Genomic DNA, 57,671 nt, shown 5'->3' on the forward strand with positions numbered 1-57,671 from the left:
CGACACCGTATTGGCATCGTAGGTGCGCGAGCCCGAGCCCAGGGCCACCGAATCGGCACCGCTGGCACCGGCATTCGCACCCAATGCCACGGCATTGCTGCCGCTTTCGCGCACGAAGGAGTTGTAGCCCAGCGCAACGCCGTTTTCGCCGATGGAATTGGTCTGCCGGCCCATCGCAGTGCTGTTCACGCCGCTGGCGCTGCTGTCCGCCCCCAGCGCGCTGGCGCCGGTGGCCGCGGCACGGCTGCCGGAAGCAACCGCCACGCTGCGTGCACCGCTGGCGGTGGCGCCGGCACCTGCCGCCGTGGCGCGATCGCCGGTGGCCGAGGCCACGCCGTCGCCGGTGGTTTTCAGCATGCCGCTGGTGGTCTGCACATCGGCCGCCAGGGCATCGAGTTGCCCCTTGTTGACCGCGTCGGTGGCCGCCTGGCCGTCGCTGACGTTGACGATGCGGCGCGTGGCCGGACCGCCGCGGCCATTGCCGCTACCGATCGACACCGTGTCGGCTTCGTAGGTGCGCGAGCCAGACCCCAATGCCACCGAATCGGCACCGGTCGCACCAGCATTGGCACCCAGTGCCACGCCGTTGACCGCGCTCTGGCGCACGAACGAGTTGTAGCCCACCGACACCGCATTTTCGCCGATGGCATTCACCTGACGACCGACGCCGGTGCTGTTGATGCCGGTGGCCGAGGCATCCACACCGACCACACTGGCACCGACTGCATCAGCGCGGCTGCCGCCACCCAACGCCAGGGTGTTGTCGGCAAGCGCCGCTGCGCTCTGGCCCAACGCGCTGGCATTGACGCCGTCGGCATAGGAATTCCAGCCGATGGCAGTGGTGTAGTCCGCCGTGGCCCAGGCACCGGCACCGAATGCCGCTGCGCCCGTGCCGGAGGCCCGTGCCGGGATGAACCCGAAGAACGTGCTGCCGCCGACGGCCACGCTCTCATCGCCAGTGGCTTCGCTGAATTCGCCAACGGCGACCGCGCTGGCACCGGAGGCCAACGCAACGGCACCGACGGCAGTGCTGTAATCGCTCGACGCGACCGCGCCATAGCCCAGTGCAGACGACAGGCGGCCGGTCGATTCGCTGTAGCCACCGAAGGCAGCGCTACCGACATTGGACGCGGTACTGCGGAAACCCGCAGCGATGGCCTGATTGTCGGACGCCACCGCTTCGCTGCCCAGTGCAGTGGTGTAGGTCGAAATCGCCTGCGCGCCGGCACCATTCGCCGTGGCGCCGATCTCGCTGGCCAACGCGTTACTGCCGACCGCACTGCTGTTTTCGCCCACCGCCTGGGCATTGTTACCCAGCGCTGCCGCGCCGGTGCCGCCAGCCAATGCGCCCACGCCTACGGCTGTGGCGTTGTCCACCACTGCCTGCGCGCCCGCACCCAATGCGGTGGTGCCGGTACCGGTGGCATTGGCACCCTCGCCTGCCGCCAGCGCGTTTTCGCCCTCGACGTAGGCACCTGCATCGCTATCGGCGCTGCCGCTGGCCTGGAAGTATTTGCTCGTGGCTGCACCGGCTTCGGCAACGGCGTTGAGCTGATCCAGGTTCACCGCATCGGTGCCCTGCGTGCCGGCCGCCACGTTGGTGATCTGACGCTCGTTGCCGGCACTGCCCACCGACACCGCGAAGTCGCGATCGGCCACCGAGTCGGCGCCCAAGGCCACGCTGCTTTCGCCGGTGGACTCGGCGAAATTGCCCAGCGCCGTGCTGTTGAGACCCGGTGCCCATGCCGCGCCGCCCACTGCGGTGGAGTAATCGCCGGAGGCTTCGGTCGGCAACAGGCCGAGCAAGGCACCACCAACCGACACGCTGTTGTAGCCGCTGGCCACACTGCCCTGGCCCGCGGCGATGCTGTAGGCACCCGTGGCGGCGGCATCACCACCCACGGCCACCGTGTTCGAACCGCTGGCGGTGCTGAAGTTACCCAGCGCGGTGCTGTTGAAACCGCTGGCGCTGGAATATCCACCTAACGCGGTGGAGTAGTTGGACGTCGCCTCGGCACCGAAGCCGAACGCCGCGGCGCTGGTGCCGTTGGCAACGCTCTCCGCGCCGACGGCGGTGGCCGATTCGCCGCTGGCGCTGGCGAAATAGCCCATGGCAGTGGATTCGCTGCCCTGCGCTTGGCTCAGCGCACCGACCGCCAGCGAGCCATCGCCATACGCACCGGCGGCGGCACCAAGCGCGGTGCTCTGCGCACCGGCCGCTTCGCTTTCGCCACCCACGGCCACGGCATAGTCGCCGCTGGCCTGGCTGAAGGCGCCATTGGACACGCTGCCAAAGCCGCTGGCCGCTGCGTTGTAACCGGCCGCATCGGCGTATTGCGCGGTGGCGCTGGCGCCGCTGCCGATCGCCACCGCACCGATGGCGGTGGCCTGGCTACTGGACCCGAACGCGCTGCTGTAATCGCCATCGGCCGTGGCATTGGAGCCAGCGGCGGTCGCGTCTTCGCCCTGCGCATCGGCTGTGCCGGTGCCGGTGCCGGCGAACAGGCGCGCGGTGTTTTCAGCGGCGCCAGCCACGGCGTTGAGCTGGTCCAGGTTCACCGCATCGGCGCCCTCCGTGCCCGCAGCAACATTGGCAATCTGCCGCTCGGTGCCGGCTGCACCCACCGACACCGTGTTGGCGCGATCGGCGATCGAACCTGCACCCAGCGCGACACTGTTGTCGGCAGATGCCACCGCACCGCCGCCCAGGCTGACGCTCTGCGTACCGAATGCGCTGGCTTCCCAACCCAGTGCGATGCTTTCATCGCCGGTCGCCCTGGATTGGCCGCCGAGCGAAATGGCACGCGGACCAAATGCATTTGCGTAGGTGCCCACCGCAATCGAGCCGGTATCGGCCGCAGCCGCATTCGCGCCCACTGCCGTGCTGTCGTCACCGTAGGCGAGACTTTCGGTACCGATGGCGGTGCCGCCGTCACCCCACGCCACACTGGCAAAACCCAGCGCGGTCGATGCAGTTCCATTGCCGATGCTTTCGTAGCCGATCGCCGTTGCACCACGCCCATTGGCGATGCTGGTGCCGCCCACGGCGGTGCTGAAATATCCCGATGCGTTGCTGTCGCCGCCGAGTGCGGTGGCGTAGTCATCGCCGGCACTGCTGTTGAAACCGACCGCAGTGGCATTGGCAATGCTGGCGTTGGCATTGCTGCCGACGGCCGTGGTGCCTAGCGCAGAGGCCTGACTGCTTGCACCGAGCGCAATGCTGTCATCGCCCGACGCGTTGCTGGCGCCGCCCAGCGCAACGGTGCGCTCGCCGAAGGCGCTGCTGTTTGCGCCGATCGCGGTGGATGCAGTGCCACCGGCCGCGGCATTGGCGCCGAAGGCCGCGCTATCGGCACCGAAGGCCACGCTTGCACCACCCACGGCGGTGCTGGTGTCGCCGAATGCCACGCTACCCGCACCCACTGCCGTGGAGTCTGCGCCATTGGCGATGCTCTCGTAGCCCAGCGCCGTCGCGCCGCTGGCGGTGGCCTGGCTTGCGCCGCCGACCGCGGTGCTGCCATCGCCAGAGGCGCTGCTGTTGCCGCCAAGCGCCGTGGTGTTTTCCGCGACCGCGGTGCTGTTGAAGCCGACTGCCGTGGCGTTGTCGGTGGTGGCATTGGCGCCACTGCCAACGGCAGTTGCACCCTGCGCAGATGCCGCGCTGCTGGAACCCAGCGCGGTGCTGTAGTCGCTGTAGGCCGATGCGTTGGAACCGGCCGCGACGCTGTCGACGCCTTGGGCAAGCGCAGCGCCCTCGCCGGTGGCGACGAACGAGCGCGCGGTGGTGGAGGCAACCTCGGACACTGCGGTGAGCTGGTCGAGATTCACCGCATCGCTGCCTTCGGTGCCGGCGGCGACGTTGGTGACCTGACGCTCATCGCCGGCTGCGCCCACCGACACGGTGTTGGCGCGCGTGGCGACCGAGTTGGCACCCAACGCAACCGAATTGGCGCCGCGGGCAGTGCTGTAATACCCCAGCGCCGTGCTCAGTTCGCCGCTGGCCCAGGATTCCGGGCCCACGGCCGTTGCGCCTTCGCCGGGCGCATAGGCGAAGTAACCCACCGCGGTGGCTTCGGTGCCGGAGGCTTCGCTCAGCGTGCCGACCGCAGTGGTGTACGTGCCCGACGCAATCGCGCCGGCGCCGAGCGCGGTGGAGGCTTCGCCACTGGCCTGGGTCTGCACGAAGAAGCCCAGACCGGGGATGAGGTCCACCGGGCCGCCGACTGCAGTGCTGCTGGTGCCGCTGGCGCTGGTCTGGGTGCCAACCGCAGTGGCGTAATCGCCCCCCGCATTGGCGACCGCACCGAACGCAGATGCCTGCGCGCCTGCGGCGTATGCACCCACGCCGAACGACGAGGCCGCAAAGCCATCGGCATTGGCGCTGGCGCCGACTGCGGTTCCGCCGACGCCGGCACTGGTGGCGCCGGTGGTGACCGGCACGCCGCCGTTGGTGACCAACGGCTTGCCGTCTTCGTCCACTGCAGCGCCGCCCACGGCCACGCTCGCCGGACCATTGGCCTGTGCGTTGTGGCCGAATGCTGCGCTGTTCTGGCCCGAGGCCAGCGCATTGGCGCCGACCGCGGTGGCATTGGCGGCCACCGCATTGGCGCCGGTTCCCAGCGCGGTGGTCGCCGTGCCCACGGCATTGGCGGCATCGCCGGCGGCCAGCGCGCTGTCGCCTTCGACATAGGCGCCGACGCTGTCTTCGCCCGGGGTCGCCTTGAAGAATGTGGCCGTGTCTTCGGCCACATCGGCCACGTCGCGCAACTGCGCAACGTTGACCGCATCGGTGGCATTGACGCCGGCAGTGACGTTGGTGATGCGGCGCGTGGCCGGGCCACCGCGGCCATTGCCGCTGCCCACCGACACCACGTCGTCTTCGTGGGTGCGCGAGCCTGCGCCCAGCGCCACCGAATTTGCGCCGGTCACCCCCGCATTGGCGCCGAGCGCCACGCCGTTTTCGCCGCTTTGGCGCACGAAACTGTTGTAGCCGATGGCCACGGCGTTTTCGCCGATCGCATTGGTCTGGCGACCGATCGCGCTGCTGTTGACGCCACTGGCGCTGCTGTCGGCGCCGGTGGCCACGGCGCCGGTGGCGCTGGCGTGGCTATTGCCGCCGATGGCGGTGGCCCTGCTGGCCGGCGCCGCTGCGCCGCGGCCCACTTCGACCGATTGCGCATTGGCAGGAAGCGGCGTTGCCAATCCGGCGCCACCTAGCGCCAGAGCGATGGCGACCGCGAGTGCCAGGCTCTGACGGCGATCGATGAACGCGGCTGAGGCAACCGCTCCGGGGCTGTCGCCGCTGGCCAATTCCGAGGCGACGGCCCACACACCAAGCGATTTGTTCCAGACCTTGCGATAAATCCGATTCATCGACGCACGACTCCTGAGTTGTTGGACTGGTTTTTTGGCGAACGCCCAGCGGCGGAAGGCGTTCCAGCCTGCAATTCACCGCAGTTGTTCGCGCTATGGGCCTTGCGGCGGGCGGCTTGCGCCTGCGTCCTGGATAGTCAAAAAGTGAACGCTACCCAACCATAGAACTGAGCGGAGTGTTAACAGTCGTCATTTCAGGCGTCAAGTTTTTGACAGAAAGCGAAGAGAAGTGCGCGCTTGATCACACTTATGCTTGCTTTTATTAGATTTTTGATAAACCTTTGGAAAACAGCGACCTAGATCATGTCCTTCGAGACATTTCGGAGCTGAATAGGCGGAACTGGAAAGGACAAAAAAGCCCGCTGGCAGGACGCCAGCGGGCTTGGTTGCGCAAAATGCAGGAGGTAGCGGGTCAGATCTGCGGCCAACTCGCCCCGCAGCCCGCATGCGCCGTCCATCGGCGCGCGGAGCAGCCGTGTTTCAGGCGTTCACCGCCAAGGAAATGACGATCCTGCCGAACCGACGACTGCGTGTCGGATCATTGGCGCGCCAGCAGGTTCACCGCGTCGAAACCGCTGCCTTCCAGCTTGAGGATGTAGGTGCCGGCACGCGGCGCGGTGAAGCGCACCGTCTGGCTGGTGCCGCGACGCGTGGACGCGCCGTCGTTGTCGGTGGCAGTGGGCTCGCGTCCGAATGCCACGTACAACTCCGCCTGGCCGCTGCCGCCGAAGCTGATGAAACTCAGCACCGCACCCGCCTGCGCTTGGAACGTGAACACGCCCGCATCGCCCGACAGATTGGAGATGCCGCTCTGGACCACGCCATTACGCAGTGGCTGCGCATCCACCTGGCACCCCACATCGCCCCGATCGCAGCGACGTAACGCGCGGGCAACCGCGGCTCCGGCATCCACGATGCCGGCGCCGGCCGGCGTTGCCACCGGAATCGACACCGGGAATGCACGCGCAGTGCGCTTGAGCAAATTTTCCATTGCGGCCGGCGACAACGGCGGTTTGCCGTCGGCGATCAATGCGCTCTGCACCAATGCGGCGGTGCCGGCCACATGCGGCGATGCCATCGAGGTGCCTGCGAAGTCGCTGCCGCCATAGGTGAACTGCCCGGAGGTCGGCGTGGTTTTGCCGGTGTAGAGGGTTTGCCAAACGAAGCTGCGAATCGGGCCGTCGTTGGTGGCGAAGAACATCGAACTGCCACCCGGGCCGGCCAGATCGATCTGACGGCCGAAATTGCTGTAATCGGCAAGCGCACCGGTGGCGCGCGTGGCGGCAACGGCAATCACATTGGCGCAGTTGGCGGGAGCAGCCGTCGATACATCGGCAGTTGAATTACCCGCCGCCACCACCACGGTGGTGCCGCGCGCCACTGCACCATTGATCGCGGCCTGCATCGCCGAACCGCATGCGCCGCCACCGCCCAGGCTCAGGTTGATCACTTCGGCCGGATCGCGGTTGTCCGGTACGCCATCGACGTGACCGCCGGACGCCCAGACGATGGCATCGGAGATGTCGGAGAGTTGCCCGCCGCAGTGCCCGAGCACGCGCACCGGCAGCACTTTCGCCCTGTAGGCGACGCCTGCCCCGCCAATGCCGTTGTTGGTGGCTTCGGCAACCGTGCCGGCCACGTGCGTGCCGTGCCAGCTGCTGTCGCTGGCCACCGAGAACAGCCCGCAGTCGCCGTCTTCGGCAATCCAATCGCCGAGGTCCAGTGCGCCGGGCACACGCTCGGCCGTGGCGCGACGCGAGAAGAACGGATCGGTGATGAAGTCGTAGCCGGTGAGCAGATTGCCGGCCAGATCCGGGTGATCGGGCAGGATGCCGGTATCCAGTACCGCCACTACGACGCCTTCGCCCTGCGTTGTTTTCCAGGCTTGCGCGACGTCGATGCCACCCACCGGGTCGATGAGATGCCATTGATTGGTTTGCAGCAGCGGATCGTTCGGCAATGCGCCGCTGGTTTGCAGCGGATACATGCGCAGATCCACCTGCGCCGATTCGACGTCCGGGTCTGCGCTCAATTCCTGCACAAGACGGTCGGCATCGGCGCGACTGAGCTGGGCCGGCAATTTGATCAATTCGCCGCCCGCGGCAAGCGTGCGCAGATAGGTTGGCGCTGCGGTGGCACCGGTGCGTGCGGCAGGCGCAAGACGGACGGATGCGCGCGAAGCGGCCGCACCGACTGTCGCCGAGGCAGTGCGGCCGATATCGCGCGCGGTGCCGACCTGCCCGCTGCGGTAGCGGACGATGATTCTGTCGACCGGCGCATTGGCCATGGCCTGTTGGCGTTGGGCACTGGCCGCTGCCGCTGCCGCTGCCGCATCGGCGTTGGCGTTGGCGTTGGCGGCCAACGCTGTACTGCACGACGCAGCCAGGACACAGCAGGCAAGCACAAGGACCTGCGTAGAAGAGCTCTGGATCACGATGGGATTCCTTCGAGGTGAGTGCGAAAGGGCATGACGAAGAAAGCGCGCCGCCCGGCAATGGGCGGCGGGAATGCATGCAACCGCGTGGCCGTGCTGCGGCTACCAGCCGAAACCGGCGCCCAGCCCAACCGACCGGTCGTCGCCGCTGAGCGCGCCGCCCACGGTGACGGTGGCGCGCGGGCTGATCGCACGCTGGTAGCCCACCGACAACGCCGACTCGCCGTTCTGGAAACCGACGCCGGCACCGATGCGGTTCTGCGAAGCGATACCGGCCACGCTGGCGGACATGTTCAACATCGCCGAGCTCATCGCGCCCTGACGGTCCAGGCGACGGTTCTGCCGGCGCAGGCGGTCTTCGATATCGCCCTGGTAGCTTTCGAAGCTGTCGGCCATCGCGTTGTAGCGGCTGTCGGTGTAGCTGTTGGCAGCGGCAACGCCGCTGTCCAACTGGCCCTTGTTGACCGCATCGGTGGCACGCGTACCGGCAGCCACGTTGGCCACCTGACGCTCACCGCCCACGCTGCCCACCGACACCGTGTTGGCACGATCGGCAACCGCGCCCTGACCCAGCGCCACCGCGCCTTGTGCCGTGGCACGTGCGCCCTGGCCGATCGCAGTGCCGGACGCGGCCGTCACCTGCGCGCCCTCACCCATCGCCACGGCATTGGTCGCCACCGCCGCGATCTGCGTGTTGGCGCCCACCGCCGTACTGCCATCGGCATTGACGCGCGCATTGCTGCCGATGGCGGTGTCGTTGGGGCCATGCGCATACGCGCTGCCGCCAATCGCCGTGCCGGTGATGTGGTTGGCCACTGCTGCCGTGCCGACCGCCGTGGACGTGGCTGCCGGCGTGATACTGCCGTCCATTGCGGCGGTGGGCGTGCCCTGCACAGAGGCCGTTACATCGCTCGCAGTGCTTGCGACATTGCTGGACACATCGCTGACCGCAGTTGCCGCCACTGCCGGCACCGTTGCGGTGCGCAGCGATGCGGTGCGTGCGGCGGTGCCGGCGGCAGTGCCGCCACTGCGTGCATCCAGCTCGCTGACCTTGCTGTCCAACGCCGTCAGTGCCGCACCGACGTTGTTGTAGCTGGCGCCCTGGATCACATAGGTCGGCGCCACGAACACGCCTTGCGCACCGATCGCCGCACCGCCGCCAAGGAAGCTGGCCGCATTGCTCAGCGACTGGAACAACTGGCCGCCATTGATCGCATCCGTGCTGGCACTGGCAATCGTGCCAGCGCCTACGTTGACGATACGGCGCGTGGCCGGGCCGCCGCGACCGTTGCCGCTGCCCACCGACACCGTATTGGCATCGTAGGTGCGCGAGCCCGAGCCCAGGGCCACCGAATCGGCACCGCTGGCACCGGCATTCGCACCCAATGCCACGGCATTGCTGCCGCTTTCGCGCACGAACGCGTTGTAGCCCAGCGCAACGCCGTTTTCGCCGATAGAATTGGTCTGCCGGCCCATCGCAGTGCTGTTCACGCCGCTGGCGCTGCTGTCCGCCCCCAGCGCGCTGGCACCGGTGGCCGCGGCACGGCTGCCGGAAGCAACCGCCACGCTGCGCTCGCCGGCAGCAACCGCAAGGCTACCCAACGCAGAACTGCTCTGGCCAACGCTGGAGGCATTGAAGCCCACCGCGATGGCAGATGCGCCGAGTGCGCTGCTCGCGCCACCCAGCGCCATGGCGCCCTGCCCCTGCGCAGATGCCGCCGTGGCGTCCGTGGTGGCCGGCGTCACTGCCAGATAGCCATCGATGCGTGAGGTGGCGGCGCGCACCGTGTCGAGCTGGGCCACATTCACCGCATCGGTGGCTTCGGTACCGGCGGCAACGCTGGTGATCTGGCGCGTCAAGCCGGCTTGCACGTCGCCGACCGATACCGTGTTGCTGCGAAACGCATAGGAGTGCGCACCCAGCGCAACCGCGCTGGATGCCGAACGATTCCAGGCATCGTCGACCCAGGATCCCACCTTTGCGCCGTAACCGATCGCCACTGCGTCCACGCCGTTGGCCTGCGCGTCCGCGCCAACGACCGTGCTGTCACCATTGAACCGCGAGGTCGTGGCACGCGCGCCCAGCGCCACGCTATTTTCGTTGTAAGCGGTGCTGTCATGGCCGATCGAGATGCCGCCATCGCCCGACGCCAAGGCAAAGCCGCCCAACGACACGGTGCGTGGTGCGAACGAACCGGCGCTGTGCCCGATCGCCACCGCATCGGTATTGCCGGGCGCGTTCGGAAACACGTTGGAATCGTAGCCAATGGCAATCGCATAATCGGATTGGCTCTGCGCACCCGAGCCCAGCGCAATACCGCCAAGACCGGTCGCCGCGGTAATCGAGCCGAAGTTGCTGACGCCGCCAACGACAACGCTCTGCGCTCCGCTGGCCAACGAGGTGTCGCCAACTGCGACGCTACTGGCTCCGTCGCTTCGCGCCCTGTAACCGAACGCGGTCGAGGTGTCTGCGCTGGCGCGCGAGGAATAACCGCCAGCAGTGGAAAGAAAGCCGCTGGCGCTGGAAAGCCCGCCCACGGCGGTGGCGCCGTCGCTGGAGGTCTGTGCGCGGTACCCCAGCGCCGTGCTCTGCACGCCACTGGCGCTGGCGCCGCTGCCGATGGCGCTGGCATACGGCGTGCCCGCTAGCGCACCACCGCCCACTGCTGTGGCGCCCACGCCTGACGCCTGCGTGGCCTGTTCGCGTTGGCCGACGACGAAGCCGTTGGCATCGTAATCGAACACGGTCGCAACGCCGCCGAGGGCAATCGACGATTCTCCCGCGGCCGCAGCGTTATGACCGATCGCGGTCGCGTCGCGGTCCAAGGCCAGGCTTCCGCCGCCCAATGCCATGGTCCCATCGCCGAGCGCATTGCTCGCATTGCCCAGCGCCAGCGCATCCTCACCGTCCGCGAATGCCGGGATCTGCGCATCGGCGGCGGGTATCGCAGCCACTTGCGTCGGGCTACCGTTCGATCCTGCAGTAGCGCTCTGAGCTACCGTGCCGGCCTCGCCCGGGCAATGTCGCCTGCCATCGATCGCCTGGCACTGCGTGATCGCTGCAGCCGGTGTGGTCGCGGCACCGGCCGCCCCGGCCATGCCGAGCAATACGATCGCCACTGCCGTGGCCAGCACTCCGCCTGCATGGTCGCGCGGCAGTCTCCCCTGCGTGTTTCCCACCGCGCGAGCACGCGGCACCGTTTGGTCGTGAGCACAAGACTCGCGACCAGCCTCCAGATAAATTCGCTTCATTAACGCCTGACTCCCCATTTTGGTCTGGTGTGTAAAAAACCGACCACCGCACGAACAGATCGCACGGTCCCCCTGAGGTTTTATAATCGCGCGCACTTGCTTCAGCGATGGAGTTTTTCACCGCAAAAGATTCGAAACAGTAAAAAAAAGAAGATGCAGCGATCGAAAGATCGATAACGCCAAATGAATTTATTGAAAAACCCAATCCTCAGATGCGATTGCCGTCACACATAGCGCGCAATCGGTCATACGGAATAAATAACTAATACTTTTTTTTAGTTATTTAAAGATTACCAAGTGCCGATTAATTATTTAGTCCCATTCGCTGCCACCGCGAAATGAGTCTCGAAAAGAATTACGACGCGCACTTGGCTGATCGAGCGACCATCGCCATCGAGCCGCTCCGTCGCCTGATTCGAGCGCGCCACAAACGCTACCGGTCGCGTGCGCCCGATGCTGGCGAGGTCGGCAAACCCGCATGGCTTTGCAACGGAGACCGGTCATCGCGTCGCGCGCATGTAGTGGTAGCGGCAGCACGCGACGAATCTGCAACCGATTTCGATTGCAGATTCAGCGCGCCGGCCTAAACGACAACGGCCGTGTGCATCGCTGCACACGGCCGTCGGGTCATGCGTCAGCGGCTGCCGATCAGCCGCACGGCATCAACCGCACCACACCCGCGCGTTGCGGAACATCCGCAGCCACGGCGAGTCGTCGCCCCAGTCGACCGGGTACCAGCTCAGGTTTGCGCTGCGTGGCGTGCGCTCCGGATGCGGCATCAGGATGGTGACGCGGCCGTCGCTGCTGGTCAGCCCGGTGATGCCGTCGGGGGAACCGTTCGGATTGAGCGGATACTGCGACGCCACCGCACCGTCGCCATCGATGTAACGCAATGCCACGCGTGCGGCGGCCTGGTCCACGGCGCTATCGAACTCTGCGCGGCCTTCGCCATGCGCAACCGCCACCGGAATCCGCGAGCCGGCCATGCCGCGCAGGAAGATCGACGGCGACTCCACCACTTCCAGCAGCGCGGTGCGCGCTTCGAACTGCTCGCTGCGATTACGCAGGAAGCGCGGCCAATGCTCGGCACCGGGAATGATGTCCTTGAGCTGGCTGAGCATCTGGCATCCGTTGCACACGCCCAGCGCGAACGTATCGCTGCGTGCGAAGAACGCGGCGAACGCGTCGCGCAGCGCCGAGCGCTCCAGGATGGATGTCGCCCAGCCGCGGCCTGCACCCAGCACGTCGCCGTAGCTGAAACCGCCGCACGCCGCAAAGCCCACGAACGCGCTCAGGTCCACGCGGCCCTCGATCAGGTCGCTCATGTGCACGTCGTAGGGACGGAAACCGGCGCGCTCGAAGTTGTAGGCCATTTCGATCTGCCCGTTGACGCCCTGCTCGCGCAGGATCGCCACCTTGGGCCGCGTGCCGGTGGCCACGAATGGCGCCGCGACATCGTCGGAAGGGTCGAACACCAGCTTCGGGCGCAGGCCTGACGCCTTGAAATCACGCGCCAGGGCGCGTTCTTCATCGGCGCTGTCCGGGTTGTCGCGCAGCTTCTGCAGCGCATGGGTCACCGACCACCACGCATCGAACAGCTCTTCCCAGCGCCATTCGGCCAGCACGCGGCCCTGCCCGCTCACGCGGATGCGCGGCGTGCCGGTGGGGCGTGCAATGCGCTGCGCGCATTCGGTCAATGCGTGGCGCTCGACCAGGTCGGCGAACGCGGCGCGGTCTTCGCTGGCGATCTGCACCACTGCGCCCAATTCTTCGTTGAACAGGCTGCGGAACGCATCGTCGCCCCATGCATCCAGCGTGATATCCAGGCCCTGCCGCGACGCAAACGCCATCTCGCACAGCGCAGCAAACGCACCGCCATCGCTGCGATCGTGATACGCCAGCAACAGCCCGCTGTCGCGCGCGTCGCGAATCAATTCGAAGAAGCTGCGCAGCCGCTGCGCATCGTCCAGATCCGGCACCTCGCCGCCGAACGCCGGCAGCGCGGTGTCGTCGGCATACACCTGCGCCAGCACCGACCCGCCCAGCCGCTGCTTGCCGCCTCCCAGCCCGATCAACCACAACTCGCTCTCTTCACCGCTGCGCAGCAACGGCGTCAGCTGCGTGCGCACATCGCCAACCGGGGCGAACGCACTGATGATCAACGAGACCGGCGAAACGCTTTTCAGCGTTTCACCGGGAATAGGGAATGGAGAATCGGGAATGGTGGAAGCGGAGGGCTGCGGCGTTTCACCATTCCCGATTCCCGATTCCCCATTCCCGAGCTGCCACTGCGCCTGCATCGACAGCGAATCCTTGCCCACCGGCACGCTCAGTTCGAGTGCCGGGCACAGCTCCATGCCGATCGCGCGCACGGCGTCGTACAGCAACGCGTCTTCGCCGCTATGGCCGGCGGCGGCCATCCAGTTGGCCGAGAGCTTGATGCTGTCCAGCGTCTGCACCGGTGCGGCGCACAGGTTGGTGATCGCTTCGCCCACGGCCATGCGCGCAGATGCGGCGGCATTCAACAGCGCCAGCGGCGTGCGCTCGCCGATCGACATCGCTTCGCCTTCGAAGGTATCGAAACCGGCCAGCGTGATCGCGCAATCGGCCAGCGGCAGCTGCCACGGACCGATCATCTGTTCGCGTGCGGTCAGACCGCCAACGCTGCGATCGCCGATGGTGACCAGAAAGCTCTTGGACGCCACGGTGGGATGCGCCAACACGCGCAGGCCCGCCTGCTGCAGATCCAGCGACGCGGTCTGCAGCACCGGCCATTGCGGCGCACCCGGATGCGCCGCATCGCGATGCATCTTCGGCGCCTTGCCGAACAGCACGTCCATGGGCAGATCGATCGGGAGCTGGGAATCGCGAGTCGGGAATGGGGAATGGTGTGAAGCGGTGTCGGCAGCCACAAGCGTGCCGTTACGACTCCCGACTCCCGATTCCCGATTCCCGGCGTCCAGGACGCCATAGCCCACCACCAGCCGCTCCTCGGCTGTCGCCACGCCGACGGCGGCGAACGGGCAGCGTTCGCGGGCGCAGATGGCGGCGAATTCTTCAAGGCGCGCCTGCGGCACGCCGAGCACGTAGCGCTCCTGCGATTCGTTGCACCACAATTCCAGCGGCGACAGCGAGGGGTCGTCGGTGAGCACGCGGCCCAGGTCGATGATGCCGCCCACGCCCGAATCGTGCAGCAGCTCGGGGATGGCGTTGGACAAACCACCCGCGCCCACGTCGTGGAACCAGCGGATCGGGTTGTCCACGCCCAGCGCCACGCAGCGGTCGATGACCTCCTGGCAGCGACGTTCCATTTCCGGGTTTTCGCGTTGCACGCTGGCGAAATCCAGCGCCTCGGCGCTGTCGCCGGCCGCCACCGAACTGGCCGCACCGCCGCCCAGGCCGATCAGCATCGCCGGGCCGCCGAGCACGATCACCGCATCGCCCGGCTGCAGGCGCAGCTTTTCCACCTGGTTGCGGTCGATCGCGCCCAGGCCGCCGGCCAGCATGATCGGCTTGTCGTAGGCGCGGGTCAGGCCCGGGCCTTCGGCAAGCTCGAAGCTGCGGAAGTAACCGAGCAGGTTCGGCCGGCCGAATTCGTTGTTGAACGCTGCGCCGCCGAGCGGGCCGTCGAGCATGATGTCCAGCGCCGGCGCCATGCGCGGGTTCAGCGCGCGCGGCGCTTCCCAGGGCTGCGGCAGGGTCGGAATGCGCAGGTGAGAGACCGAAAACCCGGTCAGGCCTGCCTTGGGCTTGCCGCCGCGCCCAGTGGCGCCTTCGTCGCGAATTTCGCCGCCCGCACCGGTGGCCGCGCCGGGGAACGGTGCGATCGCGGTCGGGTGGTTATGCGTTTCTACCTTGATCGCAAACGCCGACGGCAGCACCGCTTCGCTGCGGTATTGGCCGGTGGCCGGATCCGGGCGATAGCGCGCAGCCGGCACGCCTTCCACCACCGCCGCGTTGTCGCTGTAGGCCGACAAGGTGTGCTGCGGGGTCTGCTGGTGGGTGTGCTTGATCATGCGGAACAGCGAGCGCTCCTGCGGCTTGCCGTCGATGGTCCAGCTGGCATTGAAGATCTTGTGCCGGCAATGCTCGGAGTTGGCCTGGGCGAACATCATCAGCTCGACGTCGGCCGGGTCGCGGCCCAGCGCGCCGAAACGTTCGCGCAGGTAGTCGATCTCGTCCTGCGCCAGCGCCAGGCCCAGGTCGCGGTTGGCCTGCTCCAGCCCATCCAGCGGCACGCGCCGCAGCTGGCCCGGGTCGGGCACGTTGAACAGCGCTTCGGCAGCGGCGGCCGAACCGAGCAGCGATTGCGTCATCGGGTCGTGCAGCAACTTGGCCACGGCGGCCTGGGCAGCCGCGTCGTCCGGCCAGCCGGCCAGATCGATGCGGGTGCCGCGCTCCACGCGCTGGATCGGCTGCCCAGCCCCGCGCACCAGTTCGGTGGCCTTGCTCGACCACGGCGACAAGGTGCCCAGGCGCGGCACCACGTAGCGCGAGGAGGCATCGCCATCGCGCTCGGCGGGCGCGGCGTTGGCCTGCAGGATCCGCTGCATGGTGGCCTGGTCGGGCGATTGCCCGGCCTCGGGACGGATGAAGTACACGTGCCAGGCGCCAGTGATACGCAGCGCGGGAACGAGGGTTTGCAGGCGGGTTTCGAGCCGAGCGCGGCGGAACGGCGAAAGGGCGGAAGCGCCCTCGAGGACCATCATGTCCGGGGAACCGTGTCAGAAACGGGGCCGCAGATTGTAACGGAGCTGATGAATCGACGCCGGACTGCGCGTGCGATGGCGGGACTCGGGAATGGGAATCGTCAGGCGGGACCCTTGTCGCCGCCCCATGCGCGCACGTTGCACCGGCCAGCATGAAGGACGCGACTAGAGCGTGTTATGGACGTTGAGGCGCGTGTGAAGCGTTCCGTGGTGCGCGGTATCGGCGCGCCACAGGGCGCCCCGGAGGGTTGGCCGTCAGCGGCACGAAGCGCACGCCGAGCCGGCGCCACGCAGGACCCGCGCCGCACCGCTGGCAACCAACGCATTTCATCTCAACGTGCATGACACGCTCTAGATGGCGGCTAACCCCCAGAAACGGCAAAGGCCCGGATGCAGTCGGACCCGGGCCTTGTCGTTGCGCAGACGATCAACGCAACGGCGCTATCGGCGACGCGCCACGATGATCAGAGCCGAGACCGCCTCAGCGGCTGCCGCCCGCCGTGGTCACGGCACGCTTTTCCAGCGCCTCACGCAACTGGGCTGGCGGCAGGTAGCCACCGAGCTGGGTGCCGTCGGGGGCGAAGATCGCCGGCGTTCCGTTGACGCCCAGGCGCTGGCCCAGGTTGTATTCCATCGACACCGGGTTCTTGCAGTCCTTGGAGGCGACCGGCTGACCCGACTTGGCGGCCGTGAGCGCCTGCTTGCGATCGGCAGCGCACCACACCGCAATCATTTCCTTATGGTCCTGGCTGCCCAGGCCCATGCGCGGGAACGCCAGGTATTCCACCGCGATGCCCTGCTTGTTGAGCTCGCCGATCTCGCTATGCAACTTACGGCAGTAACCGCACTCCACATCGGTGAAGACGGTGACGGTGTACTTCGGGTTGGCCGGCGCGAACACGATGCGGTCGGCCTTGGGCACGGTGTCCAGCTGCTTGCGGCGGTAGGCCAGCAAGCCCGGGCTGGCGGCGAACTGCTTGTTCTGGATGTCGAACGGCTGCGCCTGGATCAGGTAACGACCGTCGTCGCTGACGTACAGCACCTGCCCGCCGACGACCACTTCGCGAAAGCCGGGGAACGGCGCAGCGCCGATGTAATCGGGTTTGAAATCAGGGTCCAGCGCCTTGAGCGCCGTGCTCACGCGCTGGTCCACGGTGCCGGTGGCGGCGGGCGCAGCGGCTGGCTTGGCGCCGGCAGTGCTTGCCGCAGGCTGCGAGGATTGTGCGCAGGCGGTAAGGCTGATCGCGCCCAGCAGCGCGGCGATGGCAAGACGATACATTCACGCATCCAGATGGAATGAGGTGCCGGGATTCTCGCACAGCGCAGATGAAGCCTGGCCGCGGCCGCGACAGTTTGTGAGCGCTGCAGGCACCCCGTTGCTGCACCTGTTGGACAGACGCAGTGCAGAGCGTGGTCTGCCGCGTCTGGCGATGGGCTCGGCGTTTTCGCCGTCGCAAGGCCCCCTGAAGGTGCCCCCCAGGCGTCGTCCCCCGCTCTCTTTGTTTCCTGGAGTGCAGCGCCGCATGGCGCCCGGCGCTGCCCGTCAGCACGAGGTATGACAATGAGGAGGCCACACCGGCCGGCGCCACCCTGACCGGCAAGGCCGCACGGCCGCCGAGCGGGTCTGGCTAGGTACCAACAACGTCGGCTGGCGGTGTTGGTGCGGCCGCGGGCAGGCGATTGGCCCGGTCGCAGCTCTACCGCGACCGGCGCGTCGCCAGCGCGCACGCCCATGGCGAGGCGCCGCGCGGACTAACCACGCGGATGATGACTGGCGTGCAGTTTCTGCAGATGCTGGCGCGCCACCAGCGTATAGATCTGGGTGGTCGACAACGAGCTGTGGCCCAGCAGCATCTGCAACGCGCGCAGATCGGCGCCGTGGTTGAGCAGATGGGTGGCAAAGCTGTGGCGCAGCCCGTGCGGGCTGACCGTGGCCGGGTCGATGCCGGCCGCCGCTGCGTAGCGTTTGACCAGCGCCCAGAATTGTTGACGACTGAGCGGTTGGCGGGAGACATCGATGAACAACGGCACCTGCCCGTCCACCGCCGCCACAGGCTTGTTCGCGGCCAGCAGCGGGCGCGCCTCGCGCAGGTAACGCTCCAACCAGTGCTGGGATTCCTCGCCCAGCGGCACCAGCCGGTCCTTGCTGCCCTTGCCGGTCACCCGCAGCACGCCCTGGCGCAGGTTCACCCCCACTGCCGGCAGGTTGACCAGTTCGCTCACACGCAGGCCCGCGGCATACATCAGTTCCAGCATGGCGCGATCGCGCAGGCCCGCAGGTGTGTCAAGGTCCGGCGCAGCCAGCAGGGCCTCGATCTGACTTTCGGTCAAGGCCTTTGGCAGCGAGCGTGGCAGGTGCGGCGGGTCGATCAAGGCGGTGGGGTCGTCGCTGCGCGCGCCATCGCGCTGGCACAGTCCGTAGAACGCACGCAAGGTCGACAACAGCCGCGCCGTGCTGCGCGGAGAATAATTCGCCCGGGTGCGCCAGCGCAGATAGTCGAACAGGGCGGCACGGTCGATGCCCAGCAAGCCGCCACCAGCGCCATCGCGCCAACGCGCCAGCCCTTCCAGATCGCGCCGATAACTCTCCAGGGTCTGCCGCGCCACGCCCTGCTCGGCCCAGAACCGGTCGAGAAACCGTTCGATGACGCTGGCATCAGCCGGCTGCACCGGCGGCAGGTGGCGGGCTAGTTGGCGGCGTTCGGCGGGGCTGCTGGCAGACATCGCCACAGCATAAAACGCGGCGCGCGTTTTGAGAGCGGACGCAGTGCGGGTTGCCGGTAGGTGCCTTGCCTGCGCGCGCGGGCTAGGACCTGTGCGCGTCATTGTTATGCGTGATCAGCACGCGTCGTCCGCAGGCGGGCAGGCAATCCGGATCGCGACGCCAGAGCTGCCATGGCCGGTAGGTCCCCGGCATGGGCATGCGCCCAATTGAACATGCCGCGTCTGCGCATCAGCCTTCGCGCCAGGATGCGATTGATCGCAGTTCGATGTATCGCGTGCGTCAGCGCGTGCAGGCACCAGAGCGCGGCTATTGCAGCGCGGCGTTGCGCCGTGCTGGGCGACCGTTATGCTCGCGCCATGACCTCAATTCCTTCGCCTCGCCTTGCACGCGCGCCTGCCCTGGTGGGCTGGCGGCTGCTGGCGTTGTGCTACGACGCCTGGCCGGTGCTGGCGCTGTCGATGCTGATCTCCACCGTGTTCACGCTGGGCTTTACGCTCGCCGGGCACCCCGCGCGCGAAAACATCGCGCCTTTCAGCCGCTGGCAATGGCTGTTGTGGCTGTGCTGCTGGATCGCCGCAGGCATCTACGCCACCGTGAGCTGGCGGCGCGGCGGGCAAACGCTGGGCATGCGCCCCTGGCGGCTGCGCTTGATCGACCCACAGGTGTCCTGGCGTGCGCTGTGGATCCGCTATGCCGTCGGCAGCTTGTCGCTGGCGCTGGGCGGACTGGGATTCTGGTGGGCGTGGCTGGATCGCGACCGGCTAACCTGGCATGACCGTGCGAGTAAGACTCGGCTGGAGCGTATTGCCAGGAAATTGCAGTAATCGGGCCGGCAGTCCACAACTTTCCTATCGAAGCTCCCGCATCTTCGATGCATGCGACTGCACCTGGAATGCTCTAGGGCTAGCGGCAGCGACCAAACCGGGCTGCGGCTTATTTGGCACCCAAGAAGGCGCGCGCAATCAACCACTGAAATGCATGCCCAAACGCATACAGCACCGCTAAAAATGGCGGAACCAACAACGCATAACTTGTCGTCCAACGCATGTTGGTCAACCAGGCATCCGCGTGGAGGGCGTTCAGTGCGATCAGCTGAGGCGTCAACGGCAATTGCAGCAGAACGAAGTGGCCCTTGGGATCGCCCTGAGCGCTGAGCGCACCCCACACGCAAAAAGCAGTTGCCGCCAGGTATAGCAGGCAGAGCGCCACACCCACCACGCTCACCCGCCGCATGCGCTCAGCTACTACGCCTGCGGAACAACCACGCCGACACACCCAGCATCACCATGGGCGGCAGCGCATAGGCAATGCGGTAATCGAGCTTGAGAGCGCCGGCCATGCGGCCGAAGAACAGCTGCAGCAGCCAGAAACCCAGCGCAAACAGAATGCCCAGGAACAGGCGCTTGCCCAGGCCACCGCTGCGCAGCGAGCCGAACGAGAACGGGATTGCCGCCATGCACAGCGCCAGCACGTTGAGCGGATAGAACCACCGGCTCCAGTACTGATCCTCGTAATCGCGCGCGTCCAATCCATTGCGGCGACGGTATTCGATGCTCTGCTCCAGATCGTGCGCGGAGAGATTGCGCGGCTTGGCCAGGCCAGCGGCCAGCGCAGCAGGATTCAGTTGCGATTGCCACGGCAATTCGGGAAAGGTTTCGCGCTGCACCGAGCGTTCCTGGAAGGTGTCGCGACGGACCTGACGCAGGGTCCAACGGCCGTCGCGGTGTTCGGCCACCGAGGCGTAGGTCAATTGCTGCATCCTGCCACTGGAATCAAGGTGGTAGAGCCGCACATCGTGCAGATCCAGTGCGGTGCCACCGCCATCGAGCAGCTTCTCTTCACCACTCAAGGCGTTGAGGAAGGTGTCGCCCTCTCGCGCCCACAGCCCGGCGTAGCGCGAAGACGCCATATCGCTGTTGTAGCGGGCACTGGCCTTGAGCGTGTCGGCCTGGTTCTGTGCCCATGGCCCGATGGTTTCACCACTGATCACCATGCTGGCGGTCAGCAGCGCCATCGCTGCGACGACCGAGGCGGACATGCGTTTGCGCGACACACCCAGCGCGCGCAGCGCCGTCAGTTCGGAGGTGGCGGCCAACTGGCCCAGTCCCATCAGCGCGCCAATCACCGCGGCAGTCGGGAACAAGGTATAGGCCCGGCGCGGCACGGTGTAGGCCACGTAAGCCACTGCGTGCCCGAAGGTGTAGCTGCCCTGCCCGATGTTCTTGGCTTCGCTGGCGAAGGCGTTGACCAGATCCAGCCCCAGCAGCACCGCCCAGGTCAGCAGCACGGTAAACAGCACCACCCGACCGACATACCAATCGTGGACCCGCGGCGTCAGCCTCATGCGCGCGCCCTCGGCCGACGCACGCGGCCGTCGCGCGCATAAGCCCATACCGCCACGGCCAGCAGCGGCAGCGTCAACCACCACAGGCCCAGCGCCGCCGGGGTCTTGCCGTTGGCGATCCACTGGGTGCCGACGATCATCAGATTGGTGCCCACCATGTAGGCCAGAAACGCCAGCATGATCCGGCCATAACGCTGTTGCCGCGGTGCGCTGCGCGACAGCGGCAAGGTGAGCAAGGCGAACGCCAGTGCCAGCAATGGCGGCGCCAGGCGCTCATGCAGCTGGGCGCGCGCGGCAGGGCGTTCGTCCGACAGCAATTGGGTGGTCCACATCACTTCCGGGTCGTTGGCATCGTGCACGCGGGTGCGGTCGGGCAAGGCGATATCGCTGCTGGCGAACTTCATCAATCGGTAGTCCAGGGTCGCGCCGCTCGCCGGGCCTTCCGTGCGGTAGCCATCGTCCAGGCGCAGATAACGGTCGGTTTTGCCTTCGAAGAACATCGCGCCGCGGTCGGCGGTGACCACATCGATGCGATCGTTCTGCTGGCGCTGCATGAAGACCTTGCCCAGGCCCTTGCCGTCGGCAGAGATCGTCTGCAGGTACACCACCCCACCACCGGACAGCGGCGTGAACTGGCCCGACTCCAGGCCGGCCATCAGCACGCTGCGGTTGGCGTCCTCCAGCATCGCCTCGGCGGTGCGGCTCGCCCAGGGGCCCAGCCACAGCGAGCACAACCCGATGACCAACACCACCGGCACCACCAGCATCAGCATCGGCCGCAGCATGCGCCTGGGACCCACGCCAATGGCGGTCATGACGGCCATTTCTGAATCGCGGTACAGCCGCGCCAGTGCCAGTAGCAGGCCCAGCATCAAGGCCAGCGGCAGGATGATGGGCAGATACGCCACGAATTGCAGCCCCACCTGCGACAGCAGCAAGCGCGCCGGGATGCGGCCGTCGGCGATATTGCCGAGGATATCCACCAGCACGCCGCCGACGCTGACGACCAGCAGCACGATCAAGGTGGCCAGGAAGCTCTGGGTGAAATCGCTGAGCAGGTATCGATCGAGCTTCGGCATTGGGTGGGCTTGTTTTAAACTCTCGGATTCGTTCGCGGCGCCGCCAGCCTAGTCCGGTTGGCGTAAACAGCCCGCGATTGTACGGATTTGCCTACGGAATCTGATCAATGGCCCTGCAATTCACCCTGAACCAAGACGCGCCGGCAAGCGCTGCCGTCGACTGCATCGTGGTTGGCGTGTTCGCCGACAAGACCCTTTCGCCCGCTGCCCAGGCGCTGGACAGCGCCAGCCAGGGCCGTTTGACGGCCTTGGTCGCGCGCGGCGACGTGGCCAGCAAGACCGGCAGCACCACACTGCTGCACGACCTGCCCGGCGTCACCGCGCCGCGCGTGCTGGTGGTCGGCCTGGGCGAAGCCGGCAAGTTCGGCGTGGCGCCTTACCTCAAGGCCGTCGGCGATGCGACCCGGGCGCTGAAGACCGGCGCGGTCGGCACCGCCCTGCTCACCCTGACCGAACTCACCGTCAAGGCCCGCGATGCAGCCTGGAACATCCGCCAGGCGGTGACCGTCAGCGACCACGCGGCCTATCGTTACACCGCCACGCTGGGCAAGAAGAAGGTGGATGAAACCGGCTTGACCACCCTGGCGATTGCCGGCGACGACGCCCGCGCGCTCGCCGTGGGCGTGGCCACCGCCGAAGGCGTGGAATTCGCCCGCGAGTTGGGCAACCTGCCGCCGAACTACTGCACCCCGGCCTACCTGGCCGACACCGCGGCCGCGTTTGCCGGCAAGTTCCGCGGCGCCGAGGCCGAGATCCTGGACGAGGCGCAGATGGAAGCGCTTGGCATGGGTTCGCTGCTGTCGGTGGCACGTGGCTCGGCCAACCGCCCGCGCCTGATCGTGCTGAAGTGGAATGGCGGCGGCGACGCGCGCCCCTACGTGCTGGTCGGCAAGGGCATCACCTTCGACACCGGTGGCGTCAACCTCAAGACGCAGGGCGGCATCGAGGAAATGAAGTACGACATGTGCGGTGGCGCCAACGTCATCGGCACCTTCGTGGCCACGGTCAAGGCCGAGCTGCCGATCAATCTGGTGGTGGTGGTGCCGGCGGTCGAGAACGCCATCGACGGCAACGCCTACCGCCCCTCCGACGTGATCACCAGCATGTCCGGCAAGACCATTGAGGTCGGCAATACCGACGCCGAAGGCCGCCTGATCCTGTGCGATGCGCTGACCTACGCCGAACGCTTCAACCCCGAGGCACTGGTGGACGTGGCCACGCTGACCGGCGCCTGCATGGTGGCGCTGGGCCACCAGACCGCCGGCCTGATGAGCAAGCACGACGACCTGGCTAACGAATTGCTGGCCGCCGGCGAGCACGTGTTCGACCGCGCCTGGCGCCTGCCGCTGTGGGACGAATATCAGGGGCTGCTGGATTCCACCTTCGCCGATGTCTACAACATCGGCGGCCGCTGGGGTGGTGCCATCACCGCCGGTTGCTTCCTGTCGCGCTTCACCGAAAACCAGCGCTGGGCGCATCTGGACATCGCTGGCGTCGCCAGCGACGAAGGCAAGCGCGGCATGGCCACCGGCCGCCCGGTGGGCCTGCTGACGCAGTGGTTGCTGGACCGCGCCGCCTGATGTCGCCGCGCGCTGCACTGGCCCTGATCGCCGGGTTCGTGCTGGCGGACGGGGTCACCAGCACGCTGCCCAACTGGAACGGGCTTGCCAGCGACCTGATGCGGTTTGCGCTGTTGCTGGCGCTGATTTTCGTCTGGCTGGCGGCCGACAGCCGCCAGTACGGCGTTCGCCGCCCCATGTGGCTCAACATCGGGATGGTGCTGGCCTGGCTGGTATTCATCCCCATCTATCTGTATCGCGCGCGGCCTGCCGGTCGGCGCTTACGGGCGATGGGCGGGTTCGTGCTGGTGATCCTGGCGTCCGGCCTGCTGTTCACGCTCGGCAGCATCATTGCCGAATCCGTTTTTCCTTCCGTTTCGTGATCTGACCATGCCCCGTGCCGATTTTTATCTGATCGCCAAGCCGCGCTTCCTCAACGAACCGCTGCGGCTGGTCTGCGAGCTGGCGCGCAAGGCCAACGACGCCAACCTGTCCACGCTGATCCTGGCCCGCGATGCGGAGCAGGCCGAAGCGCTGGACGATCTGCTGTGGGCGTTCGACGACGAGGCCTACGTGCCGCACCAGATCGCCGGCACCGACGAGGAAGACGAACTGGCACCGGTGCTGATCGCCGCACCGGAATTCGCCGCCCCCTCGCGCCCGCTGGTGATCAACCTGCGCGACGACCCGTACCTGGGCGCCTGCGACCGCGTGCTCGAAGTCGTCCCCGCCGACCCCGCTGCCCGCGAACCGCTGCGCGAACGCTGGAAACAATACAAGGCCCTGGGCCTGGAACTGACCAAGTACGACATGTGAATCGGGAATGGGGAATGGGGAATCGAAACTTGGCTCCCTCCCATTGACCGTCACCGATCAGCACCTCCCGCTTTACCCATTCCCTATTCCCGACTCCCCATTCCCTGCCTTATGACCACCCTCGCCTCCAGCTACGATCCCTCTTCCTTCGAATCGCGCCTGTATGCGCAGTGGGAGGCGGCCGGTTATTTCGTGCCGTCCGGCAAGGGTGAGCCCTACACCGTGCTGTTGCCGCCGCCCAATGTCACCGGCACGCTGCACATGGGCCATGCATTTCAGCAGACGCTGATGGATGCGTTGGTGCGCTATCACCGCATGCGTGGTTACGACACCTTGTGGCAGGTGGGCACCGACCATGCCGGGATCGCCACCGAGATGGTGGTCTCGCGCAATCTGGCGCTGGAAGGCAAGGGACAAACGCGCGATTCGCTGGGGCGCGAGGGCTTCATCGCCAAGGTGTGGGAATGGAAAGCCGAATCCGGCGACACCATCGAGCGCCAGATGCGCCGCCTGGGCACCTCCAGCGATTGGTCGCGCAGCACCTTCACCATGGACCCGCAGCCGTCGGCCGCGGTCAACGAAGCGTTCGTGCGCTGGTACGAGCAAGGTCTGATCTACCGTGGCCAGCGCCTGGTCAACTGGGATCCGGTGCTGAAGACCGCGATCTCCGACCTGGAAGTGGAAAACGTCGAAGAAGACGGCTTCCTGTGGTCGATCCGTTACCCGCTGGCCGATGGCGTCAGCTACGAACACGTCGAGCACGATGCCGACGGCAACCAGACGCTCCGCGAAACCCGCGATTATCTGGTGGTGGCCACCACGCGCCCGGAAACCATGCTCGGCGACACCGCAGTGATGGTGCACCCTGAAGATGCGCGTTATCTCACGCTGCATAACGCCCGCATCGTGTTGCCGCTGACCGGCCGGCACGTGCCGGTGATCACCGACGATTACGTCGACCGCGCCTTCGGCACCGGCGTGGTCAAGGTCACGCCTGCGCACGATTTCAACGATTATCAGGTGGGTGTGCGGCACTCGCTGCCGATGATCAACATCCTGACCCCGGAAGCCAAAATCATTGGCGGCCCTGATCAGCACGTCATCCCAAGTTCCGATCGCACCGCACCTTTCGCGTTGGGCGTCAGAGACGCTCACGGATTGGAAGCTATTCCAGATAAGTATCGCGGGCTGGATCGCTACGACGCGCGCAAGTTGGTGCTGTCCGAGCTGGAAGACCTGGGCATCCTTGTAGAAACCAAGCCGCACAAGCTGCAGGTGCCGCGCGGCGATCGCACCGGCCAGGTGATCGAGCCCTACCTCACCGACCAGTGGTTCGTGAAAATGGATGCGCTTGCCAAACGTGGGCTGGAGCTGGTCGAAAGCGGCCAGATCAAGTTCGTGCCGCCGAACTGGATCAACACCTATCGTCACTGGATGGAGAATATCCAGGATTGGTGCATCAGCCGTCAGCTGTGGTGGGGCCATCGCATTCCGGCGTGGTTCGACGATGCAGGCAAGTGCTACGTGGGTCGCGACGAAGCCGAGGTGCGCGCCAAACATGGCCTGGGTGCGGAGATTGCGCTGCATCAGGACAGCGACGTGCTCGAAACCTGGTTCTCTTCGCAGCTGTGGCCGTTCTCCACACTGGGCTGGCCGGATGCGCAGGCGATGGCCGAGCGCGGCTTCGAGCGCTATCTGCCGTCGTCGGTGCTGGTCACCGGCTTCGACATCATCTTCTTCTGGGTGGCGCGCATGATCATGGCCACCGACAGCTTCACCGGCCAGGTGCCGTTCCGCGATGTCTACATCACCGGCCTGATTCGCGATGCGCAGGGCCAGAAGATGTCCAAGTCCAAGGGCAACGTGCTCGATCCGCTGGACATCATCGACGGCATCAGCATCGAAGACCTGGTGGCCAAGCGCACCACCGGGCTGATGAAGCCGAAGGATGCGCCCAAGATCGAAAAAGCCACACGCAAGGAATTCCCGGACGGCATCATCGCCCACGGTGCCGACGCGCTGCGCTTCACCATCGCCGCGCTCGCCACGCATGGCCGCGACATCAAGTTCGATCTGGGCCGCGCCGAGGGCTACAAGAACTTCTGCAACAAGCTGTGGAACGCCACGCGCTTCGTGTTGATGAACAGCGAAGGCGCACGCTTTACCGGCGTGCCGCAGCCGCGCACCGAAGCGGAAAAGTGGATCCTGGCGCGCCTGGACAAGGTCACCGCGGAAACCCACGCGCATTACGCCAACTATCGCTTCGACCTGCTCGCGCAATCGCTGTACGAATTCGCCTGGAATGCGTTCTGCGACTGGTTCGTGGAGCTGGCCAAGCCGGCGCTCAACCATCAGGACGCCGACGCGGCCGCCAGCACGCGCCACACGCTGCTGTTTGTGCTGGAGTCGTTGCTGCGCCTGTTGCACCCGCTCACCCCGTTCGTCACCGAAGAATTGTGGCAGCAGGTCGCACCGCGCCTGGGCATTACCACCGCCACAATCTCGTTGCAGAGCTTCCCGCAGCCCGGCGATGTCGATACCGGCAGCTATGCCAGCGCTGAAGCCGATGTCGAATGGCTCAAGTCGATGGTGTCGGCGCTGCGCCGCGTGCGCAGCGAATTGAACGTGCCGCCGTCCAAGCAGGTGCGCCTGCTGCTGCAGGCCGGCACTGCCGACGACCGCCCGCGCGTTGCCCGCTTCGCCTCGCAGTTGTCGTTCCTGCTCAAGCTGGAAAGCATCGACTGGCTGGACGCTGGCCAGGACACCCCGCCGTCGGCCGCCGCCATCGTCGGCGAACTCACGTTGCTGGTGCCACTGGAAGGCCTGGTCGACATGGATGCAGAGCGCACCCGCCTGGACAAGGAAATCAGGCGCGTGGAAGGCGAGATCGGCAAGTGCAACGGCAAACTCGGCAGCGCGACGTTCGTGCAGAATGCGCCAGCTGCAGTGGTCGAACAGGAGCGCGCGCGCTTGAACGACTGGACCACGCAACTGACCGGCCTGCGCGAGCAGCGCGCGAAGATCTGAGCAAGTCGGTCAGTCGAGCGCGCCGCAGTCATGCGGTCGCGTTCGGGGTCGGAGCAGCGTGTGAGTGCGCGGTGCCCTCACCGCTCGCGGAACACGCCATAAACCCATGGCGGCATGGATGCCGCCACGGAGCTTACAGGGACGTATTTGCAGCGTGTCCCGCGATGGTGGGCGGGCAAGGCCCTGCAGTAAATCGCAACTCCACTGCCCGGCGCATAATTCATCGCATCTGTCCGCGATGTAAGCGCTGTGGACTAGAACTTCAAATCCACACGCGCATACCAGAAACGTCCACCGGGGATATCGTAAGTGGATGCGTCGTAGCCGTTGAGGGAGCAGGACAGGCAGATCGGCGGATCCTTGTCGAATACGTTGTTCAAGCCGGCCGTGAGTTGCAGGCCCTTGAGCCAATCCACACGATAGCCCACCTGCGCATCGTGATAGGTAATCGCATCCAGCCGGTTGGTTCCCACCGTCGGATCAGAACACACCGCAAACTCCACCGCGTCACCGCATTGCTCGGTGAGTTTGGAAATGTGCCGCGCAGTCCACGAAGCCGTCCAGTTGCCCAGCGACCAATCCAGTACTGCGTTGCTGGTCCACTCCGGAATTGCGCTATCGACCACCTCGATACCCGGCCCTTGCGGCTGCCGCTGACCTGCCGCGCCCAGCGCCTCGTAACGGCCTACCAAGGTGTTCTGCCACGAGAGTTTGAAGCGCCCGAACGCGGCTTCCGGTAGCGTCCAGAACAGATCCACGTCCCAGCCGTCGGTCTTGATCGAGCCCAGGTTGGTCAGCCGGTTGTTGAAGGCATTGATGCCGCCGGTGGACGCCCGCGCGATGCCATCGCAGTACAACGCATCCAGCGTATCCACGCACAAATCCAGCTGCGTCTGCGCATTGATCGCCTGGATCGCACCATCCACATGATGGCGATAGAAGGTCACCTCCAGATCGAGGCGGTCGGACCAGCTGGCATCGCTCGCAAATCCAGGGCTGAAGACAAAACCCGCGCTGAAACTGCGCGAATGCTCCGGGTCCAGTTGTTCATTGCCGCCGGTGGTGACCGAGATCTGCTGGTTGGCCTGCTGGTAGCCCGTCGGCACGCCGAGCGCTGCGCAGTTGGCCGCGCTGCCACGCGGCGCGGTGCCGCCCAGACCGATCGAGCACGGGTCCGACAATTGCAGATCCGCACGTGCCGCCGAACCGAACAACTCGCCGATGGTCGGCGCACGGAAGCCTTCCGCATAACTGGTGCGCAACACGAACTCATCGGTGACCTGCCAACGCAGACCGTACTTCGGCGTGAACTCGCCACCGAATGTCGAATAGTCCGAATAGCGTCCGGCGATATTCAGATCCAGTTTGTCGCCCAATGCGGAGTTGGCGAAGATCGGAATATTGAGTTCGAGATAGGCTTCGTTGACGTCGTAGCTGCCCGCCGTGGGCAACGAGGGCACGCCGTTGTAACGCCCGGCCACGGTGAGCGGATCGGGCTGATAAGAGCCTTCGTACTTGCGGTATTCGTAACCGCTGGCGAACGACACCGCACCGCCGGGCAACTGGAACAACTCGCTGCTGAGGTTGGCGGTGAACAGGCTCAATTCGTTCTGGCTGCGGTCGCGCACCACCGGCTGGATCCAGCGCAACATCTCCGGCGTGATGCTGCCGGCACCGCTGGAGATATCCAGTGGCACGCAGCCAGCCACGGCCGCGCAGCCAGCCGGGTCGCCCAGCGCCAGGTTGATGTTGTAGAGGTTGTAGCTGCCGTAGTTGGTCTGCTCGGCCTTGTTCTTGCTGTACATGCCGTTGACGTCCCAGAACCAGGTCCGCCCTGCGCCTTCGAACGTGCCGACCAAGCCGGTGCCGAAATATTGGGTATCGACCTGTTGCTCATAACGCCGCGGCCCGCCTTCCACCGGCCTGCGACCGATCTGGATCAGATTGGTGGCCGAATCCAGATCGAATCCGAACGGGTTGAACGGGTTGAGCGCGGAGATCACGATGTTGTCGGCCAGCGGGTTGCCGGTGCCGGCGTCGGGCCCGAGGAAGATAGGCTCCGGCGCGGCCTGGTTGGTCGATTCGCGCCGGTTGCCCAACGCCTTGACGTACCACTGCACGTCGTCGTTGAAGTAATAGCGGAACTGCGCAAATACGCCCTTGCGTTCGGACGGTGTCAGCAACAGATTCTGCTCGGCGAAGTTGTAGCGGTCTGCGGTGCCGAATCAGTGATAGTCGTCGCTGCGCGTGCAACCGCCGCTACCATCGTATTGCGGTGTGCCGACGCCGGCATTGGGCGTGAGGTTCTGGCGCACGCCGGTGTTGGGATCGACGAACTGGAAGCGGCCATCCGGCGTCGCCGAGCTGGCGAAGGTCAGCCCGGTGCCAGGAATCGGGAAGCGGGCCTGCGCACGATCGCGCGCATAGATCGGATCCTGTTTGACATAGCTTGCGCCCAGAAACAGGCTGAAATTCTCTCCGCTGGTGCCCCACGCCAGGTCCATGCCCTGGTTGGTGCCATCGCCCTTGCCGTACTGCCCGTAATTGAGCGTGACCTGCGCACCGTCGAAACTGCGACGGGTGATGATGTTGACCACACCGGCAATCGCATCCGAGCCGTACAACGACGAGGCGCCGTCTTCGAGCACTTCGATACGCTCGACGATCGCCAGCGGAATGGTGTTGAGATCGGTCGACGAGCCCACGCCGGACGCGGAGGATTCATTGACCCAGCGAATGCCATCCACCAGCACCAGCACGCGCTTGGAACCGAGATGGCGCAGATCCACCTGCGCCGAGCCGGCACCCACGCCACTGCCATCGGGCGGAAAGCCGAAGTTGCCCGACGAATTGAACTTGGCATTGAGCGCCGAACCGGACGCGGTGAGCTCCTGCAGCACTTCGCCGATGGAAGTCAGGCCGGTGCGTTCGATGTCGGCGCGATTGAGCGTCTGGATCGGTACCTGGCCCTGCAACTCGGCGGTTTTGATGCGCGTGCCGGTGACCTGCACGCTGTCGAGCGTGCGCGCGCTCGGTGCGGCCTCGGGCTGTTGCGCCCAGGCGAGCGTGGGGATCAGACACAATGACAACTGCACGGCCAGGCATGACCGATGGGGGCCAATCAGACGCTTCATCCTTTCTCTCTCCAGAAGGATTCTTGAGTGTCCGCACGCCCCCGTGCCCTGCGGTCCTTCCCAATTCTTAAACGAAAAATTAACGCACCGCAACTGGCGGTGCAGCAACGCACGGTGCCGCAGCGATCGTGACGAGGTGTCATCTGCACGCACGTGCGTGCTCGACCCATTGCGCATGCAAGCGAAGACGGCCATCTCCATCACGCGCGAATGACGCGTATTCACTCAGGCGCTCAGGCGTGCTTGGGTATCATCGCGCCATGACTTATGCCCCCCGCCTTGCCACTGTTTTCATCGGCCTGCTGTGTCTTGGCAGCACCGCATTGCACGCGCAAACCCTCGACCCACAGCTGACTGCCATGCGCGATGCCATCGCGGCCGCAGAGCGCGGCCAGACCGATGCCGGCCAGCTCGCTGCATTGAGCCGCCATCCGCTGTATGGATGGCTGGAATTTGCCGCGCTCAAGCGCACGATCGATACCGTCTCCAATGCGCAGGCGCAGGCATTTTTGCAGCGTTATGCCGGCCAGCCCGTGGCTGAGAGCTTCCGCAGCACGTGGCTGCCGGCGGTGGCGCGGCGGCAAGACTGGAACACGCTGCTGGCCAACTGGAAGTCCACCGACAGCGTCGGCCTGCGCTGCGCACAACTGACCGCGCGCCTGGCCACCGGCAAGGCCGATGCACAATGGAGCCGCGACGCGCTGGCCCTGTGGCGCAATGGCAAGGCGCTGCCCGATGCCTGCGATGCAGTGGTCGCCGGGCTGGAATCGCGCGGTGAACTTACGCCGGCGCTGCGCTGGGAACGCGTGGACGCCGCTGCCGATGCGCAGCAGCCGGCGGTCATGCGCACGGCCGCACGCGGACTCCCCGCCGCCGATCTGGCGCTGACCACCGATTACGCTGCCTTTCTCGACAAGGTCCACCCGCGTGCACTAGGTTGGCCCAAGACCGAGCGCAGCCGCCGCATCGCGGTCGACGGGCTGGCCAAGTTGGCCAAGAGCGATCCCGACGCTGCCGAGCAGCAGCTACCGCAACTTGCCAGTGCGCTCGGCTTCAGCCAGGCGCAGCGTGGGCAGGTGCTGTATCAGATCGCATTGTGGACCGTCGCCTCGTACCTGCCGGATTCGGCGCGTCGCCTCAATGCAGTGCCCGATGCCTCGTACGACGAGCGCCTGCACGAATGGCGTGCGCGCGAGGCGATGGCGCGCGGCGACTGGCCGGCCGCCTTGGCGGCGATCCGCAAGATGCCCGCCACCCAGCGCAGCGATTCGCGCTGGCAGTATTTCGAGGCGCGCCTGGCCGAGAAGACCGGCGCTGCCGCGGCCGCGCAGCCGCTGTATCGCGCAGCCGCGCAATCGCCGACCTTCCACGGCTTCCTGGCCGCCGATCGTCTGCAGCAACCTTACCGGCTTTGCCCCTGGGAGCCCAACGACAGCGCGCAGGCAAAGGCCGCCGTTGCGCGCGACCCGGCCCTGGTCCGCGCAATCGCGTTATTTCAGATCGACCGCCCCGGTTGGGCCGTGGCCGAGTGGAACGATGCCGCCACCCGCTTCGACGACACCCAGCGCCGGCTGGCAGTGGAAGTTGCCAGCGACAACGGCTGGTTCGACCGTGCGGTGTTCGCGCTCGGCAAGCAGCCGGACGAACAACGGCTCTATGCGTTGCGTTTCCCCCTGCACCACGACGACAGCATTCGCCGCGAAGCGGCCAAAAACGCGATCGACCCGGCCTGGGTGGCAGCGGAGATCCGTGCCGAAAGCATCTTCAATCCGCGCGCGCGCTCGCCTGCCAACGCGATGGGCCTGATGCAGGTATTGCCGGGCACCGGCGCGGCCGTGGCCAAGGGCATCGCCCTGCCCGGCTATGCGGGTGCAAGCAGCCTCTATGAGCCGGACACCAACATCGCCATCGGCACCGCCTACCTGCGCCAGTTGCTCAATACCTACGGCCTGCCCTACCTCACCATCGCCGCCTACAACGCCGGCCCGGGGCCGACCGGGCGCTGGCAATCGCAACGGCCCAACTTCGAGCCGGACTTCTGGATCGAGACCATCAGCTACAAGGAAACCCGTGAGTACGTCGCGCGTGTGCTGGCTTTCAGCGTGATCTACGACTGGCGCCTCAACGGCGACATGCTGCCGTTGAGCGACCGGCTCATGGGCAAGCTGGTGGACAAACGTCTGAAACCGGTATGTACCCCGGGCCAGGCTGCCAATAACGCCGCGCGGGATTGAGCGACGCCGGGCGCCCTGCACGGTTGCAGGGCCCTGGCGCGTGCGCGGCACCGCCATTGCGCACGGCACTGACGCAACATGGACGCCACGCAGGGAGCGGCAAGGACGTGCCTGCAGCGTGTCCAGCGGTCATGGATCGGCATGGAAAGGCAAGCGTGCTGCAAGCATTTCCCAGCTCCACGATGCAATGCCCCCCCCAGACCACATCCATCGCCACGCCAAACGCATAACGCCCGCATCACTGCGGGCGTTGTGCAACTGGGTGCTGCACCGCGTTTGCAGCCCTGCAGCCAGCGGCAGTTACAGCTTGCCGGCGCCTGCTTTCGCCTTGACGTCTGCAGCGACCTTGTCTGCCGATAGCAGATTGTAGGTATAGGGCGGTGTCCAGCCGATGTTGGTATTCCACGAGCACGACAGCGCCTTGCCGTTGAGCAGCGAACCCTGATCGCGATACACGCTGCCACCGTAGTCGGCGGCGATCTTGTCGCAGCTGCTGACACCGCTGATCTCGAACACGTTGCGCTCGGAGAAGATCTTCGACTCCTTGCCCACGCCATGCGCGTAGGAGAACGGATACACCGCATTGCTGGTGCTGCCGACGTGGTAGTTGTTGTACAGATGGACCTGACCGAAGCGCACGCGCGGGGCGCGCGCAGAAATGTTTTCGAACAGGGTGTTGTGAATGGTGACCTTGAGCTTGCCGCTGTCGGTACTGGACGCGCTGTCGCTGGAGCCGATCAGGTTGTTCTTCTCGTGCGACTTGAAGGCCGAGTACGAGACGGTGACGAAATTGGCGCCTTTCTTGATGTCCATCGCGCCATCGTGGTGCTGTTTCGGACGACCATTGCGGTGCCATTCTGATCGTCGGTACGGCGGCCATCGGTGAAGGTGACATGGTCCACCCACACGTTGCTGGCGCCTTCCACGGTCAGGCCGTCGTACTCCGCATTCCAGTTGCCGGCGCTGCCATCATCCGGGTCCCATGGATTTTCGATGGTGATATTGCGGATGATGACGTCGTTGGCCTTGACGTAAAAATAGCCTTCGCGAATTTCAGCGTTGCTGGTGATGCCGATCAGCGTGGTCTTGGTGGGCACGTCCAGACGCGCGCGCGTCTTCATGTCCGAGGTTTTGGTGTAAGGCTTTCCTTCGCTGATATCGATGATGCCGCTGACCTTGATGATGCGCCCGTTGCTCCCGACGCTTGCGCTCAATGCTGCTTTCAACTCGGCGGCGTTCTTGACGGTGTAGATATTGGCGGCAGCTGCTTTGGAGCCGCCCTTGGTGCCGCCGTTCTGGGTCGCCCAACCCGTGGTTGCAACCTCCAACGCCGCATCGGCATAGGCAACGCCGGTGAGCAGCAACGACCCAACGAACAGCGACGCGGCGGCCGCCGTCGAAAATTTCGGCTTCATCTTGATCTCTCCCTCGAATGGGTTCGATGCGCCGCGCTGCGGCGCACCCCTGGTCCAGCAGACTCGGAACGCATTATTCAGATATGGAATATTCCATTCCGCGGATCCGATACTAGGAGCATTGCAACCGCTTGTATCTAGACGTTTTTCGGATATGCATGCGCAATCACGCAAACGCTTGCGAGACACAAAAGAAGAGACAAAACGCTGCGATCAGGACACGCAGAGACAGCGCAAGGACACTGCAACGCAGCAAGATTGCGGGTCACGCCATGGGGCGTGCCACGCGAGAATGCACGCCACCATTCAAATACATCTGTTTTTCGGCGTACCAGTCGTTGCAATGCATTGCCGCGCCGCGGCATTCAACACGAAAGCGCCGCCCGCCTACGACTGGGAGCAACGCAAAAGCGCCTATCGGTCCATGGCGAAACATTCGCCACCTCGCAGACCGGCGCGTCGGCCCATGTTGTACGCAAGGCGCACGCCCCTCGCTCCAATGTGGCCAGCATGCCGCATGACCACGGTCAGATCGATTGCACGGGCGCAGCATCATTTGACGCCACGCGTCTGATGCGCATGGGTCCGCGCCGCCATCGACCGCTCCGGCGACCGGTTCGCTGCGACCTCACCAAGCCGTTCGGTAGGGCAAGGCGAGCTCGTTGCGCAAGCGAGATACCAAACGCTCCATGCGCAGGTGCATCCTGCAATCGCTCAGCACAAGCATCGAATCGAAGACCATCAGCGCCGGCATCCGGCGCAACAACGCCAACTGGCCGCTCCCTCAACGACGAATGCGTGCGCTCAGGAAAATCCTTCGAAGAACAACTCGATCGCCATCACCAACGCGTCTTCGCGTCCGGTGTGGGATGGGTAGTAGCGCGGGCGCCGGCCGATTTCGTTGAAGCCTTCGGAGTGGTACAGCGCGATGGCCGAGGGGTTGGACGGGCGCACTTCCAGAAACGCGCGCCGCGCACCGCGATCGCAGGCGCCCTTGATCAGCGCGCGCAGTAGCACGCGACCGTGGCCTTGCGATTGCGCCTCCGGTGCGATGCAGACGTTGAGCACGTGCGCCTCGTCGGCGGCGATGCTGATCACGCCATAGCCGATGACCCGGCCGCCCTGCTCCATCACCCAGCCGGGATATCCGGCCTGCAGGCAGTCGCGAAAGATGTTGCGCGTCCACGGAAACGGATAGGCGCGCAGCTCGATCTCCATCACCGCATCTAGGTCGCTCTCGCGCATTGCGCGCAGCGAGCTGGGTTGCGGCGCATTCAATGCGCTCACGCCGGGTCCCGGCGCCGACGCAGCGCGCGCAGCTGCGGCCACAGTGCACGCTTGGCGGCCGGATTGCCGCGCAGTTCCGCCAGCGGCCAGGATGCCATCAAGGCCTGGGTCGCAGGATCGCCCGGATTGCAGCCGGATGCGCGCAGCAAGGCCATCTGCAGGCGATCCGGCATGCCGACCCGGCTGCGCCGTTGCGGCACCGACGCTGGCGCAGTGCTGGGCGCACGTGGCGCTTCGGCCGGTGCCGCCGGTGCATTCCGCCGCGCGACGGGCGCATTGGCCGTTGCAGGTTGCAGCGCACGCTCCACACGCGCCGGCGCGGCCATCGGTGCGCGCTCGGCAATCTCGACAGGCGCGGGCAACGCATCGACCGCATCGCGATCCAGGTACACGGTATGCCCCAATGCCTGCAGATACGACACCTGCAGATCGGACCACATCGGCTCGCTCATTGAGTCGCTCACGAAAACTGGCTCATGGCAGCTCGGGCACGCGCCGCCAGCGTCGCCACAGCCACATCAACGGACCCGACAAGGCGTACAGCACGCCGATCACCAGCAACGAGCGCGCCAGATCGATCACCAACAGCGCAATCACCACCGTGGCGATCGCCAGCGCCAGGAACGGCACGCGGTCGGCACGCGGGCCGCGCGCGCCGCCCTTGAAGCTCCAGAAGCGGATTCGGCTGACCATCAGCAACGCCGACACCACCGTGACCGCCAACGCCACATAGCGCAGCTGCTCGCCATCGAAGCCCAGGCTGTCGTCGGCGAAGGCCCAAACGAAGGACATCATCAATCCAGCCGCCGCCGGGCTGGCCAGGCCGATGAACCAGCGTTTGTCGACCACGCCGACCTGGGTGTTGAAGCGCGCCAGCCGCAGCGCCGCGCAGGCCGCATACAAAAAGGCAGCCGACCAACCGACCCGGCCCATCACGCTACTGTCGTACTTCAGGGCCGACAGCGACCAGTGGTACATCACCAGCGCGGGCGCCATGCCGAAGCTGACCAGATCGGCCAGCGAGTCGTACTGCACACCGAATTCGCTGCTGGTATTGGTCAGACGCGCCACCCTGCCATCCAGCCCGTCCATCACCGCGGCCACGAACACCGCCATGGCGGCCTGGACGAACTGCCCATTGGCGGCGGCGATGATGGCGTAGAAACCGGAAAACAGCCCGGCAGTGGTGAACAGGTTCGGCAGCAGGTAAATCGTGCGCGAGCGCGGGGGCGGTCTCATCTCATCCATCCGCCAAGTGTAGGGCCTGAGGTCTGTCCGGCGGTAGCGCGCCTGCCGGTTCAGCACCTTGCGCGCCCATCACTTGCCAGCGCCCGCTGCGGATGCTGCAATCGCGACGGGAATCATCCAGGGGAAGCCACATGCAGCTGTCGTCCGGGCTTTGCGCCCTGTTGATGCTGGTCAGCGCCGCCGCCGGCGCGACCGATCTTTATAAGTGGAAGGACGCCAAGGGCGTGACCCACTACACCGAAACCCCGCCACCGACCGGCCAGCGCTATGAAGCGCGCCGAATCGACGCGCGCAGCGGCACCGCCGCCATTGCTGCAGAGACGGCCGCGCCCGAATCGGCCGACTGCCTCACCGCGCGCCGCAATCTGGAACTGCTCAGCGGCAAGGGAGAGGTTTCCATGGCGGCCGGCGCCGACGGCAAGCCTGGCGCCGTCTTGGACCAGGATGCCCGTGCGACCCAGAGGAACCTGGCCGACGCCGCCGTCAAGGCCTATTGCAAGCCGGCAGCCCCAGGCGGCCCGGCCACCTGAGCCGGGAAGAGGTGCCAGGACGGGATTGCCGTCCCGCCGCCGGGCTGGAGCCAAGCACCTTGGTGCCGCGAGCACCGGCCGAGCCAGCGCACCCGACCTGATGGCCGCACCTGCGTAGGTCGTAGACGAAGCGCGGCCCCAACAGCTGCACGATCGCCGGGCACCGGTGACGGATGTATGCGGACGACCGCGCAGCCTATGGCGCACGTGTGCCGGCAAGCCAGCCACTTGAGCCGCCCCGCACCGGTCCGCCCTGGCCAGCGACAATCCGCAACGCGCGCCTGGCGATGACCGGCAGGGCCCGAGACTGGCAAACTAGCGGCTTTCCGCCCAAGCGAAGCCCGATGCGTCTTTCCCAGTTCCACCTGCACACCACCAAGGAAACCCCGGCCGACGCCGAGCTGGTCAGCCACCGCCTGATGCTGCGCGCGGGCATGATCCGCAAGCTGGCCTCCGGGCTGTACACCTGGTCGCCGCTGGGCTTGCGCGTGTTGCGCAAGGTCGAGGCCATCGTGCGCGAAGAGATGAACCGCGCCGGCGCAGTGGAAGTGCTGTTTCCCACCATCCAGCCGCGCGAGCTGTGGGACGCCACCGGGCGTTGGGAAAAGTTCGGCGGGCAGCTGCTCAAGATCAAGGACCGCAAGGAACAGGAGTTCTGCTACAGCCCCACCGCCGAAGAGGCCGCTGCCGAATTCGCGCGCCAGGAGATCAACAGCTACAAGCAGCTGCCGCTGAATTTCTATCAGATCCAGACCAAATTCCGCGATGAGATCCGCCCGCGCTTCGGCGTGATGCGTGCGCGCGAGTTCCTGATGAAGGACGCGTATTCGTTCCACCTCACCGACGAGGACATGGCGCGCGAATACGACAATATGCGCGCCGCCTATACGCGCATCTTCACCCGCCTGGGACTGGACTTCCGCGCCGTGCAGGCCGATTCCGGCGCCATCGGCGGCGATGCATCGCAGGAATTCCACGTCATCGCCGACTCCGGCGAAGACTCGCTGGCGTTCTCCACTGGCTCCGATTACGCCGCCAATGTGGAAGCCGCCAGTGCGGCACCGCCTGCCCCGCGCGCCGCGGCCAGCGAAGCGATGCAGCAGGTGGCAACGCCCACCCAGAAGACCTGTGAAGACGTGGCCCAGTTGCTCGGCATCGCGCTGCAGCGCACGGTCAAGTCGGTGGCGGTGATGACGCAGGCCGGCTTCGTGCTGGTGCTGGTGCGTGGCGATCACGCGGTCAACGAGATCAAGCTGGCCAAGGTGCCCGGACTGGCCGATTACCGCCTGGCCAACGAAAGCGAAATCCGCGAACACCTCGGCTGCGAGCCGGGCTTCCTGGGTCCGGTCAACACCGCGCGCCCGGTGCGCGTAGTGGCCGACCGCGATGTCGCCGCACTGGCCGATTTTGTGGTCGGCGCGAATGTGTCCGGCGCCCACCTGGTCGGCGTCAACTGGGGCCGCGATCTGCCCGAACCGGAGACCGTGGCCGACGTGCGCAACGTGGTCGAAGGCGAACGCGCGGCCGATGGCGGCGAACTGCGCCTGGCTCGCGGCATCGAGGTGGGCCATGTATTCCAGCTTGGCAGCCAGTACGCGCAGGCGCTGCAAGCCACCGTCATCGACGAAGGTGGCAAGGCGGCGGTGATGAAGATGGGCTGCTACGGCATCGGCATTTCGCGCATCGTGGCCGCGGCGATCGAACAGAACCATGACGACGCCGGCATCATCTGGCCCGCGCCGATGGCGCCGTGGCAGGTGGTGGTCTGCGTGATCAATCCCAAGCAGGACCCGCAGGTGCTCGCCGCCGCCCAGGCCTTGCTGGACCAATTGCTTGCCGCCGGCCTGGATGCTGCCCTGGACGACCGCGGACTGCGCCCGGGCGCGATGTTCGCCGATATGGAATTGCTGGGCATTCCGCATCGGGTAGTGGTCTCGGAACGTGGATTGGCGGCCGGCACTTTTGAATATCGCGCCCGTACCGCCGATGCAGCGGAAAGCCTGGATAAAGCCGGGTTATTCTCCCGCCTGGGGCATTGATCAAACCCCGGGCATCGGCTTCAAATGGATGAACACAAAGCGCCGAATTATTTCGGCGCATTTGTCATACCGGTTTTCTCACTTTATGATGGCCACCGCTGCCATGGACCGGCATTCTTTTTCTCTCATCTTCCGGAGCAGTGATGTCGATCGATCTTAGTGGCCTGTCGGCCAAGCAGTTGAGCGCCCTGATCAAAAACGCAAAGAAGCAGCAGACCGTGGTTGCCAAGCGCGCGCCGATCGCCAAGGTCCGCACGCAGCTGGTCCGCGCTGCAAAAGCCCAGGGTTATTCCATCGAAGAATTGTTTGGTGCTTCTGCCAGTGCCGGCCCGGGCCGTCCGGCGGGTGCCGGCAAGCCGGGTCCGCGTGCCGGCCGCAAGCTGGGCAAGGTGCCGCCGAAGTATCGCAACCCCGGCAACGCCCAGGAAACCTGGACCGGCCGTGGCAAGCAGCCGCGCTGGCTGGCCGAGTTGACCGCCGCCGGCAAGAAGGTAGAAGACTTCCTGATCAGCAAGGTCGGCGGCGCGAAAAAAGCAACCGCAAAGAAGGCCTCGCCGCGCAAAGCCGTGACCAAGCGCGCCGCCAAGAAGTCCAAGGCCGCTTGATTCAAACCGATAAGAGCGCCGGCCATGCCGGCGTTTTTATTGCAGGGTGTTTCCCCTTATAAATTCTTGCGGGCAGGAATGAGCAGATTGCCAAACAGCAATCCGGCCATCAATGCCATCACGATATTGGTCACTGCCAAGAGTGCGGCTTGTCCGACGCTGACATCCTGTTGCTGCACCAGGGTCAAAAAGCCACGCAAACTGACGCTCCCGGGAACCAGCATGATGATGCCGGGCAATCGGATCAGCGCACCGGGCTTGTGCACCACGCGCCCGAATAAATTTCCCGCAGCGGTCAATGCCATTGCCGAGGCGAATACACCGGCCGGGCCGCCCCAGGCATGTCCTGCATAACGCGCAATGACATAACCTGACATAGCCGCCGCCATGATCCATAAATAGTCACGTCGATTGGCTTTGAACAGCACCGCAAACGCATAAGCGGCCACCACCAACGAGGCCCATTCCACCCAACCGGCCTGCGGCCGCAACGCGGCCACCTGGGGATGCAGGCCAACCAGCTGGGTCAGCGTCACCGCAATGACCGCACCCACGGTCAGCTTGAGCACCGTGGTGACCGCACCGGCCAGACGCGCCGTGCCGGAGACCCAGTGCTGGCTGGCCAGCTCGTTGAACGCATTGGTCAATGACATGCCTGGCAACAGCACCACCAGCGAGGCGATGATCACCGTATTGAGGTTCAACGGCCCCAGCAGGGAGGCCACCAGCGCCGCCACCACCCCGGCCAGCAGGCCGGCCAGCGCCTCGCCGGCTTCTTTGCTGGCAGCGCGCTTGTCGGTGTACTGGGTGAGCAGGCCGATCGACATGCCGATCGCCCCGGCCGTGGCGATATCCAGCCACGGCAGCTTCCACAGCCCGGCCACGCCGGCGGCGGCCAGCCCGAACGCCAGCACCTGCAGGGTCTTGCCGCGCCGGTCCACCTCGCGGTCCAGCCGGCGCAAGGCGGTGTGTCCCTGCGCGATGCTCATGCGGCCGTTGGCCACGCTGTCGGCCACATAGTCGGCCACGCTCAGCTTGTACAGATCGTTCTCGCCCGGGGCCAGGCGGATCACCCGGGTGATGTCGCTGGAGCCGATCGCCTTGGTCGGGTCGCTGAAGCTCAGGATGATGCCAGTGGGGTTGGACCAGGGCTCGCAGTCCAGGCCCAGCTTCTGCGACAACCCCACCACCGCTGCTTCCAGCCGTTGCGCGGTGGTGCCATAGGAATGCAGGCGCCCGGCGATTTCGGACACGAAGGCGACGCGCTGGGCGTAGGTGGCGCTGGCGGACGGGAGGACAACGGTGGCAGCGGACATGCGTGGCGGGTCGGATCGGAGAAACGCCGTGTCCGGCGAGGCCACCAGTGTATGCCGCAGCACGTGCGGCCGGCGCCCTCATCGACGGCCGTCGGCACGCCGCTGCGGTTGCGTCCCCATCCGTCGCTCACATTGGCCCTGTATGCTGGCGCCACGGACAGGCCACCCATGATCAAACCGCAACCTCCACGCATCGAACAAGACTCGCAGGATCAGGCACAGGTCCGCCTCGCTGGCAGTTGGGTCCTGGCGACCGCCCTGCCCCAGGCAGAACTGCTGCAGGCCGTGCCCGACGGGGTGCGCCGCATCGACGCGCGCGGCATCCAGCAGCTGGATTCGGCCGGCGTACTGCAGCTGCTGCGCTTTGCCGGCCGCATGGGCCTGAAGGAAGACGCGATCGATTTTCGCGATGAGCACCAGGCACTGGTGTGCACCATCGAGGAACTCAACGACGAGCGCCCCAAGCCCAAACGCGATTACGGCTTCGTCGCCGCGCTCGACCGCCTGGGCCGGGCCACGCATCGCGTCGGCCAGGACATCCTGGAGTTGAACAGTTTTCTGGGCGAAAACCTGGTCAAGATCATGCGGCTGATCCACGAGCCACGGCGCTTCCGGCTGACCTCCACCGTGCATCACATGGAGCAGGTGGGCCTGGACGCGGTGCCGCTGGTGGTGCTGCTGTCGTATCTGGTGGGCGCGGTGATCGCCTTCCTGGGCTCGACCATCCTGCGCGACTTCGGTGCGGAAATTTATGTGGTGGAGTTGGTGTCCATCGCCTTCCTGCGCGAATTCGCGGTGCTGCTGACGGCAATTGTTCTGGCAGGCCGCACCGCCAGCGCCTTCACCGCGCAGATCGGTGCGATGAAATCGCGCGAGGAAGTGGACGCGATCCGTACGCTGGGCCTGGACCCGATCGACCTGCTGGTGATCCCGCGCCTGCTCGCGCTGATCTTCACCCTGCCGCTGCTGACCTTCATCGCAATGATCGCCGGCCTGGCCGGTGGCGTCACCGTGGGCGCGTTCGACCTGGATATTCCGCCGCAGATGTACCTGGCGCGCATGCACGACACCATCCAGTTGCGGCATTTCCTGGTCGGGCTCTCGAAGGCGCCGCTGTTTGCGCTGGTGATCGGCCTGATCGGCTGCCTGGAAGGGCTGAAGGTCAGCGGAACCGCGCAATCGGTGGGCGAACGCACCACCTCCTCGGTGGTGCAGACGATTTCCTTGGTCATCATTCTCGACGCGATTGCGGCGTTGTGGTTCATGAAGATGGGGTGGTGATGGAGCCGGGATTCGACATTCGGGATTCGGGATTCGCACAAAGCCGCAGCGCGGCGCTTGCATTGGTATCGGAGAGGAAGGTGCCGTGATCAATCCCGAATCCCCACGCCCCGATCCCGGCCCACAGGCCGATGTCGACGACGAACAGCTGGCGATTTCCGTGCGCGGGCTCACCAACCGTTTCGGTAGCCAGACCGTGCACGAAGACCTGGATCTGGATGTACGGCGCGGCGAAATCCTCGGCGTGGTCGGCGGTTCGGGCACCGGCAAGTCGGTGCTGATGCGCAGCATCCTGGGCCTGCGCGAACCCGACGCCGGCAGCATCCAGGTGCTGGGCGCGGACGCGCGCTCGGGCCGGTTCGCCGACCGCCAGCACATCACCCGCAACACCGGCGTGTTGTTTCAGGACGGGGCGCTGTTTTCGTCGATGACCGTGGGCGAAAACGTCCAGGTGCCGCTGAAGGAACACCACGGCGAGTTTCCCGAGCGCTGGTATTTCGAACTGGCGCTGCTGAAGATCAAGCTCGCCGGCCTGCCCGCCGATGCGCTGGACAAGCTGCCTTCGCAATTGTCCGGCGGCATGCGCAAGCGCGCCGGCCTGGCCCGCGCGCTTGCGCTGGATCCGCCGCTGCTGTTCCTGGACGAACCCACCGCCGGACTGGACCCGATCGGTGCGGCCGCCTTCGACCGTTTGATCCGCACCTTGCAGCAGGCCCTGGGCCTGACCGTGTTCCTGATCACCCACGACCTGGATACGCTGTACGCCATCTGCGACCGCATCGCGGTGTTGGCCGATCGCAAGGTGATCGCCAATGCGCCGCTGGCCGAGGTCGAGCAGATCGATCACCCCTGGATCCAGGACTATTTTCACGGTCCGCGCGCCCGCGCTGCGCGCGCGGCCAAGACCGATTCCACCGAGACCGCCTGAGCATGGAAACCAAAGCCAATTACGTCCTGATCGGCGCCTTCACCATCGTGGCCGGCCTGGCCCTGCTGCTGTTCGGGCTCTGGGCCGCCAAATATTCCTCCGACCGCACCTGGCAGCAGTACCGGGTGGTGTTCCGCGAGGCGGTGACCGGCCTGTCGGTCGGCAGCCCGGTGCAGTACAACGGCATCGCGGTCGGCTCGATCACCGAGTTGACCCTGGCGCCGAACGACCCGCGGCAGGTGGTCGCGCATGTGCGCGTCAATTCGACCACGCCGATCAAGAGCGACACCCGCGCCAAGCTGGCGATCACCAGCCTGACCGGGCCGTCGATCATCCAGCTCTCCGGCGGCACGCCCGAAGCGCCGGCGCTGACCACTATCGACAAGAGCGATGCGCCGATCATCCAGACCACGCCATCGGCGCTGCAGAACATCACCGACACCGCCAACCGCATCGTCGAGCGCATGGACCAGATGCTCTCGGACAAGAACGTGGCCAGCATTTCGGCCACCTTGCAGAACCTGGAAAAGATCAGCGGCGGCATTGCCGATCGCGACGAAGGCATGCAGGCGCTGATCGTCAGCGCGCGCGACGCCGCGCGCAATCTGGACACCACCCTGACCACCACCAACGGCACCATCAAGCGGCTGGATCAGAATCTGGTGCAGCAGCTGCCGGGCATCCTGGAAAAGCTCGATGCCACCCTGGTCAAGCTGGATTCGGCGGCCGGCAACGCCGACAACATCCTTGGCGAGAACCGCGCGGCCATCAATAGTTTTGCCAATGATGGGCTGGGCCAGCTCGGCCCCACACTGACCGAATTGCGTGGCCTGATCCGCGACCTGCGCCGGGTCAGCGACAAACTGGACAACAACCCTGCGCGCTACCTGCTCGGCCGCGACGCACCCAAGGAGTTCGAACCGAAATGACTGCCATGCGCGTGTTGCGTCCCTTGCTGTGCGTCTCGTTGCTGGCGCTGGGCGGCTGCTCGGTCCTGACCGGCGGCGACCAGAAACCGGCCACCATCTATGCGCCCACCGTGCGGGTGACCCCGAACCCGGCGTGGCCACAGGTGAACTGGCAGCTGGTGGTGGCCAAGCCCAGCGCCGCACGCGTCATCGACAGCCCGCGCATCAATGTGCGCCCGACCCCTGGCGAACTGCAGGTCTACCACGGCGCTGGCTGGGCACAGCCCGCCACCGACATGCTGGAAGACAGCGTGGTGCGCGCGTTCGAAGACTCCGGCAAGATTGCCGCGGTGGCCCATATCGGCACCGGCATCCGCTCCGACTACAAGCTGGCGATCGACCTGCGCCGCTTCGAATCCGATTACGCCGGCCAGTCGCTGCCCTCGGCCACGATCGAACTCAACGCCAAACTGCTGCATTCGGCCGATCAACGCGTGGTCGCCTCGCGCACCTTCCTGGTCGCACGCCCGTCCAGCGGCACCGATACCGCCGCAGTGGCAATGGCGTTCGAGCAGGCGCTGACCCAGCTCACCACCGAGCTGGTCGGCTGGACGCTGACCACCGGGCAGCAGGACAGCAGCGCGTTGCCGCGTACACCCTGAGAGCGGCTAAAAAAACGCGCCCGCCTAGCGGCTGCGCAGGAGTTTTGTTAGCTGCTCTGAGCCGACGCGTCGCCTGTAGCCGGAACTCATCCCACCCGGCACTGGCGCCCAGATACGTCGCCCTGCCTTCTCCCGCACGCGGGAGAAGGTGACGCGCAGCGCCGGATGAGTCGCATACACCATCCCTCGGCAAGCGTCCCGCAGGCGCTAGCCTGAACCTGCTTCAGCCGGCGCAATCTGCCGAAAGGTCAGATTGATCCGTTCCCCCATCGGCCGCGCCGTGCGCGGCAACGCGTGTTTGTAGTGGCGCTGGGTATCACCGCCCATCAACAACAGGTCGCCGTGGCCTAGCTCCAGCGTTTGCTTCACCGCCGCATCGTCGCGGTGCTTGAACGCAAAGCGCCGCGTGGCACCCAGGCTCACAGAGGCAATCAACGGCTGCGCGCCCAGCTCAGGCTCGTCGTCGCTGTGCCAGCCCATCGCATCACTGCCACTTCGGTAGCGATTGACCAGCACGCTGTTGAACCGGTGACCGGTCTCGTCCTCCAGCCGTATGCGCACTGGCTGCAGCACGTCCAGCCACGGCTGTGGCGAGAACCGCGTGCCCGAGTAGCGATAGCTCGCCTCCGGATCGCCGATCCAGCTGCTCAGGCGTGGCGAATCCACCATGCGCCCGAACATCCGGATGCGGTGCACCTCCCACTGCGCCTGCGCCAGCAGCGCCTGCATCAGCGCATCGGCCTGCGCAGGCTGCAGCCAACCCCGCCACCAGTTGATCTCCGCTCCCGGCAATGCCACCCGAATCCTCATGCCGGACACGCTAGCACGCAGGCCTGCGCACTGCGGATGAATCGGCACGATTTGCCGCCGTCACATGCAATCCCGGAAAATGCGCGACAGCCATCGAGCCAACGGGAGCGGAGCAATGTCGGAAGCGGGAGTGGGCGCACACGCGTCAGAGGCGGTCGAGCGTGACGTCATGGAATACGACGTCGTCACCGTCGGTGCCGGTCCGGCCGGGCTGTCGTTCGCGATCCGGCTCAAGCAGCTCGATCCGAACATCAGCGTCTGCGTGATCGAAAAATCCAGCACCATCGGCGCGCATATCCTGTCCGGTGCGGTGATCGAGCCCGGCCCGCTGGATGCACTGCTGCCAGGCTGGCGCGACAATCCGCCGCCGATCTGCGTGGCGGCCACCGACGACGAATTCTGGTTTCTCGGCAAGGACAGCGCGCGCAAGTTCCCGGTGGTGCCACCGGGCATGCGCAACCATGGCAACTTCATCGTCAGCCTGGGCGCGATGTGCGCCTGGCTGGCGCCGCAGGCCGAAGCGCTGGGCGTGGAGATCTACCCCGGGTTCGCCGCCGCCGAGACGCTGCACGACGACAGCGGCCAGGTGCTGGGCGTGCGCATTGGCGACATGGGCATTGCAAAAGACGGCTCGCACAAGCCCGGCTACACCGCCGGCATCGATATCCGTGCCAAGGTCACCGTGCTTGCCGAAGGCGCGCGTGGTCACCTGACCAAGCGGCTGCTCAAGCGCTTCGACCTCACCGCCGACAGCGACCCGCAAGGCTATTCGATCGGCATCAAGGAACTGTGGCAGGTCCCGGAAGGCCGCGTCACGCCCGGCAAGATCGTGCACACTATCGGCTGGCCAGCCGACAACCGTACCTACGGCGGCAGCTTCGTGTATCACCTGGACAACAACCAGATTGCGCTCGGCTATGTGAGCGGGCTGGACTACAGCGACCCGACCTACCAGCCGTGGGAAGCCTTCCAGCAATGGAAGAACCACCCCATGATCAAGCCGCTGCTGGAAGGTGGCAGCATCTTGTCTGCCGGTGCCCGCGCACTGGTCAGTGGCGGTTGGCAATCGCTGCCGAAAGTGGACATGCCCGGCGCCTTGCTCATTGGCGACACCGCCGGCCTGCTCAACGTGCCCAAGATCAAGGGCACCCACCAGGCGATTCGCAGCGGCATGCTGGCCGCCGAACACCTGGTGCAGTCGCAGCTGGCGCCGCAGGGTTTCGATGCCACATTGCGCGCCTCCGACGTCATGGCCGAGCTGAAACAAGTCCGCAACATCAAACCCGGTTTCAAGAAAGGCCTGTGGTTCGGCCTGCTCAACGCGGCCTGGGAAACCGCGCTCAAGGGCGCTTCGCCGTGGACGCTGAAGAACAAACCCGACTGGTCGGCGCTGCACAAGCTCGGCGAGTACGAGCAGCCCAAGCGCGACTACGTCACCCGCGACCTGGCCCCCCGCGACCGCTTGCAAGCCGTTTATTTCGCCGCCACCGAGCACGATGAAGACCAGCCGGTGCATCTGAAGGTGCTGGACACCGATGTGTGCGCCACCCGCTGCGTGACGGAATACGACAACCCCTGCACGCGCTTTTGCCCGGCCAACGTCTACGAAATGGTCGCAGACACCGCCAGCCCCTCCGGCAAGCGCCTGCAGATCAACGCGGCCAACTGCGTGCACTGCAAGACCTGCGACATCAAGGATCCGTACGAAATCATCACCTGGGTCACACCGGAGGGTGGTTCGGGCCCGAACTACCAGAATCTCTAAAAGCCAGGGGCATGACAGGCCCCTGGCTATTTAAGCAGCGATGAATGCAACGCCGGTCTTGTTGCGCAGTTCCTCCAGCTCCACTCCATCGGCATGTTCCAACAGCACCAAGCCATCCGTTGTGACATCGAACACCGCCAGATCGGTAATGATGCGGTCCACCACGCCGACGCCGGTCAGCGGCAGGTCGCATTCGCGCAAGATCTTGTGGCTTCCATCCTTGGCGACATGCTCCATCAACACCACCACGCGCTTGACGCCGGCCACCAGATCCATTGCGCCGCCCATGCCCTTGACCATCTTGCCGGGCACCATCCAGTTGGCCAGGTCGCCGCGCTCGGTGACCTGCATCGCGCCGAGAATCGCCAGGTCGATGTGGCCGCCACGGATCATCGCGAACGAATCGTGGCTCCCGAAGTAGCTGGCACCGGCGCGGGCGGTCACGGTCTGCTTGCCTGCATTGATCAGGTCCGCGTCCACTTCGTCTTCGGTCGGAAACGGGCCGATGCCAAGCAGGCCGTTTTCCGACTGCAGCCACACATCGACGCCGTCGGGGATGTGGTTGGCGACCAGCGTCGGCAAGCCGATGCCTAGGTTGACGTAGGCGCCATCGGTCAGTTCGCGTGCCGCGCGTGCGGCCATCTGGTCTCTGGTCCAGGCCATCACTGCTGTCCTTCGCGCACGGTGCGCTGTTCGATGCGTTTTTCCGGCCTGGCGTTGAGCACCAGTCGGTCCACGTAAATGCCGGGCAGATGCACCTGATCCGGATCGATGACGCCCAACTCCACGATGTCCTCGACCTCGGCGATGCACACGCGTCCGGCCATGGCGCAGGCGGGATTGAAATTGCGCGCGGTCTTGCGGAATACCAGGTTGCCAGCGGTATCGGCGCGCCATGCCTTGACCAGCGCCACGTCGGCCTGCAACGCGGTTTCCAGCACGTAATGCTTGCCGTCGAATTCGCGCGTTTCCTTGCCCTCGGCCACGATCGTGCCGTAGCCGGTGGCGGTGTAAAACGCAGGAATGCCCGCGCCACCGGCGCGCAAACGCTCGGCCAGGGTGCCTTGCGGATTGAACTCCAGCTCGAGTTCGCCCGCCAGGTATTGGCGTTCGAATTCCTTGTTTTCGCCCACGTAGGACGAAATCATCTTGCGGATCTGCCGGGTGGCCAATAATTGACCAAGCCCGAATCCGTCGACGCCAGCGTTGTTGGAGATCACGGTCAACCCGCCGACCCCACTGTCGCGCACGGCTGCAATCAATGCCTCCGGGATTCCACACAACCCAAAGCCGCCCACCGCCAGGGTCTGACCATTGGCCAGTACCCCGCCCAGTGCTGCCTTGGCATCGGCATAGCGTTTGCCGCTTGCCGCACCACGTCCTTCGCTGCGCATCACCGCCCTCACCTCGCTGATGTGAAGCGCCCATTCTATCCGCTGACTGTTCCCTGTCCCCGGTCGCAATTCCGCCACACCCAAGACACAGCGCAGCCGCTAAACTCGGGCGTCCCCCACTTCAGGATTTGCCCATGACGCTACCCGCCTTCAAGGCCTACGACATTCGCGGCCGTGTGCCGGATGAACTCAACGAGGACTTGGCCCGCCGCATCGGCGTGGCGCTGGCGGCGCAGCTGGATCAAGGGCCGGTGGTCCTGGGCCATGACGTGCGCCTGGCCAGCCCGGCGCTGCAGGAAGCGCTGTCGGCCGGCCTGCGCGCCAGTGGCCGTGACGTAATCGACATCGGCCTGTGCGGCACCGAGGAAGTCTATTTCCAGACCGATTACCTCAAGGCCGCCGGCGGCGTGATGGTGACCGCCAGTCACAACCCGATGGACTACAACGGGATGAAGCTGGTCCGCGAGCAAGCGCGACCGATCAGTTCGGACACCGGGCTGTTCGCCATCCGCGACACGGTCGCGGCCGATACCGCAGCGCCAGGCGAGCCCACCGCCAGTGAGCAGAGCCGCACCGACAAGACCGCGTATCTGGAGCACCTGCTCAGCTACGTGGACCGCAGCACGCTCAAGCCGCTCAAGCTGGTGGTCAATGCCGGCAACGGCGGCGCCGGTCTGATCGTCGACCTGCTGGCGCCGCATCTGCCGTTCGAGTTCGTGCGCGTGTTTCATGAGCCCGATGGCAATTTCCCCAACGGTATCCCCAACCCGTTGCTGCCGGAAAACCGCGATGCCACCGCCAAGGCAGTCAAGGACAATGGCGCCGATTTCGGTATTGCGTGGGATGGCGACTTCGATCGCTGTTTCTTCTTCGATCACACCGGCCGCTTCATCGAAGGCTATTACCTGGTTGGCCTTCTGGCACAAGCCATCCTTGCCAAACAGCCGGGCGGCAAGGTCGTACACGACCCGCGCCTGACCTGGAACACGGTCGAGCAGGTCGAAGAAGCCGGTGGCATTCCCGTGCTGTGCAAGAGCGGCCACGCCTTCATCAAGGAAAAGATGCGCAGCGAAAATGCCGTCTACGGCGGCGAGATGAGCGCACACCATTATTTCCGCGAGTTCGCCTACGCAGACTCCGGCATGATTCCGTGGCTGCTGATCGCCGAGCTGGTGTCGCAGTCGGGCCGTTCGCTGGCCGATCTGGTCGAAGCGCGCATGCAGAAATTCCCCTGCAGCGGCGAGATCAACTTCAAGGTGGCCGATGCCAAGGCCTCCGTTGCCCGCGTGATGGAGCACTACGCCTCGCTGTCGCCGGAGTTGGACTACACCGACGGCATCAGCGCCGATTTTGGCCAATGGCGTTTCAACCTGCGTAGCTCCAACACCGAGCCGCTGCTGCGCCTGAATGTGGAAACGCGCGGCGATGCCGCACTGCTGGAAACGCGTACGCAGGAAATTTCTAACCTGCTGCGCGGCTGATCTTCCATTCTCCCCCACCTTTGACGCACTGGAGTTTCCCCCGCCCATGAGCGACGTCCTACCCATTATCTTGTCCGGCGGCTCCGGCACGCGCCTGTGGCCGCTGTCGCGCGAGTCCTATCCCAAGCAATTCCTGCCGCTGGTCGGCGACAAGAGCATGCTGCAGTCCACCTGGCTGCGCGCGGCTCCCGTCGCGGGCCACGCCCCCATCGTGGTCGCCAACGAAGAACACCGCTTCATGGCCGCCGAGCAGCTGCAGCAGTTGGGCGTGAAGCCTTCGGCCATCCTGCTGGAACCCAAGGGACGCAACACGGCGCCGGCGATTGCCGTTGCAGCGCTGGAAGCGACCCGCGATGGCGCCGATCCGCTATTGCTGGTGCTGCCTTCCGATCACGTGATCGGCAACGAAGCTGCATTCCAGGCGGCAGTGAAGGTGGCCGCAGAAGCGGCGGCACAGGGCAAACTGGTGACCTTCGGCATCAAGCCAACCGCGCCTGAAACCGGCTATGGCTATATCAAGGCAGGGACCGGGACTGGTGCCAGCGCGGTCGAGCGCTTCGTCGAGAAGCCCGATCTCGCGACCGCGCAAAGCTACCTGGCAAGCGGCGAGTACTACTGGAACAGCGGCATGTTCCTGTTCCGTGCGTCGCGTTACCTGGAAGAATTGCGCAAGTTCCATCCGGCCATCGCCGATGCGTGCCAAAAGGCGTGGGAAAACGGCAAGCGCGACGCCGATTTCACTCGTCTGGACAAGGACGCCTTCGCCGCCAGCCCGTCGGATTCGATCGACTATGCCGTGATGGAAAAGACCGCCGATGCGGTCGTGGTGCGATTGGACGCGGGCTGGAACGACGTCGGTTCGTGGTCTTCGCTGCTGGATGTTTCCAACCAGGATGCGCAAGGCAACGCGCACCATGGCGACGTGATCCAGCTCGATTGCCAGAACACCTACGCGTACGGCTCGCGCCTGATCGCCATGGTGGGGCTTGAGGATGTGGTGGTCGTTGAAACGCCGGACGCCGTGCTGGTCGGCCACCGCGACCGCATTCAGGAGGTCAAGGACGTCGTCAGCCAGATCAAGACCGCTGGCCGTTCCGAGGCCACCTGGCATCGCAAGGTCTATCGTCCATGGGGCGCTTACGATTCCATCGACATGGGCCAGCGGCACCAGGTCAAGCGCATCACCGTCAAACCGGGTGCGGTGCTGAGCCTGCAGATGCATCACCACCGCGCCGAACACTGGATCGTGGTGAGTGGCACTGCCGAAGTAACGCGTGGCGAAGAAGTCCTGCTGCTGACCGAAAACCAGAGCACCTACATCCCGCTGGGCGTCACCCATCGCCTGCGCAATCCGGGCAAGCTGCCGCTGGAACTGATCGAAGTGCAGTCCGGTAGCTATCTGGGCGAAGACGATATCGTGCGCTTCGAAGACACCTACGGCCGCGCTTAATCGCGCGTCTCAAGGTAGACTGCAATATCGACGGCGGCCTATGGCCGCCGTCCTGCATTATCCATGGCCCACTTTATGGCGGCACGCTGCGCGCGCAGATCAGAGGTCGCATGCCTCCATTGGCGATGTCGCATACCTGTGCATGCGTGCAACGCAGCTGCATCGCCCGCAGTTCGACACCGCTGGTAGCTGCGTGAGGCAGCAAATAGCGCCGCAGCGCCGTGGGCTTCATGGGTGGCCTGGCGGGTGGCACCACCCGCCAGGACTCAGCGCCGGTCTGGCTCAGTTGTCGCCGAACAGGTCGCGCGTATACACCTTGTCCTGCACGTCCTGCAGCGCCTCGGCCATGCGGTTGCTGATGATGACGTCGGCCTCGCGCTTGAAGGTCTCCAGGTCGTTGACCACGCGCGAGCGGAAGAACTCAGGATCGTTCAAGGTCGGCTCGTACACGATGACGTCCACGCCCTTGGCCTTGAGGCGCTTCATCACCCCCTGGATGCTGGACGAACGGAAATTGTCGGACCCGGCCTTCATGATCAGCCGATAGATGCCGACCACCTTAGGATTGCGTCGCAGCACGTCGGCGGCGATGAAGTCCTTGCGGGTCGTGTTGGAATCGACGATCGCCCGGATGATGGTCTGCGGCACGCTCTGGTAGTTGGCCAACAGCTGCTTGGTGTCCTTGGGCAGGCAGTAACCGCCATAGCCGAAGGACGGGTTGTTGTAGTGGCTGCCGATACGCGGATCCAGGCAGATGCCCTCGATGATTTGGCGGCTGTCCAACCCATGGGTGAGTGCGTAGGTGTCCAGTTCGTTGAAGTAGGACACACGCATCGCCAGGTAGGTATTGGCGAACAGCTTGATCGCCTCGGCCTCGGTCGGCTCGGTGAACAACACCGGCACGTCGGGCTTGAGCGCGCCTTGCTGCAACAGCCGCGCGAAGGTCTCCGCGCGCGCCGAACGTTCGCCGACGATGATCCGGGACGGGTACAGGTTGTCGTACAACGCCCGGCCTTCGCGCAGGAATTCCGGCGAGAAGATGATGTTGTCGGTCCCGAACTGCGCGCGCACCTTGGCGACGTAGCCGACCGGAATGGTGGATTTGATCACCATGGTCGCCTGCGGATTGATCTCCAGCACCTTGGCGATCACGACCTCGATCGACCCGGTGTTGAAATAGTTGGTGTCCGGATCGTAGTCAGTGGGTGTGGCGATGATCACGAACTCCGCGCCGGCAAACGCCTCGTTGGCGTCCAGGGTGGCCTTGAAGTTCAGGCCACCCTGGGCCAGCGCGGCCTCGAGTTCCTTGTCGACGATCGGCGAGCGGCCTTCGTTGAGCAACTTGACCTTGGACTCGACGATGTCCAGCGCCACCACTTCATGGTGCTTGGCGAGCAACACGCCATTGGACAGACCGACATAGCCGGTACCCGCGACAGCGATCTTCATTGGAATTCCTTGCGACATTGGATGGGGGAGGATGTAGCGCGCTGCATGCAGGCCATGGCGTGATGACGGTGCGGCCGAGCCCGCAATGGGGCTGGCGCGCCCGCTGGGGGACACGCGAAAACCTGCACGGTGCCGACCGATGCGATACGGCGCACACCTGCATGCATCCAGCGGATGCGTCGTGCGTTGCATCCGCTTCAGCGGCACATCCACGTCGGCCGCGACCTGCGCGGAGCAGCTCGCCGATACGGCGCGGATCAGCCCTGATGGTAGCCGAAGCGAAGTGCAAGCTATGAGTCGGTGCTGAAGCCGCACCGACCGATGGCAGCACCGACAAGGCTCACCGTTGGGCGAGCGTGTCCAGCACCTGGCTCAGTCCATCCTGCCAGTCCGGCAGGCGGACGCCGAAGGTGTCCTGCAGGCTGTGGGTATCCAGTCGCGAATAGGCCGGGCGCGTGGCCGGCGTGGGATAGTCGGCGGTGCCGATCGCCTCCACGCGCGGCGTGCGGGCGAGCAGGCCGCGCGCGCGCGCCTGCGCGAAGATGGCTTCGGCGAAACCGTGCCAGGTGGTCTGCCCGGCGGCAGTCAGATGCCACAAGCCGGAGGGTTCGCCCGGCTGGCGGAGCGCGTGCGCCGTGATGTCGGCGATTAACGCCGCTGGCGTTGGCGTGCCGATCTGGTCGGCGACCACGCGCAGCACCTCGCGCTCGGCGCCCACGCGCAGCATCGTGCGCAGGAAATTGTGTCCATGCGCCGCGTAGACCCAGGCAGTGCGGAAGATCAGATGACGGCCGCCGGCCGCCTGCACTGCCTGCTCGCCCGCCAGTTTGCTTTGCCCGTACACGCCGAGCGGCGCGGTGGCATCGTCCGGCCGATAGGGGCGCTTGCCCTGCCCATCGAAGACATAGTCGGTCGAGTAATGGACCAGGGGCACATCGGCGCGCGCGCACCATTGCGCTATCACGCCAGGCGCTTCGGCATTGGCGCGGAAGGCCGCATCGCGCTCCTGCTCGGCACGATCGACGGCGGTGTAGGCGGCTGCGTTGACCACTAACGCCGGCCCCACCCTATTTAATGCCAGGTCCAACGACGCAAGCTCGTCCAGATCGATCCGCTCACAGGAGAGTCCATCGGCCAACTGCCCTGAGCGGGACGCAGCCACGACGGTACCCAGCGGCGCCAGCACCCGCAGCAACTCGGTGCCCACCTGCCCGTTGGCACCAATCACCAGCGTGGTCATCCCTGATAAACCGGCAGGCGCTCTTCGGCGATATCCTCAAGAAACGGCGCAGCCCTATCCTTCGCAGACAGAATTGGCGAACTGATCGGCCAATCCACACCGATGGTGGCGTCGTCCCAGCGCACGCTTGCGTCGGCGTCATGGACGTAGATGTCGGTGCACAGGTAACTGAAGACCGCACGTTCGGACAGAACTGCAAAGCCATGCGCAAAACCTTCCGGAATCCAGAACTGCCGATTGTTCTCGGCGCTCAGGATGGCGGCAGTCCACTGACCGAAGTACGGTGATCCGCGCCGGATATCCACCGCCACATCGTAGACCTCGCCCTCCAGCACGCTGACCAACTTCCCCTGTGGCCGTGGCCATTGGTAGTGCAGACCTCGCAGCACGCCCTTGGTCGAAGTGGAGATATTGCTCTGCAGGAACCGCGCGGAAAATCCGTGCTGGTCGAAGCGTTCGGCATTCCAGGCTTCGAAGAATTGACCCCGCTCGTCGCCCAGGACTCTTGGCTCAATGACGAAGCAACCGGGCAAGGACGTGTCAATGACTTTCAAGGAACCACTCCACGTTGTGCGAGCGAATGCAGGTATTGACCATAAGCATTCTTGCGCAAGGGGGCGGCCAGTTGCTCCAGTTGGGAAGCATCGATCCATCCTTTGGCGAAGGCGATCTCTTCCGGGCAACACACCTGCAGCCCTTGCCGCATCTGGATCGTCTCGATGAAGTTGGATGCCTCGTGCAGGGATTGATGCGTTCCCGTATCCAGCCAGGCGTATCCACGTCCAAGCGGCTCCAGGTGCAGGTCTCCTGCTTCCAGGTAGCGCCGATTGAGGTCGGTAATCTCCAGCTCTCCCCGGCTGGAAGGCTTCAGCTGCGCAGCGTACTCGCAAGCCCTGGCATCATAAAAATAGAGGCCGGTGACCGCATAATTCGAGCGTGGCTGCAGGGGCTTTTCCTCGATATCAATTACCTTGCCCTGAGCATCGAACTCGGCCACCCCGTAGCGCTCAGGATCGTTGACCCAGTAGCCGAACACGGTGGCTCCCTGTTGACGCGCATCAGCACGTCGCAACGTGTCCGTCAGGCCATGTCCGTGGAAGATATTGTCTCCCAATACCAGGCAGCTGGGCTTGCCATCGATGAAGTCGCGCCCGATCAAGTAGGCCTGAGCCAGCCCATCAGGGCTGGGCTGCACCGCGTAGCGGATATGCATGCCCCACTGTTCACCGTCGCCAAGCAGCGTCTGAAACAATGACTGTTCGTGTGGCGTATTGATGATCAGCACTTCACGGATACCAGCCAGCATCAGCACGCTGAGTGGGTAATAGATCATCGGCTTGTCATAGACTGGCAGCAGCTGCTTGCTGACGCCTTTGGTAATCGGATACAGGCGTGTCCCCGATCCGCCAGCCAGAATGATGCCTTTGCGTTGTGTCATGGATATATCCTTTGGCGCCCGCCGTGTCCGCGGGCCGTGACGATGACTGCGTTACGCTGCGACCCCGATTCGCTCCAACCGATAGCTACCGTCCAACACTCCTTGCACCCAGGCTTGGTTATCCAGATACCACTGCACTGTCAGTGCAATGCCCTGCTCAAAGGTATAAGCCGGTTGCCACCCGAGCTCGTTCCGGAGTTTGCTGGCATCAATGGCATAGCGGCGATCATGGCCGGGCCGGTCGGTCACGTGCGTGATCTGGCTGGCACGAAGTTGACCATCGGAGCGCGGACGTTGTTGATCTAGGAGCGCGCAGATCGTACGCACCACCTCGATGTTTTGCCGTTCGGCATTGCCGCCGACGTTATAGGTTTCCCCAACCCGCCCCTTTGCAAGCACAGTGCGAATCGCATCGCAGTGGTCACTGACAAACAGCCAGTCGCGCACCTGCTTTCCATCCCCGTACACGGGTAGTGGCTCCCCTGCCAAGGCCTTTGCGATGACCAGCGGAATCAACTTCTCGGGAAAATGGTAGGGGCCGTAGTTGTTCGAGCAATTGGTCGTTAACACCGGCAGGCCGTACGTATGATGAAACGCCCGCACCAGATGGTCGGATGCGGCCTTGGATGCGGAGTAAGGCGAATTCGGAGCGTAGGGCGTGGTTTCGGTGAATTTTCCGGTTTCTCCCAGGGTGCCGTACACCTCATCGGTCGACACGTGCAGGAAGCGAAACGCATGCCTGGATTCCTGCGGCAGCGCCTTCCAGTAATCCCGCACGGATTCAAGCAGGGCCAGGGTACCGACGACATTGGTCTGGATAAACGCACCCGGACCATCAATCGAGCGGTCCACATGGCTCTCGGCGGCAAAGTTCAGAACTGCGTCAGGCTGGTGCTCTGCCAGCAAACGATCCACCAGCGCTCCGTCGCCGATATTGCCTTTGACGAAGACGTGATTCGGATTGTCCTCCAAAGACGCCAGGGTTTTCAGGTTGCCTGCGTAAGTGAGCGCATCCAGGTTGATGACGCGCACGCCACGCGCGACCGCCTCCAACACGAAGTTGCTGCCAATGAAGCCCGCTCCGCCGGTCACTAACCAAGTTGCCACTGCCTATCTCCTGATCGCGCGTTCGCCGCACTCAATTTCAAGCCCGACAGGATATACGTTGCGCGCAACAGCGGTCGAAGTCGCCCTCGCAGGCCCATTCCCGCACCGCACCATCCATACGCCATCGCATGGTAGCTCTACCCCGGTTAGAATGCCCCCACTCCCGTGCCTGCCGCCGCGGCCGGGCCTTCCCGCAATAGCTGAAGGATCTCGTACACGATGAAAATCCTCGTCGCCTACAAGCGCGTGGTGGACTACAACGTCCGCATTCAGGTCAAGCCGGATGGCTCCGGCGTGGTGACCGAGGGCGTCAAGCTCTCGCCCAACCCGTTCGACGAAATCGCCCTGGAAGAAGCATTGCGCCTGCGCGATGCCGGCGTCGCCACGGAAGTCGTGGTCGCCACCCTGGCGCCGGCCGATGCGGCTGCGCACCTGCGCAACGGCCTGGCAATGGGCGCCAATCGCGCAATCCATGTGGTGACCGATGCGGCTGTTCAGCCCCTGACCGCCGCACGCGCGCTGCTCAAATTGGTCGAGAAGGAACAGCCGGATCTGGTCATCCTCGGCAAGCAGGCGATCGACGACGACGCCAATCAGACCGGCCAGATGCTCGCCACACTCTGGGGCCGCCC

38 protein-coding genes and 2 pseudogenes (1 of these 40 running past the window's edge) are annotated in these 57,671 nt (G+C 65.3%); 17 read left to right on the plus strand and 23 right to left on the minus strand.

The window, feature by feature from the left end; all coding sequences use genetic code 11:
- The 6 genes from EO156_RS12295 to xerD form a co-directional block, all read right to left on the minus strand.
- A partial coding sequence (locus EO156_RS12295) for an ESPR-type extended signal peptide-containing protein (protein ID WP_126936749.1) occupies positions 1 to 5,373 on the minus strand: 5,373 nt, incomplete at its 3' end.
- A 538-nt stretch (positions 5,374 to 5,911) separates the two neighbouring features.
- The gene (locus EO156_RS12300; RefSeq protein WP_016850496.1) at positions 5,912 to 7,807 is read right to left on the minus strand and encodes a S8 family peptidase; all 1,896 of its coding nucleotides are present in this window, start codon (positions 7,805 to 7,807) and stop codon (positions 5,912 to 5,914) included.
- Positions 7,808 to 7,909: 102 nt separating this feature from the next.
- Entirely contained in the window at positions 7,910 to 11,059 is a 3,150-nt protein-coding gene (locus tag EO156_RS12305; RefSeq protein ID WP_029829432.1) for a YadA-like family protein, read from the minus strand.
- A gap of 662 nt (positions 11,060 to 11,721) precedes the next feature.
- Positions 11,722 to 15,768 carry a phosphoribosylformylglycinamidine synthase gene (gene purL, locus EO156_RS12315; RefSeq protein WP_016850863.1) on the minus strand — a complete coding sequence of 1,349 codons (4,047 nt, stop codon included), beginning with the start codon at positions 15,766 to 15,768 and terminating at the stop codon, positions 11,722 to 11,724.
- 481 nt (positions 15,769 to 16,249) lie between these two features.
- Positions 16,250 to 17,047, minus strand: a complete 798-nt coding sequence (locus EO156_RS12330) for a DsbC family protein (protein ID WP_003490215.1) — start codon at positions 17,045 to 17,047, stop codon at positions 16,250 to 16,252.
- 473 nt (positions 17,048 to 17,520) lie between these two features.
- The gene (gene xerD / locus EO156_RS12345) at positions 17,521 to 18,492 is read right to left on the minus strand and encodes a site-specific tyrosine recombinase XerD (protein ID WP_026007181.1); all 972 of its coding nucleotides are present in this window, start codon (positions 18,490 to 18,492) and stop codon (positions 17,521 to 17,523) included.
- A gap of 357 nt (positions 18,493 to 18,849) precedes the next feature.
- Between xerD and EO156_RS12350 the strand changes: the two genes are divergently transcribed.
- On the plus strand, positions 18,850 to 19,317 hold the full coding sequence (locus EO156_RS12350) for an RDD family protein (RefSeq protein WP_026007182.1): 468 nt from the start codon (positions 18,850 to 18,852) through the stop codon (positions 19,315 to 19,317).
- Between the two features lie 109 nt (positions 19,318 to 19,426).
- Here EO156_RS12350 and EO156_RS12355 read toward each other — a convergent pair whose 3' ends face one another.
- Genes EO156_RS12355 through lptF form a run of 3 tightly spaced genes read right to left on the minus strand, consistent with a single transcriptional unit; the run spans position 19,427 to position 21,916 of the window.
- A complete protein-coding gene (locus EO156_RS12355; RefSeq protein ID WP_016850866.1) occupies positions 19,427 to 19,726 on the minus strand; it encodes a hypothetical protein in 300 nt (99 codons plus the stop codon).
- Positions 19,727 to 19,730: 4 nt separating this feature from the next.
- Positions 19,731 to 20,885, minus strand: a complete 1,155-nt coding sequence (gene lptG / locus EO156_RS12360; RefSeq protein ID WP_016850867.1) for an LPS export ABC transporter permease LptG — start codon at positions 20,883 to 20,885, stop codon at positions 19,731 to 19,733.
- Complete coding sequence (gene lptF, locus EO156_RS12365; RefSeq protein WP_016850868.1) at positions 20,834 to 21,916, minus strand: LPS export ABC transporter permease LptF; 1,083 nt, start codon at positions 21,914 to 21,916, stop codon at positions 20,834 to 20,836. The genes lptG and lptF overlap by 52 nt, the downstream gene beginning before the upstream one ends.
- Before the next feature lie 107 nt (positions 21,917 to 22,023).
- Between lptF and EO156_RS12370 the strand changes: the two genes are divergently transcribed.
- The 4 genes from EO156_RS12370 to EO156_RS12385 all read left to right on the plus strand — a co-directional run bounded on the left by EO156_RS12370 (position 22,024) and on the right by EO156_RS12385 (position 27,318).
- Positions 22,024 to 23,496 (plus strand): leucyl aminopeptidase, encoded by a 1,473-nt coding sequence (locus EO156_RS12370; protein ID WP_003490206.1) that lies wholly within the window; start codon positions 22,024 to 22,026, stop codon positions 23,494 to 23,496.
- The gene (locus EO156_RS12375) at positions 23,496 to 23,858 is read left to right on the plus strand and encodes a hypothetical protein (protein WP_016850869.1); all 363 of its coding nucleotides are present in this window, start codon (positions 23,496 to 23,498) and stop codon (positions 23,856 to 23,858) included. The genes EO156_RS12370 and EO156_RS12375 overlap by 1 nt, the downstream gene beginning before the upstream one ends.
- Before the next feature lie 7 nt (positions 23,859 to 23,865).
- The gene (locus tag EO156_RS12380) at positions 23,866 to 24,291 is read left to right on the plus strand and encodes a DNA polymerase III subunit chi (protein ID WP_003490202.1); all 426 of its coding nucleotides are present in this window, start codon (positions 23,866 to 23,868) and stop codon (positions 24,289 to 24,291) included.
- A gap of 111 nt (positions 24,292 to 24,402) precedes the next feature.
- The gene (locus tag EO156_RS12385) at positions 24,403 to 27,318 is read left to right on the plus strand and encodes a valine--tRNA ligase (RefSeq protein ID WP_016850870.1); all 2,916 of its coding nucleotides are present in this window, start codon (positions 24,403 to 24,405) and stop codon (positions 27,316 to 27,318) included.
- Between the two features lie 254 nt (positions 27,319 to 27,572).
- On the opposite strand, the pseudogene EO156_RS12390 reads toward EO156_RS12385, so the two are convergent.
- Positions 27,573 to 30,452, minus strand: a pseudogene (locus EO156_RS12390) (TonB-dependent receptor).
- A gap of 260 nt (positions 30,453 to 30,712) precedes the next feature.
- Between EO156_RS12390 and EO156_RS12395 the strand changes: the two are divergent.
- The gene (locus EO156_RS12395; protein WP_016850873.1) at positions 30,713 to 32,686 is read left to right on the plus strand and encodes a transglycosylase SLT domain-containing protein; all 1,974 of its coding nucleotides are present in this window, start codon (positions 30,713 to 30,715) and stop codon (positions 32,684 to 32,686) included.
- A 300-nt stretch (positions 32,687 to 32,986) separates the two neighbouring features.
- On the opposite strand, the pseudogene EO156_RS12400 reads toward EO156_RS12395, so the two are convergent.
- From EO156_RS12400 to pssA, 4 genes and pseudogenes are all read right to left on the minus strand, one after another.
- Positions 32,987 to 34,101 (minus strand): annotated as a pseudogene (locus tag EO156_RS12400) (pectate lyase).
- Positions 34,102 to 34,905: 804 nt separating this feature from the next.
- Positions 34,906 to 35,388, minus strand: coding sequence for a ribosomal protein S18-alanine N-acetyltransferase (rimI, locus tag EO156_RS12405; RefSeq protein ID WP_003491004.1), 483 nt, complete (start codon positions 35,386 to 35,388; stop codon positions 34,906 to 34,908).
- Positions 35,385 to 35,840, minus strand: coding sequence for an alanine acetyltransferase (locus EO156_RS12410; protein ID WP_029829439.1), 456 nt, complete (start codon positions 35,838 to 35,840; stop codon positions 35,385 to 35,387). Before EO156_RS12410 ends, rimI begins: the two co-directional genes overlap by 4 nt.
- 22 nt (positions 35,841 to 35,862) lie before the next feature.
- A complete protein-coding gene (gene pssA / locus EO156_RS12415) occupies positions 35,863 to 36,636 on the minus strand; it encodes a CDP-diacylglycerol--serine O-phosphatidyltransferase (RefSeq protein ID WP_005913472.1) in 774 nt (257 codons plus the stop codon).
- Between the two features lie 131 nt (positions 36,637 to 36,767).
- On the opposite strand from pssA, the gene EO156_RS12420 reads away from it, so the two are divergent.
- The 3 genes from EO156_RS12420 (at position 36,768) to EO156_RS12430 (ending at position 39,810) form a co-directional block, all read left to right on the plus strand.
- A complete protein-coding gene (locus EO156_RS12420) occupies positions 36,768 to 37,166 on the plus strand; it encodes a DUF4124 domain-containing protein (protein WP_005913471.1) in 399 nt (132 codons plus the stop codon).
- Positions 37,167 to 37,510: 344 nt separating this feature from the next.
- Complete coding sequence (locus tag EO156_RS12425) at positions 37,511 to 39,205, plus strand: proline--tRNA ligase (RefSeq protein ID WP_003491014.1); 1,695 nt, start codon at positions 37,511 to 37,513, stop codon at positions 39,203 to 39,205.
- A gap of 143 nt (positions 39,206 to 39,348) precedes the next feature.
- A complete protein-coding gene (locus EO156_RS12430; RefSeq protein WP_003491017.1) occupies positions 39,349 to 39,810 on the plus strand; it encodes an H-NS family nucleoid-associated regulatory protein in 462 nt (153 codons plus the stop codon).
- Between the two features lie 56 nt (positions 39,811 to 39,866).
- Here the strand turns inward: EO156_RS12430 and EO156_RS12435 are convergent, their stop codons facing one another.
- Positions 39,867 to 41,126, minus strand: a complete 1,260-nt coding sequence (locus tag EO156_RS12435) for a threonine/serine exporter family protein (protein ID WP_005920776.1) — start codon at positions 41,124 to 41,126, stop codon at positions 39,867 to 39,869.
- A gap of 51 nt (positions 41,127 to 41,177) precedes the next feature.
- Between EO156_RS12435 and EO156_RS12440 the strand changes: the two genes are divergently transcribed.
- The 4 genes from EO156_RS12440 (at position 41,178) to EO156_RS12455 (ending at position 44,905) form a co-directional block, all read left to right on the plus strand.
- Positions 41,178 to 42,407 (plus strand): ABC transporter permease, encoded by a 1,230-nt coding sequence (locus EO156_RS12440; RefSeq protein WP_016850205.1) that lies wholly within the window; start codon positions 41,178 to 41,180, stop codon positions 42,405 to 42,407.
- An 85-nt stretch (positions 42,408 to 42,492) separates the two neighbouring features.
- Positions 42,493 to 43,335 carry an ABC transporter ATP-binding protein gene (locus tag EO156_RS12445; RefSeq protein WP_016850204.1) on the plus strand — a complete coding sequence of 281 codons (843 nt, stop codon included), beginning with the start codon at positions 42,493 to 42,495 and terminating at the stop codon, positions 43,333 to 43,335.
- Between the two features lie 2 nt (positions 43,336 to 43,337).
- Positions 43,338 to 44,264 carry an MlaD family protein gene (locus tag EO156_RS12450; RefSeq protein WP_003484185.1) on the plus strand — a complete coding sequence of 309 codons (927 nt, stop codon included), beginning with the start codon at positions 43,338 to 43,340 and terminating at the stop codon, positions 44,262 to 44,264.
- On the plus strand, positions 44,261 to 44,905 hold the full coding sequence (locus EO156_RS12455; protein WP_016850203.1) for an ABC-type transport auxiliary lipoprotein family protein: 645 nt from the start codon (positions 44,261 to 44,263) through the stop codon (positions 44,903 to 44,905). Before EO156_RS12450 ends, EO156_RS12455 begins: the two co-directional genes overlap by 4 nt.
- A 207-nt stretch (positions 44,906 to 45,112) precedes the next feature.
- Here the strand turns inward: EO156_RS12455 and EO156_RS12460 are convergent, their stop codons facing one another.
- On the minus strand, positions 45,113 to 45,715 hold the full coding sequence (locus tag EO156_RS12460; protein WP_015472701.1) for an alpha-ketoglutarate-dependent dioxygenase AlkB: 603 nt from the start codon (positions 45,713 to 45,715) through the stop codon (positions 45,113 to 45,115).
- Positions 45,716 to 45,830: 115 nt separating this feature from the next.
- Here EO156_RS12460 and EO156_RS12465 point away from each other — a divergent pair, with 115 nt between their 5' ends.
- The gene (locus EO156_RS12465; protein ID WP_016850202.1) at positions 45,831 to 47,480 is read left to right on the plus strand and encodes an electron transfer flavoprotein-ubiquinone oxidoreductase; all 1,650 of its coding nucleotides are present in this window, start codon (positions 45,831 to 45,833) and stop codon (positions 47,478 to 47,480) included.
- A gap of 30 nt (positions 47,481 to 47,510) precedes the next feature.
- Here the strand turns inward: EO156_RS12465 and EO156_RS12470 are convergent, their stop codons facing one another.
- Together EO156_RS12470 and EO156_RS12475 are read right to left on the minus strand one after the other, a co-directional pair.
- Positions 47,511 to 48,143 carry a CoA transferase subunit B gene (locus tag EO156_RS12470; protein WP_016850201.1) on the minus strand — a complete coding sequence of 211 codons (633 nt, stop codon included), beginning with the start codon at positions 48,141 to 48,143 and terminating at the stop codon, positions 47,511 to 47,513.
- A complete protein-coding gene (locus EO156_RS12475) occupies positions 48,143 to 48,874 on the minus strand; it encodes a CoA transferase subunit A (protein ID WP_016850200.1) in 732 nt (243 codons plus the stop codon). The genes EO156_RS12470 and EO156_RS12475 overlap by 1 nt, the downstream gene beginning before the upstream one ends.
- 134 nt (positions 48,875 to 49,008) lie before the next feature.
- On the opposite strand from EO156_RS12475, the gene EO156_RS12480 reads away from it, so the two are divergent.
- Together EO156_RS12480 and EO156_RS12485 are read left to right on the plus strand one after the other, a co-directional pair.
- Positions 49,009 to 50,355, plus strand: a complete 1,347-nt coding sequence (locus tag EO156_RS12480) for a phosphomannomutase/phosphoglucomutase (protein ID WP_005913455.1) — start codon at positions 49,009 to 49,011, stop codon at positions 50,353 to 50,355.
- 46 nt (positions 50,356 to 50,401) lie between these two features.
- The gene (locus tag EO156_RS12485) at positions 50,402 to 51,805 is read left to right on the plus strand and encodes a mannose-1-phosphate guanylyltransferase/mannose-6-phosphate isomerase (protein WP_016850199.1); all 1,404 of its coding nucleotides are present in this window, start codon (positions 50,402 to 50,404) and stop codon (positions 51,803 to 51,805) included.
- 282 nt (positions 51,806 to 52,087) lie between these two features.
- Here the strand turns inward: EO156_RS12485 and EO156_RS12490 are convergent, their stop codons facing one another.
- The 5 genes from EO156_RS12490 to rfbB form a co-directional block, all read right to left on the minus strand.
- A complete protein-coding gene (locus tag EO156_RS12490; protein ID WP_016850197.1) occupies positions 52,088 to 53,254 on the minus strand; it encodes a nucleotide sugar dehydrogenase in 1,167 nt (388 codons plus the stop codon).
- A 340-nt stretch (positions 53,255 to 53,594) separates the two neighbouring features.
- Positions 53,595 to 54,494: a dTDP-4-dehydrorhamnose reductase gene (rfbD, locus tag EO156_RS12495; RefSeq protein WP_029829443.1), complete on the minus strand. Its 900-nt coding sequence runs from the start codon at positions 54,492 to 54,494 to the stop codon at positions 53,595 to 53,597.
- Entirely contained in the window at positions 54,491 to 55,048 is a 558-nt protein-coding gene (gene rfbC, locus EO156_RS12500) for a dTDP-4-dehydrorhamnose 3,5-epimerase (protein WP_016851441.1), read from the minus strand. The genes rfbD and rfbC overlap by 4 nt, the downstream gene beginning before the upstream one ends.
- Complete coding sequence (rfbA, locus tag EO156_RS12505; protein WP_005913450.1) at positions 55,045 to 55,932, minus strand: glucose-1-phosphate thymidylyltransferase RfbA; 888 nt, start codon at positions 55,930 to 55,932, stop codon at positions 55,045 to 55,047. Before rfbA ends, rfbC begins: the two co-directional genes overlap by 4 nt.
- A 51-nt stretch (positions 55,933 to 55,983) precedes the next feature.
- Positions 55,984 to 57,039 (minus strand): dTDP-glucose 4,6-dehydratase, encoded by a 1,056-nt coding sequence (rfbB, locus tag EO156_RS12510; protein WP_005920787.1) that lies wholly within the window; start codon positions 57,037 to 57,039, stop codon positions 55,984 to 55,986.
- A gap of 219 nt (positions 57,040 to 57,258) precedes the next feature.
- Between rfbB and EO156_RS12515 the strand changes: the two genes are divergently transcribed.
- Positions 57,259 to 57,671 carry the 5' portion of an electron transfer flavoprotein subunit beta/FixA family protein gene (locus tag EO156_RS12515; RefSeq protein ID WP_016851442.1) on the plus strand. 334 nt of this gene lie beyond the right edge of the window, so the window shows 413 of its 747 coding nt (coding positions 1-413); its start codon is at positions 57,259 to 57,261; its stop codon lies beyond the right edge, outside the window.

Source organism: Xanthomonas sp. DAR33341, assembly GCF_003992815.1.
Taxonomy (GTDB): domain Bacteria; phylum Pseudomonadota; class Gammaproteobacteria; order Xanthomonadales; family Xanthomonadaceae; genus Xanthomonas; species Xanthomonas cissicola.

What these genes read in the sequence shown, in the direction of transcription:
- EO156_RS12305 (WP_029829432.1), bottom strand. Translation starts at nt 11,059, where the DNA reads ATGAAGCGAATTTATCTGGAGGCTGGTCGCGAGTCTTGTGCTCACGAC.
- purL (WP_016850863.1), bottom strand. Translation starts at nt 15,768, where the DNA reads ATGATGGTCCTCGAGGGCGCTTCCGCCCTTTCGCCGTTCCGCCGCGCT.
- EO156_RS12330 (WP_003490215.1), bottom strand. Translation starts at nt 17,047, where the DNA reads ATGTATCGTCTTGCCATCGCCGCGCTGCTGGGCGCGATCAGCCTTACC.
- xerD (WP_026007181.1), bottom strand. Translation starts at nt 18,492, where the DNA reads ATGTCTGCCAGCAGCCCCGCCGAACGCCGCCAACTAGCCCGCCACCTG.
- EO156_RS12350 (WP_026007182.1), top strand. Translation starts at nt 18,850, where the DNA reads ATGACCTCAATTCCTTCGCCTCGCCTTGCACGCGCGCCTGCCCTGGTG.
- EO156_RS12355 (WP_016850866.1), bottom strand. Translation starts at nt 19,726, where the DNA reads ATGCGGCGGGTGAGCGTGGTGGGTGTGGCGCTCTGCCTGCTATACCTG.
- lptG (WP_016850867.1), bottom strand. Translation starts at nt 20,885, where the DNA reads ATGGGCTTATGCGCGCGACGGCCGCGTGCGTCGGCCGAGGGCGCGCGC.
- lptF (WP_016850868.1), bottom strand. Translation starts at nt 21,916, where the DNA reads ATGCCGAAGCTCGATCGATACCTGCTCAGCGATTTCACCCAGAGCTTC.
- EO156_RS12370 (WP_003490206.1), top strand. Translation starts at nt 22,024, where the DNA reads ATGGCCCTGCAATTCACCCTGAACCAAGACGCGCCGGCAAGCGCTGCC.
- EO156_RS12375 (WP_016850869.1), top strand. Translation starts at nt 23,496, where the DNA reads ATGTCGCCGCGCGCTGCACTGGCCCTGATCGCCGGGTTCGTGCTGGCG.
- EO156_RS12380 (WP_003490202.1), top strand. Translation starts at nt 23,866, where the DNA reads ATGCCCCGTGCCGATTTTTATCTGATCGCCAAGCCGCGCTTCCTCAAC.
- EO156_RS12385 (WP_016850870.1), top strand. Translation starts at nt 24,403, where the DNA reads ATGACCACCCTCGCCTCCAGCTACGATCCCTCTTCCTTCGAATCGCGC.
- EO156_RS12395 (WP_016850873.1), top strand. Translation starts at nt 30,713, where the DNA reads ATGACTTATGCCCCCCGCCTTGCCACTGTTTTCATCGGCCTGCTGTGT.
- EO156_RS12410 (WP_029829439.1), bottom strand. Translation starts at nt 35,840, where the DNA reads ATGAGCGAGCCGATGTGGTCCGATCTGCAGGTGTCGTATCTGCAGGCA.
- pssA (WP_005913472.1), bottom strand. Translation starts at nt 36,636, where the DNA reads ATGGATGAGATGAGACCGCCCCCGCGCTCGCGCACGATTTACCTGCTG.
- EO156_RS12420 (WP_005913471.1), top strand. Translation starts at nt 36,768, where the DNA reads ATGCAGCTGTCGTCCGGGCTTTGCGCCCTGTTGATGCTGGTCAGCGCC.
- EO156_RS12425 (WP_003491014.1), top strand. Translation starts at nt 37,511, where the DNA reads ATGCGTCTTTCCCAGTTCCACCTGCACACCACCAAGGAAACCCCGGCC.
- EO156_RS12430 (WP_003491017.1), top strand. Translation starts at nt 39,349, where the DNA reads ATGTCGATCGATCTTAGTGGCCTGTCGGCCAAGCAGTTGAGCGCCCTG.
- EO156_RS12435 (WP_005920776.1), bottom strand. Translation starts at nt 41,126, where the DNA reads ATGTCCGCTGCCACCGTTGTCCTCCCGTCCGCCAGCGCCACCTACGCC.
- EO156_RS12440 (WP_016850205.1), top strand. Translation starts at nt 41,178, where the DNA reads ATGCCGCAGCACGTGCGGCCGGCGCCCTCATCGACGGCCGTCGGCACG.
- EO156_RS12450 (WP_003484185.1), top strand. Translation starts at nt 43,338, where the DNA reads ATGGAAACCAAAGCCAATTACGTCCTGATCGGCGCCTTCACCATCGTG.
- EO156_RS12455 (WP_016850203.1), top strand. Translation starts at nt 44,261, where the DNA reads ATGACTGCCATGCGCGTGTTGCGTCCCTTGCTGTGCGTCTCGTTGCTG.
- EO156_RS12460 (WP_015472701.1), bottom strand. Translation starts at nt 45,715, where the DNA reads ATGAGGATTCGGGTGGCATTGCCGGGAGCGGAGATCAACTGGTGGCGG.
- EO156_RS12465 (WP_016850202.1), top strand. Translation starts at nt 45,831, where the DNA reads ATGTCGGAAGCGGGAGTGGGCGCACACGCGTCAGAGGCGGTCGAGCGT.
- EO156_RS12470 (WP_016850201.1), bottom strand. Translation starts at nt 48,143, where the DNA reads ATGGCCTGGACCAGAGACCAGATGGCCGCACGCGCGGCACGCGAACTG.
- EO156_RS12475 (WP_016850200.1), bottom strand. Translation starts at nt 48,874, where the DNA reads ATGCGCAGCGAAGGACGTGGTGCGGCAAGCGGCAAACGCTATGCCGAT.
- EO156_RS12480 (WP_005913455.1), top strand. Translation starts at nt 49,009, where the DNA reads ATGACGCTACCCGCCTTCAAGGCCTACGACATTCGCGGCCGTGTGCCG.
- EO156_RS12485 (WP_016850199.1), top strand. Translation starts at nt 50,402, where the DNA reads ATGAGCGACGTCCTACCCATTATCTTGTCCGGCGGCTCCGGCACGCGC.
- EO156_RS12490 (WP_016850197.1), bottom strand. Translation starts at nt 53,254, where the DNA reads ATGAAGATCGCTGTCGCGGGTACCGGCTATGTCGGTCTGTCCAATGGC.
- rfbD (WP_029829443.1), bottom strand. Translation starts at nt 54,494, where the DNA reads ATGACCACGCTGGTGATTGGTGCCAACGGGCAGGTGGGCACCGAGTTG.
- rfbA (WP_005913450.1), bottom strand. Translation starts at nt 55,932, where the DNA reads ATGACACAACGCAAAGGCATCATTCTGGCTGGCGGATCGGGGACACGC.